At 61.4% G+C, this 50,600-nt stretch carries 78 protein-coding genes, 1 tRNA gene and 1 pseudogene (2 of these 80 cut by a window edge); 55 read left to right on the forward strand and 25 right to left on the reverse strand.

What is annotated here, in order from left to right:
• From VHN57_RS08395 to VHN57_RS08440, 10 genes are all read right to left on the reverse strand, one after another.
• Positions 1-8, reverse strand: partial view of a PD-(D/E)XK nuclease-like domain-containing protein gene (locus tag VHN57_RS08395; protein ID WP_423283485.1) — the beginning only. It extends 937 nt beyond the left edge of the window; 8 of the gene's 945 nt are visible here — the first part of the coding sequence; the start codon lies at positions 6-8; the stop codon falls past the left edge of the window.
• The gene (locus tag VHN57_RS08400; protein WP_423283487.1) at positions 5-145 is read right to left on the reverse strand and encodes a hypothetical protein; all 141 of its coding nucleotides are present in this window, start codon (positions 143-145) and stop codon (positions 5-7) included. The genes VHN57_RS08395 and VHN57_RS08400 overlap by 4 nt, the downstream gene beginning before the upstream one ends.
• On the reverse strand, positions 145-444 hold the full coding sequence (locus VHN57_RS08405; RefSeq protein ID WP_314712976.1) for a hypothetical protein: 300 nt from the start codon (positions 442-444) through the stop codon (positions 145-147). The genes VHN57_RS08400 and VHN57_RS08405 overlap by 1 nt, the downstream gene beginning before the upstream one ends.
• Complete coding sequence (locus VHN57_RS08410) at positions 444-818, reverse strand: hypothetical protein (protein WP_423283489.1); 375 nt, start codon at positions 816-818, stop codon at positions 444-446. The genes VHN57_RS08405 and VHN57_RS08410 overlap by 1 nt, the downstream gene beginning before the upstream one ends.
• Positions 815-976, reverse strand: a complete 162-nt coding sequence (locus tag VHN57_RS08415; RefSeq protein ID WP_423283491.1) for a hypothetical protein — start codon at positions 974-976, stop codon at positions 815-817. Before VHN57_RS08415 ends, VHN57_RS08410 begins: the two co-directional genes overlap by 4 nt.
• Before the next feature lie 259 nt (positions 977-1,235).
• Complete coding sequence (locus VHN57_RS08420; protein ID WP_423283493.1) at positions 1,236-1,418, reverse strand: hypothetical protein; 183 nt, start codon at positions 1,416-1,418, stop codon at positions 1,236-1,238.
• Positions 1,419-1,628: 210 nt separating this feature from the next.
• On the reverse strand, positions 1,629-1,790 hold the full coding sequence (locus VHN57_RS08425; RefSeq protein WP_423283495.1) for a hypothetical protein: 162 nt from the start codon (positions 1,788-1,790) through the stop codon (positions 1,629-1,631).
• A gap of 713 nt (positions 1,791-2,503) precedes the next feature.
• The gene (locus tag VHN57_RS08430; protein ID WP_423283497.1) at positions 2,504-2,869 is read right to left on the reverse strand and encodes a hypothetical protein; all 366 of its coding nucleotides are present in this window, start codon (positions 2,867-2,869) and stop codon (positions 2,504-2,506) included.
• On the reverse strand, positions 2,862-3,089 hold the full coding sequence (locus VHN57_RS08435) for a hypothetical protein (RefSeq protein ID WP_423283499.1): 228 nt from the start codon (positions 3,087-3,089) through the stop codon (positions 2,862-2,864). The genes VHN57_RS08430 and VHN57_RS08435 overlap by 8 nt, the downstream gene beginning before the upstream one ends.
• A 280-nt stretch (positions 3,090-3,369) precedes the next feature.
• The gene (locus VHN57_RS08440; protein ID WP_423283501.1) at positions 3,370-3,972 is read right to left on the reverse strand and encodes a helix-turn-helix domain-containing protein; all 603 of its coding nucleotides are present in this window, start codon (positions 3,970-3,972) and stop codon (positions 3,370-3,372) included.
• Positions 3,973-4,137: 165 nt separating this feature from the next.
• Here VHN57_RS08440 and VHN57_RS08445 point away from each other — a divergent pair, with 165 nt between their 5' ends.
• The 32 genes from VHN57_RS08445 (at position 4,138) to VHN57_RS08600 (ending at position 22,183) form a co-directional block, all read left to right on the forward strand.
• Positions 4,138-4,365 carry a hypothetical protein gene (locus tag VHN57_RS08445; RefSeq protein ID WP_423283503.1) on the forward strand — a complete coding sequence of 76 codons (228 nt, stop codon included), beginning with the start codon at positions 4,138-4,140 and terminating at the stop codon, positions 4,363-4,365.
• Positions 4,362-4,496 (forward strand): hypothetical protein, encoded by a 135-nt coding sequence (locus VHN57_RS08450; RefSeq protein ID WP_423283505.1) that lies wholly within the window; start codon positions 4,362-4,364, stop codon positions 4,494-4,496. The genes VHN57_RS08445 and VHN57_RS08450 overlap by 4 nt, the downstream gene beginning before the upstream one ends.
• A 6-nt stretch (positions 4,497-4,502) precedes the next feature.
• Positions 4,503-4,796, forward strand: coding sequence for a hypothetical protein (locus VHN57_RS08455; protein WP_423283507.1), 294 nt, complete (start codon positions 4,503-4,505; stop codon positions 4,794-4,796).
• The gene (locus VHN57_RS08460; RefSeq protein WP_423283509.1) at positions 4,789-5,217 is read left to right on the forward strand and encodes a hypothetical protein; all 429 of its coding nucleotides are present in this window, start codon (positions 4,789-4,791) and stop codon (positions 5,215-5,217) included. Before VHN57_RS08455 ends, VHN57_RS08460 begins: the two co-directional genes overlap by 8 nt.
• Positions 5,214-5,408, forward strand: coding sequence for a hypothetical protein (locus tag VHN57_RS08465; RefSeq protein ID WP_423283511.1), 195 nt, complete (start codon positions 5,214-5,216; stop codon positions 5,406-5,408). The genes VHN57_RS08460 and VHN57_RS08465 overlap by 4 nt, the downstream gene beginning before the upstream one ends.
• The gene (locus tag VHN57_RS08470; protein ID WP_423283513.1) at positions 5,405-5,542 is read left to right on the forward strand and encodes a hypothetical protein; all 138 of its coding nucleotides are present in this window, start codon (positions 5,405-5,407) and stop codon (positions 5,540-5,542) included. Before VHN57_RS08465 ends, VHN57_RS08470 begins: the two co-directional genes overlap by 4 nt.
• Complete coding sequence (locus VHN57_RS08475) at positions 5,539-5,886, forward strand: DUF1064 domain-containing protein (protein ID WP_423283515.1); 348 nt, start codon at positions 5,539-5,541, stop codon at positions 5,884-5,886. The genes VHN57_RS08470 and VHN57_RS08475 overlap by 4 nt, the downstream gene beginning before the upstream one ends.
• 2 nt (positions 5,887-5,888) lie before the next feature.
• Positions 5,889-6,086, forward strand: coding sequence for a hypothetical protein (locus tag VHN57_RS08480; RefSeq protein ID WP_423283517.1), 198 nt, complete (start codon positions 5,889-5,891; stop codon positions 6,084-6,086).
• Positions 6,083-6,706: a hypothetical protein gene (locus tag VHN57_RS08485; protein ID WP_423283519.1), complete on the forward strand. Its 624-nt coding sequence runs from the start codon at positions 6,083-6,085 to the stop codon at positions 6,704-6,706. The genes VHN57_RS08480 and VHN57_RS08485 overlap by 4 nt, the downstream gene beginning before the upstream one ends.
• A gap of 222 nt (positions 6,707-6,928) precedes the next feature.
• Positions 6,929-8,281 carry a DnaB-like helicase C-terminal domain-containing protein gene (locus VHN57_RS08490; protein WP_423283521.1) on the forward strand — a complete coding sequence of 451 codons (1,353 nt, stop codon included), beginning with the start codon at positions 6,929-6,931 and terminating at the stop codon, positions 8,279-8,281.
• Positions 8,282-8,402: 121 nt separating this feature from the next.
• The gene (locus VHN57_RS08495) at positions 8,403-8,660 is read left to right on the forward strand and encodes a hypothetical protein (RefSeq protein WP_423283523.1); all 258 of its coding nucleotides are present in this window, start codon (positions 8,403-8,405) and stop codon (positions 8,658-8,660) included.
• Positions 8,657-8,803, forward strand: coding sequence for a hypothetical protein (locus VHN57_RS08500; RefSeq protein ID WP_423283525.1), 147 nt, complete (start codon positions 8,657-8,659; stop codon positions 8,801-8,803). Before VHN57_RS08495 ends, VHN57_RS08500 begins: the two co-directional genes overlap by 4 nt.
• Positions 8,804-9,174: 371 nt before the next feature.
• The gene (locus VHN57_RS08505; RefSeq protein ID WP_423283527.1) at positions 9,175-9,486 is read left to right on the forward strand and encodes a hypothetical protein; all 312 of its coding nucleotides are present in this window, start codon (positions 9,175-9,177) and stop codon (positions 9,484-9,486) included.
• Positions 9,483-10,016, forward strand: coding sequence for a hypothetical protein (locus VHN57_RS08510; protein WP_423283529.1), 534 nt, complete (start codon positions 9,483-9,485; stop codon positions 10,014-10,016). Before VHN57_RS08505 ends, VHN57_RS08510 begins: the two co-directional genes overlap by 4 nt.
• Complete coding sequence (locus tag VHN57_RS08515) at positions 10,013-10,252, forward strand: hypothetical protein (protein WP_423283531.1); 240 nt, start codon at positions 10,013-10,015, stop codon at positions 10,250-10,252. The genes VHN57_RS08510 and VHN57_RS08515 overlap by 4 nt, the downstream gene beginning before the upstream one ends.
• Complete coding sequence (locus VHN57_RS08520; RefSeq protein ID WP_423283533.1) at positions 10,249-10,743, forward strand: terminase small subunit; 495 nt, start codon at positions 10,249-10,251, stop codon at positions 10,741-10,743. Before VHN57_RS08515 ends, VHN57_RS08520 begins: the two co-directional genes overlap by 4 nt.
• Positions 10,740-12,188: a phage terminase large subunit gene (locus VHN57_RS08525; RefSeq protein WP_423283535.1), complete on the forward strand. Its 1,449-nt coding sequence runs from the start codon at positions 10,740-10,742 to the stop codon at positions 12,186-12,188. Before VHN57_RS08520 ends, VHN57_RS08525 begins: the two co-directional genes overlap by 4 nt.
• A 46-nt stretch (positions 12,189-12,234) precedes the next feature.
• Complete coding sequence (locus VHN57_RS08530; RefSeq protein WP_423283537.1) at positions 12,235-14,136, forward strand: phage portal protein; 1,902 nt, start codon at positions 12,235-12,237, stop codon at positions 14,134-14,136.
• Positions 14,133-14,459, forward strand: coding sequence for a DUF3307 domain-containing protein (locus VHN57_RS08535; protein ID WP_423283539.1), 327 nt, complete (start codon positions 14,133-14,135; stop codon positions 14,457-14,459). Before VHN57_RS08530 ends, VHN57_RS08535 begins: the two co-directional genes overlap by 4 nt.
• Before the next feature lie 233 nt (positions 14,460-14,692).
• Positions 14,693-14,765, forward strand: a tRNA-OTHER gene (locus VHN57_RS08540).
• A 23-nt stretch (positions 14,766-14,788) separates the two neighbouring features.
• Positions 14,789-15,439: a phage minor head protein gene (locus VHN57_RS08545; RefSeq protein WP_423283541.1), complete on the forward strand. Its 651-nt coding sequence runs from the start codon at positions 14,789-14,791 to the stop codon at positions 15,437-15,439.
• Between the two features lie 92 nt (positions 15,440-15,531).
• Entirely contained in the window at positions 15,532-16,338 is an 807-nt protein-coding gene (locus VHN57_RS08550; protein WP_423283543.1) for a hypothetical protein, read from the forward strand.
• A gap of 33 nt (positions 16,339-16,371) precedes the next feature.
• On the forward strand, positions 16,372-17,523 hold the full coding sequence (locus VHN57_RS08555; RefSeq protein ID WP_423283545.1) for a DUF2213 domain-containing protein: 1,152 nt from the start codon (positions 16,372-16,374) through the stop codon (positions 17,521-17,523).
• 13 nt (positions 17,524-17,536) lie between these two features.
• Positions 17,537-17,989, forward strand: a complete 453-nt coding sequence (locus VHN57_RS08560) for a structural cement protein Gp24 (protein WP_423283547.1) — start codon at positions 17,537-17,539, stop codon at positions 17,987-17,989.
• 14 nt (positions 17,990-18,003) lie between these two features.
• A complete protein-coding gene (locus VHN57_RS08565; protein ID WP_423283549.1) occupies positions 18,004-18,996 on the forward strand; it encodes a major capsid family protein in 993 nt (330 codons plus the stop codon).
• A gap of 70 nt (positions 18,997-19,066) precedes the next feature.
• Entirely contained in the window at positions 19,067-19,258 is a 192-nt protein-coding gene (locus VHN57_RS08570) for a hypothetical protein (protein ID WP_423283551.1), read from the forward strand.
• A gap of 3 nt (positions 19,259-19,261) precedes the next feature.
• Positions 19,262-19,720, forward strand: a complete 459-nt coding sequence (locus VHN57_RS08575; RefSeq protein WP_423283553.1) for a DUF4054 domain-containing protein — start codon at positions 19,262-19,264, stop codon at positions 19,718-19,720.
• Positions 19,720-20,076, forward strand: coding sequence for a hypothetical protein (locus tag VHN57_RS08580; RefSeq protein WP_423283555.1), 357 nt, complete (start codon positions 19,720-19,722; stop codon positions 20,074-20,076). The genes VHN57_RS08575 and VHN57_RS08580 overlap by 1 nt, the downstream gene beginning before the upstream one ends.
• A gap of 453 nt (positions 20,077-20,529) precedes the next feature.
• On the forward strand, positions 20,530-20,952 hold the full coding sequence (locus VHN57_RS08585; RefSeq protein ID WP_423283557.1) for an HK97-gp10 family putative phage morphogenesis protein: 423 nt from the start codon (positions 20,530-20,532) through the stop codon (positions 20,950-20,952).
• Positions 20,949-21,230, forward strand: a complete 282-nt coding sequence (locus tag VHN57_RS08590; protein ID WP_423283559.1) for a hypothetical protein — start codon at positions 20,949-20,951, stop codon at positions 21,228-21,230. Before VHN57_RS08585 ends, VHN57_RS08590 begins: the two co-directional genes overlap by 4 nt.
• The gene (gp17, locus tag VHN57_RS08595; RefSeq protein ID WP_423283561.1) at positions 21,227-21,664 is read left to right on the forward strand and encodes a tail completion protein gp17; all 438 of its coding nucleotides are present in this window, start codon (positions 21,227-21,229) and stop codon (positions 21,662-21,664) included. Before VHN57_RS08590 ends, gp17 begins: the two co-directional genes overlap by 4 nt.
• Before the next feature lie 63 nt (positions 21,665-21,727).
• Positions 21,728-22,183, forward strand: coding sequence for a phage tail tube protein (locus VHN57_RS08600; RefSeq protein ID WP_284110183.1), 456 nt, complete (start codon positions 21,728-21,730; stop codon positions 22,181-22,183).
• A 660-nt stretch (positions 22,184-22,843) separates the two neighbouring features.
• Here the strand turns inward: VHN57_RS08600 and VHN57_RS08605 are convergent.
• Positions 22,844-23,020, reverse strand: coding sequence for a ribbon-helix-helix domain-containing protein (locus tag VHN57_RS08605; protein ID WP_423286002.1), 177 nt, complete (start codon positions 23,018-23,020; stop codon positions 22,844-22,846).
• 298 nt (positions 23,021-23,318) lie between these two features.
• On the opposite strand from VHN57_RS08605, the gene VHN57_RS08610 reads away from it, so the two are divergent.
• From VHN57_RS08610 to VHN57_RS08650, 9 genes are all read left to right on the forward strand, one after another.
• Complete coding sequence (locus VHN57_RS08610; RefSeq protein ID WP_125990377.1) at positions 23,319-24,143, forward strand: IS5 family transposase; 825 nt, start codon at positions 23,319-23,321, stop codon at positions 24,141-24,143.
• A gap of 116 nt (positions 24,144-24,259) precedes the next feature.
• Positions 24,260-25,297 carry an IS110 family RNA-guided transposase gene (locus VHN57_RS08615; RefSeq protein WP_161730774.1) on the forward strand — a complete coding sequence of 346 codons (1,038 nt, stop codon included), beginning with the start codon at positions 24,260-24,262 and terminating at the stop codon, positions 25,295-25,297.
• Positions 25,298-25,699: 402 nt separating this feature from the next.
• A complete protein-coding gene (locus tag VHN57_RS08620) occupies positions 25,700-26,134 on the forward strand; it encodes a gene transfer agent family protein (RefSeq protein ID WP_423283563.1) in 435 nt (144 codons plus the stop codon).
• Positions 26,135-26,154: 20 nt separating this feature from the next.
• The gene (locus VHN57_RS08625) at positions 26,155-26,289 is read left to right on the forward strand and encodes a hypothetical protein (RefSeq protein WP_423283565.1); all 135 of its coding nucleotides are present in this window, start codon (positions 26,155-26,157) and stop codon (positions 26,287-26,289) included.
• A gap of 90 nt (positions 26,290-26,379) precedes the next feature.
• A complete protein-coding gene (locus tag VHN57_RS08630) occupies positions 26,380-28,926 on the forward strand; it encodes a tape measure protein (protein WP_423283567.1) in 2,547 nt (848 codons plus the stop codon).
• Positions 28,926-29,471 carry a hypothetical protein gene (locus VHN57_RS08635; protein WP_069338324.1) on the forward strand — a complete coding sequence of 182 codons (546 nt, stop codon included), beginning with the start codon at positions 28,926-28,928 and terminating at the stop codon, positions 29,469-29,471. The genes VHN57_RS08630 and VHN57_RS08635 overlap by 1 nt, the downstream gene beginning before the upstream one ends.
• On the forward strand, positions 29,471-29,860 hold the full coding sequence (locus VHN57_RS08640; protein WP_423283569.1) for a DUF6950 family protein: 390 nt from the start codon (positions 29,471-29,473) through the stop codon (positions 29,858-29,860). Before VHN57_RS08635 ends, VHN57_RS08640 begins: the two co-directional genes overlap by 1 nt.
• Complete coding sequence (locus VHN57_RS08645; RefSeq protein WP_423283571.1) at positions 29,860-32,172, forward strand: phage tail protein; 2,313 nt, start codon at positions 29,860-29,862, stop codon at positions 32,170-32,172. Before VHN57_RS08640 ends, VHN57_RS08645 begins: the two co-directional genes overlap by 1 nt.
• 49 nt (positions 32,173-32,221) lie before the next feature.
• Complete coding sequence (locus tag VHN57_RS08650; protein WP_423283573.1) at positions 32,222-32,896, forward strand: hypothetical protein; 675 nt, start codon at positions 32,222-32,224, stop codon at positions 32,894-32,896.
• On the opposite strand, the gene VHN57_RS08655 is transcribed toward VHN57_RS08650, so the two are convergent.
• The gene (locus VHN57_RS08655; RefSeq protein WP_423283575.1) at positions 32,893-33,369 is read right to left on the reverse strand and encodes a hypothetical protein; all 477 of its coding nucleotides are present in this window, start codon (positions 33,367-33,369) and stop codon (positions 32,893-32,895) included. The two genes, VHN57_RS08650 and VHN57_RS08655, sit on opposite strands and share 4 nt — an antisense overlap.
• Here VHN57_RS08655 and VHN57_RS08660 point away from each other — a divergent pair.
• The 3 genes from VHN57_RS08660 to VHN57_RS08670 are packed head-to-tail and all read left to right on the forward strand — an operon-like array spanning position 33,346 to position 37,975.
• A complete protein-coding gene (locus VHN57_RS08660) occupies positions 33,346-34,743 on the forward strand; it encodes a hypothetical protein (RefSeq protein ID WP_423283577.1) in 1,398 nt (465 codons plus the stop codon). The genes VHN57_RS08655 and VHN57_RS08660 overlap by 24 nt on opposite strands.
• Positions 34,744-34,754: 11 nt before the next feature.
• Positions 34,755-35,501 carry a hypothetical protein gene (locus VHN57_RS08665; RefSeq protein ID WP_423283579.1) on the forward strand — a complete coding sequence of 249 codons (747 nt, stop codon included), beginning with the start codon at positions 34,755-34,757 and terminating at the stop codon, positions 35,499-35,501.
• A gap of 14 nt (positions 35,502-35,515) precedes the next feature.
• Positions 35,516-37,975: a hypothetical protein gene (locus VHN57_RS08670; protein ID WP_423283581.1), complete on the forward strand. Its 2,460-nt coding sequence runs from the start codon at positions 35,516-35,518 to the stop codon at positions 37,973-37,975.
• 32 nt (positions 37,976-38,007) lie between these two features.
• On the opposite strand, the gene VHN57_RS08675 is transcribed toward VHN57_RS08670, so the two are convergent.
• Positions 38,008-38,235 carry a hypothetical protein gene (locus VHN57_RS08675; protein WP_423283583.1) on the reverse strand — a complete coding sequence of 76 codons (228 nt, stop codon included), beginning with the start codon at positions 38,233-38,235 and terminating at the stop codon, positions 38,008-38,010.
• Positions 38,236-38,330: 95 nt separating this feature from the next.
• Here VHN57_RS08675 and VHN57_RS08680 point away from each other — a divergent pair, with 95 nt between their 5' ends.
• The 5 genes from VHN57_RS08680 (at position 38,331) to VHN57_RS08700 (ending at position 40,250) form a co-directional block, all read left to right on the forward strand.
• Positions 38,331-38,492, forward strand: a complete 162-nt coding sequence (locus VHN57_RS08680) for a hypothetical protein (protein ID WP_423283585.1) — start codon at positions 38,331-38,333, stop codon at positions 38,490-38,492.
• A gap of 178 nt (positions 38,493-38,670) precedes the next feature.
• Entirely contained in the window at positions 38,671-39,105 is a 435-nt protein-coding gene (locus VHN57_RS08685) for a hypothetical protein (protein WP_423283587.1), read from the forward strand.
• The gene (locus VHN57_RS08690) at positions 39,102-39,698 is read left to right on the forward strand and encodes a hypothetical protein (protein WP_423283589.1); all 597 of its coding nucleotides are present in this window, start codon (positions 39,102-39,104) and stop codon (positions 39,696-39,698) included. Before VHN57_RS08685 ends, VHN57_RS08690 begins: the two co-directional genes overlap by 4 nt.
• Positions 39,695-39,964: a hypothetical protein gene (locus VHN57_RS08695; protein WP_423283591.1), complete on the forward strand. Its 270-nt coding sequence runs from the start codon at positions 39,695-39,697 to the stop codon at positions 39,962-39,964. The genes VHN57_RS08690 and VHN57_RS08695 overlap by 4 nt, the downstream gene beginning before the upstream one ends.
• Positions 39,965-40,058: 94 nt before the next feature.
• Positions 40,059-40,250 (forward strand): hypothetical protein, encoded by a 192-nt coding sequence (locus tag VHN57_RS08700; protein WP_159078646.1) that lies wholly within the window; start codon positions 40,059-40,061, stop codon positions 40,248-40,250.
• Positions 40,251-41,208: 958 nt separating this feature from the next.
• Here VHN57_RS08700 and VHN57_RS08705 read toward each other — a convergent pair.
• The 3 genes from VHN57_RS08705 to VHN57_RS08715 form a co-directional block, all read right to left on the reverse strand.
• On the reverse strand, positions 41,209-41,415 hold the full coding sequence (locus VHN57_RS08705; protein WP_423283593.1) for a DUF6961 family protein: 207 nt from the start codon (positions 41,413-41,415) through the stop codon (positions 41,209-41,211).
• A 144-nt stretch (positions 41,416-41,559) separates the two neighbouring features.
• Entirely contained in the window at positions 41,560-41,850 is a 291-nt protein-coding gene (locus tag VHN57_RS08710; protein WP_423283595.1) for a hypothetical protein, read from the reverse strand.
• A 20-nt stretch (positions 41,851-41,870) separates the two neighbouring features.
• Complete coding sequence (locus tag VHN57_RS08715) at positions 41,871-42,125, reverse strand: hypothetical protein (RefSeq protein ID WP_423283597.1); 255 nt, start codon at positions 42,123-42,125, stop codon at positions 41,871-41,873.
• A gap of 98 nt (positions 42,126-42,223) precedes the next feature.
• Between VHN57_RS08715 and VHN57_RS08720 the strand changes: the two genes are divergently transcribed.
• Positions 42,224-42,877, forward strand: coding sequence for an SOS response-associated peptidase family protein (locus VHN57_RS08720; RefSeq protein ID WP_423283599.1), 654 nt, complete (start codon positions 42,224-42,226; stop codon positions 42,875-42,877).
• Here VHN57_RS08720 and VHN57_RS08725 read toward each other — a convergent pair.
• From VHN57_RS08725 to VHN57_RS08740, 4 genes are all read right to left on the reverse strand, one after another.
• A complete protein-coding gene (locus VHN57_RS08725; RefSeq protein ID WP_423283601.1) occupies positions 42,874-43,002 on the reverse strand; it encodes a hypothetical protein in 129 nt (42 codons plus the stop codon). The two genes, VHN57_RS08720 and VHN57_RS08725, sit on opposite strands and share 4 nt — an antisense overlap.
• The gene (locus tag VHN57_RS08730; RefSeq protein ID WP_423283603.1) at positions 42,980-43,375 is read right to left on the reverse strand and encodes a thermonuclease family protein; all 396 of its coding nucleotides are present in this window, start codon (positions 43,373-43,375) and stop codon (positions 42,980-42,982) included. Before VHN57_RS08730 ends, VHN57_RS08725 begins: the two co-directional genes overlap by 23 nt.
• Before the next feature lie 582 nt (positions 43,376-43,957).
• Entirely contained in the window at positions 43,958-44,320 is a 363-nt protein-coding gene (locus VHN57_RS08735) for a hypothetical protein (RefSeq protein ID WP_423283605.1), read from the reverse strand.
• On the reverse strand, positions 44,317-44,697 hold the full coding sequence (locus tag VHN57_RS08740) for a hypothetical protein (protein WP_423283607.1): 381 nt from the start codon (positions 44,695-44,697) through the stop codon (positions 44,317-44,319). Before VHN57_RS08740 ends, VHN57_RS08735 begins: the two co-directional genes overlap by 4 nt.
• A 285-nt stretch (positions 44,698-44,982) precedes the next feature.
• Between VHN57_RS08740 and VHN57_RS08745 the strand changes: the two genes are divergently transcribed.
• On the forward strand, positions 44,983-45,288 hold the full coding sequence (locus tag VHN57_RS08745) for a hypothetical protein (protein ID WP_423283609.1): 306 nt from the start codon (positions 44,983-44,985) through the stop codon (positions 45,286-45,288).
• Between the two features lie 173 nt (positions 45,289-45,461).
• On the opposite strand, the gene VHN57_RS08750 is transcribed toward VHN57_RS08745, so the two are convergent.
• Both VHN57_RS08750 and VHN57_RS08755 read right to left on the reverse strand, forming a co-directional pair.
• Positions 45,462-45,899 carry a cupin domain-containing protein gene (locus VHN57_RS08750; protein ID WP_423283611.1) on the reverse strand — a complete coding sequence of 146 codons (438 nt, stop codon included), beginning with the start codon at positions 45,897-45,899 and terminating at the stop codon, positions 45,462-45,464.
• A 66-nt stretch (positions 45,900-45,965) separates the two neighbouring features.
• Positions 45,966-46,756: pseudogene (locus VHN57_RS08755) on the reverse strand (IS5 family transposase).
• Between the two features lie 114 nt (positions 46,757-46,870).
• Between VHN57_RS08755 and VHN57_RS08760 the strand changes: the two are divergent.
• Positions 46,871-47,173: a glycine zipper 2TM domain-containing protein gene (locus VHN57_RS08760; protein ID WP_423283613.1), complete on the forward strand. Its 303-nt coding sequence runs from the start codon at positions 46,871-46,873 to the stop codon at positions 47,171-47,173.
• A gap of 77 nt (positions 47,174-47,250) precedes the next feature.
• On the opposite strand, the gene VHN57_RS08765 is transcribed toward VHN57_RS08760, so the two are convergent.
• Complete coding sequence (locus VHN57_RS08765; RefSeq protein ID WP_010337758.1) at positions 47,251-47,541, reverse strand: hypothetical protein; 291 nt, start codon at positions 47,539-47,541, stop codon at positions 47,251-47,253.
• 149 nt (positions 47,542-47,690) lie between these two features.
• Complete coding sequence (locus tag VHN57_RS08770; RefSeq protein WP_004207335.1) at positions 47,691-48,098, reverse strand: EVE domain-containing protein; 408 nt, start codon at positions 48,096-48,098, stop codon at positions 47,691-47,693.
• Between the two features lie 98 nt (positions 48,099-48,196).
• Here VHN57_RS08770 and VHN57_RS08775 point away from each other — a divergent pair, with 98 nt between their 5' ends.
• Positions 48,197-49,144 carry an isopenicillin N synthase family dioxygenase gene (locus VHN57_RS08775; RefSeq protein WP_017499520.1) on the forward strand — a complete coding sequence of 316 codons (948 nt, stop codon included), beginning with the start codon at positions 48,197-48,199 and terminating at the stop codon, positions 49,142-49,144.
• A gap of 60 nt (positions 49,145-49,204) precedes the next feature.
• On the opposite strand, the gene VHN57_RS08780 is transcribed toward VHN57_RS08775, so the two are convergent.
• Positions 49,205-49,588 carry a dihydroneopterin aldolase gene (locus VHN57_RS08780; RefSeq protein WP_004207337.1) on the reverse strand — a complete coding sequence of 128 codons (384 nt, stop codon included), beginning with the start codon at positions 49,586-49,588 and terminating at the stop codon, positions 49,205-49,207.
• 125 nt (positions 49,589-49,713) lie between these two features.
• Between VHN57_RS08780 and VHN57_RS08785 the strand changes: the two genes are divergently transcribed.
• Positions 49,714-50,232, forward strand: coding sequence for a GNAT family N-acetyltransferase (locus VHN57_RS08785; RefSeq protein ID WP_278987406.1), 519 nt, complete (start codon positions 49,714-49,716; stop codon positions 50,230-50,232).
• Between the two features lie 52 nt (positions 50,233-50,284).
• Positions 50,285-50,600, forward strand: the 5' portion of a protein-coding gene (locus VHN57_RS08790) for a DUF1285 domain-containing protein (protein WP_278987405.1). Its footprint extends 251 nt past the window's final position; the window shows 316 of its 567 coding nt (coding positions 1-316); the start codon lies at positions 50,285-50,287; its stop codon lies beyond the right edge, outside the window.

Consider the following 50,600-nt stretch of genomic DNA (forward strand, 5'->3'; position numbering starts at 1 on the left):
GCGTTCACAGCCCCGACCCCACCAACAACCCCATCATGAACACCACAGCCCCCGCACCGATAAGCTCGGCATAGGGAGGGTGGAGGCCGATGCGGGCGTCGCGGTTGGTCAGGGCGGCGATCGCGGCGTGGAGGGTCGAGATCATCAGAAGCCTCCCATCAACTGGTCACGGCGGCTCTGCTCGCGCCATTCTTCCGCCTCAGCGGCCTCCTCAGCCCAATCGGCCAAGCATTCAGCAATCAGTTCGTCGGTCGCCTCGTAATCGTCGGGCAGCGGACAGCCCTCGATCACCTTGATCTCGTCAATTTCGACGGTCGCGGGCTCGGGCGGGTCGATGTGGTCGCCGCGAAAGCCCTTGTGGCCAGTGTAGCGGACGCCGACATAGGCTTCGCATTCGCCGCCCTTGCTGTCGTGCCACATGATGCTGGTTTTCAGATATCCCATCACTCAGCCCTCACAATCCTGATCGCCATCGCCACGGAAACCACGTCCCGGCGCAGCGCATCGTTGAACTCCTCGACCGCATCCCATTCGGCTTCGGTCATTTCGCTGGTGCCGCTCACGCTGTGGTCGCAGATGGCTTCCTCGCGGATATCCTCGATCTGCTGGTGCAGGCGGTTGGCGGCCTTTTCGATATGCGGCCAGGCAGCGTCGAAGGTGCGCGGATCGCATCCGGACAGCTCGTTCGCATCCATGTCGAACAGCGCGGTCATGGCGCGGATCACGGGCTTGGCGGTCACCAGCCAGTTGCCCGCCTTCTCGGCAGCGGCTTCCAGGGCGGTGTGCGACGTGGCGTCGGTGAGGGTGGCGCTGGTCATGCCCGGCGCCCCTTCATCTGGGACTGCATGGCAGCCTCGATCGCGCGGGCAGCCTTCGCGGCGCCCTTCGCGTTCAGGTCGTTGAGCATCTGGCGATACGAGGCGGGATCAGTGGGTTCGCCCCGTTCCGCTGCCTTAGTGATGATTTCGTGGCGCATTGGCCGGGACTCCATCTCGCGGTTTCCCGCTGGTGCCGGGTCTGCGCTTTCGGCTCACCGGCTGATGGAGTGATGTTTGCGCTACGCTAACCACGCAGTCAAGAAAAATGTTTGCTCTGCGCTAACTTTCTTCGCCACCCACAAAAAAGCCCCGCAGCGAACGAGCGCGCGGGGCTAGTGGGGGAGGAAGGCGAGCAGGGGTATGCCGCCGTCAGCCGCTAGAGCAGGCTTGTGTTACGACGATGTGGCAGACCGACGCCTAAGCTATCTCAAGATCGTTGCCCTGTTCAGCATCCGCTTCCATCGAGCGAACGTGCTTGAGATAGTTGGCCGCCAGAGCGAGATGAACCCTTTTGGCTGACGGATCGCTAGTCATATTGGCTTTCCGGATCTCAGTCCTGGCGCGGCGCTCATAATAGGCTTTGTCCGAAATTCTGCGCATTTTGCTCCTCCTTGAGTTGAGCAAAAGCGACCTCGTTGAGAGACCGCTATCCCAGGCGGCGAGCCTTGGGACGCTCCGAATTTATCAAAGAGCGGCTCGATTCTTCAAGAGGGAGGAGCCACGAAAAAGCCCCGCCGCGAGCTGGTCGGGCGGAGATGCGAAAAGGGGCGAGCCGTTAAGCCCGCCCCTATCCTTTGCAGCCTAGCGCGATCAGCGCTTGCCGGTATTGACCTCCGATATCCGCCCCTGGTTTACACCAAGGTCGGCCGCGATGTCGTGCTGGTATTCACCCAGCATTAGTCGCCGGCGGATCTCCGCAATAATTTCGGGTGTCAATTTGGCGCGCGGTCGGCGCCGTCTGTCGTGTACCATCGCATTTGTCCTTTTGATGGCGCGATCGGTATTGACGGGACTCTACCTCAGGTGCACAAGGCGCCATCGGGTTTGTCCCTCTGCGCGCTTCCGAACAAGTTTTACGCGCAGTGTTCCCGATCGGAAGGCTCGGTGTTGGTAGCACCGGGCTTTCGTCGTTTCAGGAATGTCAGATATCCACATGCCCGGAGTCCGGCAGCTGTGTCGAGAGGGTAAATGACGGTTCTGGGACTCGGTTCATCGACGCTTGGATTCGTTTCGTCACAGTGCACTGAGGCACTCCGCAAGCGACGCGCGGACTTCTGCCTACCTTGGCGAATTCAAGTGGTTTCCACAGAATTAATAAATAGATTTCCCTTGCCACGAAATTTTCGCTTGGCGGACTTATCCACAGCTAAATTCGCGCGCCCACTTGATCGGTGTTCTTTTTTTGTTCCATCGCGCCGCCATCGATTCGGGAGGCGGTATGCAATACAGATACAGGGCCATTTGCCTTAGGCGGCCGGTTGGCCCTTGGCGCACAAGCCACGAAAAAGCCCCGCTCGATCACTCGGCGGGGCTAGTCGAAGGTCAGCGAGCAACGGGGGGATGCTCGTTGGGCAGTATTACACGCGAACGGGGAGATCGTTCCGCGACAATCCCGCCGCGAGCTGGTCGGGCGGGGTTGTGGTTTAGATGCCTGCGCCGACGACGGCGAGGGAGAGGTGGCGCAATTATTTGCCTTTGCGCTCCAGCAACTGGTCGATCTTGCTTTCGATGCGATCAAGGCGACGATTGGTGTCATCCTGTTTGGTCGACTGTTCCCCGGCCTCCCGGTTCATCGTGGAAACAGCGTCCGTTAGTTTGTCTATCCGACCATTAGTGCTGTTGGACATGGTAAACGTAACTGTCACGATAGCAAGCGCAACAGTGATGATGGCACCAGCGAGCCAAAGGAACGCAGTGTGCAGAAAGTCCACCCGAGGCTTCAGACTATCTTCACTCATGCCGCCAGATATGCCCCCGCCACCGCCTTTGTGCAAGGTTTCGGCATCGCGCTTTCTCTCAAGCCACTCTTCCATGTCGTGGACGTTACTCATCTTCGTCCTGATACCCTGTGAGTTGGATAAAGTGCTCCCTCATCTTCTGGGCGTATTCTCCGACCGTATCAGAAGCCTCCAAAACCTCTTCCCGGTTCCCAGCCGAAGCCGCAATCAACCCAATCTGAATAGCGCGCAGCGCTGATGCCATGCGGATTGCGATCAAGCCCAGCTCTGCATTCTTTGGAACGGAACCCCATTTTTCATCATCGTAAGACATCTAGCCGCCTCACATCTTCCGCACGATAGCCACGACGCGGCCGACGACATGCAATTCGCCGTCATATGCCGTCTCAGGTGCTACGTTTTGGTTATCGCTCATAAAATCCCTCCCCCACTTATCCCCATCCAAATCCCGATAGGAAACACCCTGCCCAGCTTTTCCTATTTCCTACACGCCTCGCGTTCCGATAGAGAACAAAAAGAGAACGGATGAGTCGAGGCGTTGGCGATGGCGGTGTTAGCAGAACCAGCATGCGAAGTAGGTTGCCGGACCTGCCTCATGGGTTGCGCGATCCTGCCCGCTCGACTTTCTTGGTGGGAGCGCGAGATTGAGCGGCTTTGCCGGGAGCGGTCTGTTCGTCCTGGCTCGATCGAAATCCGCCAGCAGCTTTCAACTGCTCTAGCTGCGCATGAAGGCTTGACGCGACAACACGCTGATAGTCCTCGTTCGTTGCACCAACCGGCAGCTCGCGCATCGCAAGCGCGATCATCTCTTCCAAATCGGCAGCACTAAGCGTCGGAGCGGCATCCTGAGAGCCGTCGATTAACTCGCCCGGCGTCCGGTCAAGCGCCTTGGCAATCGCCTCTAAGGTTGACTGTCTAGGCCTACGTTTGCCGCTTTCATACTGGCTGATCATGCCTTTTGAAGAAGGCGGGTCCATTGCGGCGGCCAGCTCGTCCATCGTCAATCCCGCCGCTTTCCGGCAGGCAGCAATGTGATTCTTCCAACGGTCGGTCATCCCGCCGTTTTGGCGGAAGCGCGCCGCCATGGCGTTATGCGCAGTGCTAACATTTCGACTTGAATAAATGTTAGCACTGTGCAAACAATGCGCCATGCCAGACGCACTCACTCCCACATCACTGAGCAATGCCGCGGGCATTAGCGTTCCTTATGCATGTCAGATCCTCAAGGGGAAGCGGCAGCCGTCGAGGGAAATTGCTCTCGCGATCTACCGGACAACGGGCCGCAAGTTCGGTCATTTGTCTGGCCTCAGTGACCGCGACGCGAAGGCTCTTGCTCGTCTGGAAGCGAAGGCGGTGGCGGCATGACGCTCCCGAAATCCATCCGAACCGCCACGGTCCCGCTCTATGGCGTCGATCTGGTCGTCCATCATTTGGACAACGGCGAGCGCGTCATTGAAGAGGCGTCCATGCTGGCGCTTCTGGATGCGATGGCAAGTCTGCCCAGCGCGCCCGATGATGCTGAAATGGTGCAGGCCGCAATCGAAGCGATCTTTGGCCCCATCAAGCCCGCGAGCGCGGCGGCGGCATGAGCGGCAATTCCCCCGCCTCCGATCTCGGATGCGCCTTGCTGGCTATCATCCTGCTGGTCTTCTTGCCTGCGGTCATCATTGGCCTCGCACTCGGCACGATCGGCGCAATCTTCAAATGGATGGTGGCCTGACAGCACATGCCTCACAGCCTCACCGATCGTTTTGCAGGCGCCAAGCTGGTCCACGTGGCCGGCAACACCCGCGTCTGGCGCCAGCGTCCCATCGCCCACCTGTTCGCGAACCATCGCACGGTGGCCGATGTCGATGCCGGCCAGTTGGTGAGCGGTCGCAACGCAATTTTCAATCCTGTCGGGTCGCAACCGCAGGACGGCGCCGAGGGTCGTTTCCTCTCTCCGGCTCTCGGCGCCAATGTTTCCACTCTCGATCATGCTGCAACCGCTAACGGAAAGGCGCAACAGGATCATGGCTGACTACGACAAGATCGTGCGGGATCGGCAGGCGACGATTCGCCGCCAGATGGACGTGCGCCGGATTTCCATCAAGCAGGTGCAGTATGACGGTCAGTGGGAATCCCCCTCTACCGTCCTGTCCTATTTCCCCGCCGACGAAGGAAAGCAGCCCGCCACCATGTCGGTCGCGTCGCTGTTCCGGCTGCTGGAGACGGGCGCGCTGCCTGCTGACCTTCTGTCGATGCTGCTTCCCGCCGGGTTCCAGATCGTCCGCGCGCCGGAGGATATCGATCACGACGAAATGGAGCGGGTCGCCCGCGACTATCTCGCCGCCAAGGGCGCCGCGCACCATCCCGATAGCCCCGGCGGGCGCGAGATCAGTGCGTGCGAGGACGATGCCCTTGATGCGAAGGCCGCGCGCCTTCGGGCGGTGGCAGCATGACCGGCCCCCAGGAAGCCGCGCTGGCTGAGGCTGTGCGGAAGGCGCGGCGCAAAGCCGATCGCGCAGCCATCAACGCCAAGGAGCAGCAGCGCATCATCGACATGATGAAGGCAATGCCCATCGCGCAGGTGAAGGAGCAGACCGGGCGGTCCTACTTCACACTGCTGCGGATTGCGCAGGTGGCGCTGTGACCACGCTCCAGCTTCGCCGCACCATGGCCGAAACGCCGGCCTTCTTCGACTTCCGCCGCGAGCAGTGGCGCAAAGGCATGCGCGCCATGTGCCCGGCGGCCAAGCGCGATCTGGATGGGAGGTATGCGCGGTGAAGCGTCCCCACAAATACGGCGCCAAGAAGACCGCCTGCCAGCACGGTCACAAGCATGACAGCGGCCGCGAAGCAAAGCGCTGCAATGAATTGCACCTGCTCCAGCGCGGCAACAAGATCGGCCAGCTTTCGGTCCAGCAGGCTTTCCATTTCGTCGTGGATGGGCGCCAGTTGAAGCACCCGAACGGCCGCCGCGCCGGCATGACCGTCGATTTTTATTATGTCGATCTGGAGGCCCGCCAGCAGGTGGCCGAGGACGCCAAGGGCTTTGTCGTGCGCGACTATCCGCTGCGCGCCGCCCTGTTCCGCCACTGCTTCCCCATGATCGAACTGAGGGAGGTCTGAGCATGGCTAAGCCGATCTCCGACTATTTTCCCGGCATCCTGGCCCGCACTGAGCAGATGCGCCGGTTTCAGGATCTCATCAACGATTGCGGCACCGCCGAGCGCCGCAAGGACATGATCATGACCGCCTGGCACGGCTCGCTCATCAGCAGCGAGGAATGCCGCCTCCTGATCGAAGCTTATGGATTGGAGACGGCATGAGCCAGTGGTTCCGCATGTATGCCGAGGTTCTGGACGACCCGAAGGTTCAGCGACTGAACGGCGAAGATTTCAAGGGCTGGGTGAATATCCTGTGCCTGACCGCCAAGCACAATGGCACCCTTCCTGCCGCCAGCGACATCGCGTTTGCGCTGCGCATGGACGAGAAGAAGGCCGCCAAACTGTTGCAGCGCCTCGTTTCCTGCGGACTTCTGGTTGAAGACGAAACAGGCCTGAAACCGAACAAATGGGACACTCGGCAATACAAGTCGGACGTTTCAACCAGCAGAGTGAAACGTTTCAGGGAACGTTCCAAGAAACAGGACGAAACCGAAGGTGAAACGGCCCCAGATACAGAGACAGAAGCAGAGGTTATTCCGTTCTCTAACGAGAACGGCTCTGCGAGCGATCCTGACAAAGTTTTCTGGGACAGTGCCAAGGCCTTCCTCGGGTCCTCCAAGGCATCCCTGATCGGCAAATGGGTTTCCCAGCACGACAGGCCTTCGGTCGCTGCGGCGATCGCCAGCGCACAAGCCGAGCGCGCCGTAGACCCCATCGCCTTCATCGAGGGCGTCCTCCGCAAGAACGGGCCGGGAAGGCCGAAGCCGAGGATCGCCATATGACCGATTGGCGACCCACCAGGCCCGGCAAATTCACCTGCCCCCAATGCTCACACACCCGGAAGAAGAAACATGAACGCTGCCTCTCAGTCTCCCTCTCCGACAACGGCTTCGTCTGGTTCTGCCACAATCCCGGCTGTGGATTTCGAGGCGGGACAGACCCTGCACCCGAAGCACGCGGAATATCTCGCCAGTCGCGGCATCCAATCCGATACCGCGATCGCGATGCGCGTCCATACCCGGCAGGACGCGACGGGCAACTGGCTCGTCTTCCCGTATCGGCTGCGCGGCAAGGTCGTGAACCGCAAGTTCCGTCTCACGTCCGAAAAGCAGCACCGGATGGATCAGGGCGGAACCCTCTGCCTGTGGAATGCGGAATGTCTCGCCTCCCCGCTGGTCGAAAAGGGGGCATCGGTAATCATCACCGAGGGTGAGTTCGACGCCCTCATTGCGATGGAATGCGGCTTCCCGCTGGTAACTTCCGTGCCCAACGGCGCCCCGGCCGAGAAGATCGATGATCCGGTCAACAGCAACCGCTATCGCTTCCTGTGGGAGAGCGAGAAGGAGCTTGAGACGGTCAAGCATTTCATCCTCGCGACCGATGGCGATAATCCCGGCCGCGTCCTGGCTCACGACATGGCCGCCATCCTCGGCCCGGAGCGCTGCAGCTTCCTCGAATATCCCGAGGGCTGTAAGGATCTGAACGAGGTCTATGCCGAGTTCGGCTATGACGGCGTTGCCGATGTCGTGGCCAAGGCCAAGCCGTTCCCTGTCCAGGGCCTCTACGATTTCTTCGACTTCCCCGACATGCCCAAGATCGAGGGCATGGAAACCGGCATCGATGCACTGAACGGCAAGATGCAGATCGTGCTTGGCACGCTCACGGTCTTCACCGGATATAGCAATATGGGCAAGTCCACGGTCATCAACACGATGATCGCGCACTGCGCCGAGCATGGCGTCCCGGTCTGCATCGCCAGCTTTGAAACGCTCACGCGCCCGATCCTGATGGACGGCATTGCCAAGGCGCTGATCGGCTGTGGCCCGAGCGAATTTTACCAGCACCCGCAGCGGCGCGAAGCATATGACCACGTCAACAAGATGGTGAAGGTCATCTCCAATTCTATGGACGAAGACCTTGAGTTCACGATCGACAGCTTCCTCGACACCGCGCGCATCGCTGTTATCCGCCACGGCTGCAAGGTGGTCATCCTCGATCCCTGGAACGAGCTGGAACACACGCGCGGCAAGGACCAGACCATCACCGAATATATCGGCCGCGCGCTGCGCCGGATCAAATCGTTCATCCGGCAATACAACGTCTCGTTCTGGATCGTGGCGCACCCGACCAAGCCGATGAAGGGATCGAACGAGAGGCCCAGCCTCTACGACATTTCGGACAGCGCGCATTGGGCGAACAAGGCCGACTATGGCCTCGTCTACCACCGTCCCGATCGCGAGCAGAACGAAGCCGACCTGGCCGTCGTCAAGGTCCGCATGGGCCTGCCGGGCGAAGTCTCATCGCAGACCGTGAAGTTCGATTATCGCACCTCTCGCATCAACGGGATCACGTCATGACCGCACCCCGCATCAAAGAAATCGCCTGCCTTTGTGGCGCCCGCGAGCGCGACACCGGGCAGAACCGCCCCCGGCCTTGCTGGGGCTGTGGGGACAAGACGGGCATGGGGAGGTTTGACCGATGAGCATTGAAAACACGCTGAGCGAACGGGGCGCGCGCTATGGGGATTTCTCCCACCACGCCCGAGCGAGCCAACGCTTGCAGGACGCCATGCGCGCGACGGCAAATTGGGACCGTCTGTCGGATGACAAGAAACAGGCGCTGACCGTAATCGCAGACAAGATCGGTCGGATTCTAACGGGCGATCCTGAATATCTCGATAACTGGCACGACATCCAGGGTTATGCGCGCCTTGCTGAGGAGCGGTGCAAGTCATGACCCCCACCACCCTCCAGCAAGCCCGCGAGAACGTCGCGGCCCGGCTCCATCAGCCATATCAGCAAAGGGCCGTGCTCGAAGGCTCCTGGGATCGCGGCTCCCTCGTTCGGGATGAGATCGCCAAGGTTGAGGGGAGGAAGTGATGGGGCAGACGTGCTTGGGGTGTAAGTTCTGGCGCTCAGGTAATTGCCGGAGATCGTCACCGCTGGTCGTCTATCGACCCGGCGGAAGCGGCGGCGGCCATGGCTACTATGGCGAAGTCCAGACGCATTGGCCTGCCACCAAGGCGGGCGATTGGTGCGGCGAATGGAGGCGCTCATGAACCCCCGCGCCGCCCGCCAGGCATCCGGCATGACCCGGAATGAATGGGCAATGGCCATGGGGGTGTCAGTGCTGACCACCAAGCGATGGGAAGCCCCGGCAGCCGATACGCCCGCGCCCCAACGCAGCACCGCGTCGAGCGCATGGAGCGCGTGCTTACCGGGTGTGGGGTCGATTTGAGGGAGGTGATGGGATGAACAAGCTTGCCATCATCGCGGCTGTTGCCGGCTTCGTCGTCGGCCGCATCCAGTTCGTCCAGCATGGCCACGTCCCGACGCTGCCAGAGCCTGAGGTTGATCACGATGTCGTCGCGTTCAGCACCGGCGATATGCGCGATGGCGATCCCGAGCTTGTCGAACGCAACCTGCCATCGATCATGCTGTCAAACGCATTCGGATGCGACATCGCGATCAGTCGCGACGGCGGACGAGCGCAATGGCTGGCTGATGGTGGAGAGCCGGGCAAGGGCAGTTTTCTGTTGGTTCGCAGGGAGGATCGGGTATGAACGCTGTTGCTGTGATTGAGGCGGCGGTATCGCCCGCCGAGGAATGGATCGATCGCGGCCGCACTCTCGCAGCCAAGCGCCGTGATGTTGACTGGGCCATTGCGGACTGGATGGTCGAGGGTAAAGCCGCCGGTCACCTCGATCAGGCCGGCTTCGACTTCCTGGCGGACAATCTGGGCATCGGCCCGGCCAAGCTGAAGCTGATCCACAAGGCTGCCGCGATCCCGGCGCATCTGCGCGACACCAGCCTGACGGTCGAGCATCATGCGCATGTCGCCGAACTGCCGGTGCAGGAGCAGATCGAACTGCTGACCGAGGCCAAGCGCCAGCACTGGAGCGATGACGACCTGCGCAAGCAGACGATCAGCCGTCGCGCCCAGATCGGGGGGTATGAGATGCTGACCCCGGAGGAGTGGGAATATCACTCCCTCATGGCGATGCAGCACGCATGGAACCGCGCGCCCAAGCAGGCCCGCATCGATTTTCTGGAAATCGCTACCAAGGCAAACGGGGGCTTGATCGACGTATGAAGTGGAAACGCCCATCATCGAAGAAGCTGTGGCCTGTGCCGCCAGAGTTTGCCGAAGCCTTCCGCGAAGGCGGCCACCGCAAGGTTGAGCGATGCTACAACATGCGGAACGACCTCAAGCGCAAATGGCAGGAGATGGCCGGCGGCGATGAGAACCTGAAGCTGGAGCGCAAGCAGTTCATGACTGTGGCGCGCAAGGCTCGGCAGGGTGATATGGCTGGGAGGCGGAAGGGATGACCCCGAAGCAACAGCGCTTCGTTGACGAATACCTGATCGATCTGAACGCCACAAAGGCGGCCATTCGGGCAGGCTACAGCGCGAAGACGGCAAACGAGCAAGGTGCGCGGCTGTTAGCGAATGTTAGCGTCCGTAACGCCGTCTCAGAGGCCAAGGCAAAGCGGTCGAAGGAAACCGGCATCGATGCAGCATGGGTGTTGAGCCGGCTCGCCGCCGAAGCCTTTGCCGACCTTGCAGACCTGTATGATGAGGATGGCCGGGTGAAGCCGGTCAAGGATTGGCCCTTGGTGTGGCGCCAGGGTCTTGTCGCGGGGATCGAAGTCGAGACGATCGGCGAAGGTGCTGGCCATGTCACGAAGGTCAAGATCAGCGAGCGGATCAAGCGGGTCGAGCTGATCGGCAAGCATGTCGATGTGCAGGCGTTCAAGGAGAAGCTGGAGGTCGCCGCGGCGATGACGCTGGTGATCGATCCTAAGGACGCTGCGCTTTGAGCCCAGCGGCCGGATTTGCTGACGAAATCACTGCTGAGCGTCCAGTTGGGCTAGGCCATAATGGCGGCCCGCCGATTGCCAAGCTGACCCCGAGGCAGGAAGAGGCGCGCGACCTCCTTGCCTCGCCCGCCCGCAACATCATGCTCCGCGGCGGCTCGCGCTCGGGCAAGACCTTCCTGCTGGTCCGCGCCATCCTCCAGCGCGCCATCAACGCGCCCGGCAGCCGGCACGCGATATTCCGTTTCCGCTTCAACCACGCGAAAACCAGCATCTGGGCCGACACCCTGCCCAAAGTGCTGAAACTATGCTTCCCGGCGTTGCGCGTCCGGTTCGACAAAACGGATTTCTATGTCGAGTTGCCCAACGGGTCGCAAATCTGGATCGCCGGCCTGGACGACAAGGAGCGGGTCGAGAAGATCCTTGGCGCCGAATATTGCACGCTCTACTTCAACGAGAGCAGCCAGATACCTTGGGGGTCGGTGGAAATCGCCATGTCCCGCCTCGCGCAGAAGTGCGAACTGGCGCCAGAGATTGCGGCGGCGACCGGGCGAACGCATCTGCCGCTCAAGGCCTATTTCGATTGCAACCCGCCGAGCAAGCTGCACTGGTCGTTCCAGCTATTCCGCGCCAAGGTGAAGCCAGGCACGAAGGAAGCGCTGCCGAACCCCGCCGATTATGTCGAGATGAAGGTCAATCCTTCGGACAACGCCGACAACCTGCCCGCCGAATATTTCGAGGTGCTGGCGTCCATGTCCGCGGCCAAGCGGCTTCGGTTTGAGGCCGGCGAATGGGCGAGCGAGGTCAACGGCGCGCTGTGGGCGCTGGAGGACCGGCAGACCGAGGGCGGGACGATTCCCGGCATCGATGGCCACCGGGCGACGCTGGAGCGCAGCCCTGACGATGGCAGGCCGCAGGTTCGCTATGCCGGGGCCGTGATCGATTTGCAGCGCATCGTTGTCGCGGCGGACCCCAGCGGCACCAAGGGCGACGGCGGCGGCGATGATATCGGCATCGTGGTCGCGGCCAAGGGTGCCGACGGACGCGGCTATGTCCTGCAGGATGCTACCTGTCAGCTATCCCCCGATGGCTGGGGCCGTCGCGTGGTTGAGATGTATCGACGCTGGGGCGCCGATCGCGTCATCGGTGAGCGCAACTATGGCGGCGCGATGGTCGAGTTCGTGGTCAAGACGGCGGATCAATCCGTCTCATACAAGGAGGTCAGTGCGACGCGCGGCAAGGTTGTCCGCGCCGAGCCGATCTCAGCGCTGTATGAGCAGGGCAAGGTGAGCCATGTGGGTGATCACCCTGACCTTGAGGACCAGATGTGCAACTTCACCGCGTCGGGGTTCGTCGGAGAGGGGTCGCCTGACCGGGCTGATGCTATGGTGTGGGCGCTGACCGAGTTGATGCTTGATAGCGCGGCGCCATGGGGCGCGTCTCTCTAGCCTACCGTCCGTAGCATATCGCCCCCTGTCGCCGCAGCGTTCCAGCATGGCCCAACTGCTCGACCATCGCGGCAATCCGATCCAATCTGCCGCGCGCAGCAATGTCGTGCCGATGGTGCGGGACGGCCTTGGCGGGCTGGTCAATGGCGCGACCGGCGCAGGCACGGGGATCGACCGCAGCGTCTGGGATTCCTGGCATTTCGTGCCGATGACGCCGCATGAAATAGTCTCCGGCTATCGGTCCAACTGGCTGCTCGGCAAGATCGTGGACATTCCCGCCGAGGACATGGTGCGGGAGTGGCGCGACTGGCAGGCTGATGAAGCCCAGATTGAGACGCTGGAAGAGGCAGAGCGCAATTTCGATATCGTAGGCAAGGTGCAGCAGGCCATCGCCTACGGGCGCTTGGGCGGCGGCGCGATGCTTCTCGGATATGGGGACGCCAACCCCGAAGCCCCCGCCCCGCAGCCGGGTAAGGACAGCCTGAAATACGTCCATGTCTTCAATCGCTGGGAACTGACGATTGGCGAGGAGCAGCGCGACATCACGTCGCTATGGTTCGGCCAGCCCCAGTATTTCCAGATCAACGGCAAACTCGACAATCCGAAGATCCACCCGTCCCGCGTGATCGTCTTCAAGGGGTCGCCTGTGCCCCGCTTCCCCGGTGTGACATGGGGAGATCATTTCTGGGGCGATAGCATCGTCTTCCGCATCGATCGCGCTGTGAAGAACGCGATCAAGGCCAATGACGGGTTTGCCCGCATGATCGATGAGGCGAAGATCGACATCTATCGCCTGTCGGGCTTCATGCAGAACCTAATCAGCAATGAGGATGAGGTGCGCAAGCGGGTGCAATATACCGATGCGGGCAAATCGTCACTGCGGGGCGTATATCTCGACAAGGACGACGAGTTCACCCAGCGCCAGCTTTCGCTGACCGGTATGCCGGAAATGATCGAGGCGCTGCTTTCGGTCGTTGCTGGCGCCGCCGATATCCCTGCCACTCGGCTGCTCGGCCGCGCGCCGCAGGGCATGAACAGCACCGGCGATCACGACGAGCAGAACTACCACACGATGATCCGCAGCAAGCAGCGGCTCTATCTGTCGCCCTCGGTCGATCGCCTCGATGCCACGCTGATCCCGTCCGCGCTCGGCAGCCGGCCGAAGGAAATCGGCTATAAGTGGTCGCCGCTCTCGCTGCCCAGCGAGAAGGAGCAGGCCGAAACCAACAAGCTCAAGGCTGAGACGATCAAGATCTACGTCGATGCGGCGCTGCTGCCGTCGAGTGCGATCGAGAAGGCCACGCAATCCATGCTGTCCGACGACCAGTGGTTGCCGGGCTTGGACAAGGCGCTGGCCGAAGCTGAGGCCGCCGGTGAAGAGCCAGGCGGCGACGAATCCGAACTGGGGATCGTGCCCCTCGGAGAGAAAGGAGGTGGTCAGGGATCTGCCGGTAGCGGCGGGAATGCTGACCCCAATCCCGCCCGCCGTGCTGTGAATGATGCCTGGATGCTGGAGGACTGGGCGCCCAAGACGCTTTACGTCAGCCGGGCGGTCGAGAACCGCGACGACATCGTGAAGTGGGCGCGCTCGCAGGGCTTCACCGACATTGCGGAAGATCTGCATGTCACCATCACCTACAGCCGAACCCCGGTCGACTGGATGAAGATGGGCGAAAGCTGGCGCGGCAAACTGGAGATAGAGCCGGGCGGCCCGCGTCTGGTCGAGGCGCTCGGCCCTGACGGCAAGTACAAGGCCCTGCTGTTCACCGCCTATGAGTTGGTCAGCCGCAATGCCGAGATGCGCGAAAAGGGCGCGTCGTTCGATTGGCCCGAGTATCAGCCCCACATTTCCATTCAGGTCGGTGGCGACATCGATCTAGCCACGGTGGAGCCTTACACCGGCAAGATCGTGCTGGGGCCGGAAATCTTTGAGGAGATCAAGGCATGACCCCAGAGTTCATGGCCATAGCGCTGGTTGGCGCCCACGCGCTGGCGGATTATCCGCTGCAAGGCGACTTCCTGAGCAAGGCAAAGAACCGCACTGCGCCCATCCCCGGCGTTCCGTGGCAGCAGGCCCTTGGCGCGCATGTCGTGATCCATGGCGCGGCCGTCGCCTTCATCACCGGCATCTGGTGGCTGTTCTTCGCTGAAGCGCTGATCCACTGGCTTACCGATGACGCGAAGTGTCGCGGTAAGATCAGCTTCAACCACGATCAAGCGATCCACCTGATTTGTAAATTGGCGTGGTGGGAAATCGCGATGGTGGCCTGACGGTGCCCTATTCCCTCCCCCGCATGGCCCGCCAGGCAGGCAAGCGCCGCGACATCACCCTGCGCCCCATCATCCCGACCCAAGCCGCAGCAACCGACCTCGCCGCGATCTACGCGCCCGCCTGGCAGATATGGTCCGACAACATCGACCGCATCCTTGCCGGCTATGATCCTCAGCCGCTTGCGAGGGATTCTGCCATGGCATATCATAGCAACCATGAAGGGTGCTGCTGTCAGGGTGTGGCAGACGGCAAACAGTGCTTAGAAACCGGAAACCGGATAGCAGGTTCGAATCCTGCCGCCCTTCTTACTATCGACACCGCGGATCAGGTGCAGGCCGCCATCAGCAGCGTGGCGCAGGAGTTCCTGACGATCCTCACAGCACGGATCGCGCCGGGACTGCGTAATTTCGCGTTCAGGGCCGAAAGGGTGCATAGGAGTAAATTCGCCGCGTCGGTGAAAGCGGGCGTAGGCATCGATGTAGACATGTTGATGTCGGCGCAGGATGTCGAAGAGACGCTGGGCACGTTTCTCGCGAGGAACGCCGCGCTTGTCCGCAATGTCAGTGACCAGGCGCAGGCGAGAATTTCTGATGCTGTTTTTCGGGGGTATCAGAACAGAACGCCTATCCGAGACGTGGCGAAAGAGATACGATCTGCGACAGGAATGGGGCGAACGCGAGCGGCCGGCATAGCCTCCGATCAAGTGTCGAAACTCTCAGGTGCCCTTGATACCGAGAGGATGGCCAATGCCGGAATCAGCTTATGGAAATACCGTCATTCCGGGAAGCTGCATCCGCGATCGACCCACAAGGCGAGGGACGGCCGCATCTACACGCTAAACGGAAACCGGCAAGTGAACGCTGATGGTTCCAAAATGTCTGGCGGGGATGTGATCGAGCCAGGGGACGAACCGAGTTCACCACCTTGGTGCGGGTGCAGGAAACAGAGCTATATTCCCCTGTTTTCAGAGATCGAATAGCTAGGCTTTCTGGGGATTCGTGCTATCATCGTCGGGCCGGAATGGGAGTGGAGTCCCAGACCAGCCCTAACCAAATGATCGTGGAGGATCACATGGCTGATGCCGTCAATATACTCAGAATCCGCTCTTGCGAAGCGTGTGGCGCGGAATATTCCATCAACCCTCGATATTCGGCAGCGCAGATTGCGCGGTCTAGGTTCTGTTCCCGCAAATGCTCTAACGTTTCACGCCCTGAGCGCCAACCAATGCCAATCGAGCACTATCTGAAACGGAACACTCGTTTCGGGATGTTCACCTTTGTAAGCGAGGGTGAGCCGATCGTAGGAAAGTATCATCCGATCCGGCGCGCCAAGGTGCGGTGCGATTGTGGTAATATTCGGCACGTGCAGCCCGCCCACCTACTGAACGGCAAACATAACAGTTGTGGCTGCACCAATGGTGAGATCAGTAGGCAGAGATTCACGACGCACGGCGCATCCGGCACCCCAGAGTATTCCAGTTGGAAGGCAATGATCGACCGTTGCCATAACCCGAAGTCTACCAACTTCCAACGATATGGCGCGCGAGGAATCAATGTGTGCCAGCAATGGCATGGCGCAGATGGGTTTGTGCAGTTCATAAAGGACATGGGGCCGCGACCGATCGGCACGACGCTCGATCGCATACGTGGCAATGAGGGCTACTCACCTGACAATTGTCGATGGGCGACGCGGAAGCAGCAGCAGACCAATCTGTCATCGAATGTCATGCTGACATACGACGGCAAAACGATGACGCAGAAGGATTGGGCCATACATCTTGGGATGAGCGGAAATGCCATTTCTGAGAGAATTCGGAGGGGCTGGAGTGTCGAGGAAGCACTGACCACCCCACCCCGAGGTAAACCCTCCCGTCCGTAGAGCCAATCCAAGACCATGCGGCAGACAAGCCACATGGTGCTATTCTCCGACGCCCTGACCCTTGACGCGCCCCGCCGCACCAGTGACGGCTACATGGCCGTGCGGGCGAAGGCGGCTCGGACTGGAACATACGCATACCTGGGCAGCGAAATCGATCCCGACAACAAGCATGGCCTGCGCGACGCGGGAATGGTGAACGTCCTGCGCGATGCCGAAGCGGTTTTTGATCCGCTGTCCGCGCATAGCTTCATCGGGAAGCCTATCACCGACAATCACCCGACCGTAGCGGTCAACGCCAAGAACTGGCGCGACCACGCGCGCGGGACGGTGATGGGCGCGAAGTGGGAGGAAGGCGGTTATCTCGCCTTCGACCTGATGCTCACGGATGCCGACACCATCGATGCGGTGGACGCCGGCAAGCGCGAACTGTCGAACGGCTATGCGGCGGAACTGCAATTCGGCGATTTCGATGGCCCCGGCGGCGTCAAATGCGTGGCTAAGCAGGTCGCCATCAAGGGAAATCACGTCGCGATTGTGGACCGGGGCCGCGCTGGCCCGTCCTGCGCAATCACCGATTCCGTCGCGATCTGCGACGCGAACCCCGCCTTCTTGGCGGACCTCACCCCTCCTTTGGAGAAGCCTGCAATGAAAATCCGGATCGGCGACGCCGAAGTCGATGCGACCAACGGTGAGGCCGTTCGGATCGCGAATGATGCGCGTGAAGGCGCATTCAAGGAACTCCAGACCAAGGTCGGAACCCTGACCGCCGATCTGGCCACCGCCAACACCACCATCCAGACCAAGGACGGCGAGATCGTCGCGCTGACCGCCAAGCTGGCAGACGCCGAAGTCACCCCGGCCAAGCTCCAGCAGCTTGCCGATGCCCGCGCCGACGTGATCGCCAAGGCCAAGATCCTGGCCCCGACGCTGGCGACCGATGGCAAGACCGACGCGGAAATCCGCAAGGCCGCTGTCACCGCCAAGCTGGGCGATGCGGCCAAGGACATGGCCGACGCCGCGATCGAGGGCGCTTTCATCGCCTTCACCAAGGACGCCAAGCCGGCGGACCCGCTGCGGCAGGTCCTGGCTGATGGCGCCATCACCTTCGCCAACGACGCGGCCTCGCAGGAGGGCGCAGCCTATCAGCGCATGGTCGATCGCCTGACCGGCAAGAAGACCGCATAAGGAGGACGGACACATGCCCCCGCTTCAGACCGCTTATCCCGATCGTCCCGCCGCTTATGCGAAGGGCCGCCGCGTCAACATGGAAGAATGGAACGCGCTGACCGGCATCGCCCAGGTCGCTGGTATCGGCCTTGCCGAACCGGTGCAGGACGGCACCATCGGTGAACAGGTCAATCCGTTCACCACCGGCAAATTCCGTGGCCTGACCGAATGGGCGCCGAGCGCCAAGGAAGATGGCACCTTCCCCATCAATGCCAGTTTCCCGGTCTGCGAAAGCGGCGTCATCGCCGGCTCCGCCTATCAGGCATGCACCAAGCGGACCCCGGTCTACTGGAACGCGGCCAACAAGGGTTACACCAGCACGGCTGGCAGCAACACCCTGATCCCGAATGCCGAGTTCGACGCCACCGTGGCGGCGGGCGGCCTTGTCCCCATCCGCCTGCGCCGCATCCCGCCCGCAGCCTAACTGGAGCAGCATAAATGGACATCAATATGATGGATGCGGCGCAGGTCTTCAGCTTCGCCACCCAGGCGAGCCGGATCGTCAACACCCGCGTCTACGAGATCGAATATCCCGAAATGGATATCGCCTCGCTCGTCACCGTCGACACCTCGCTGCCCGAATGGGTGGACGGCATCGACACGCTGATCGGCGATAAGGTCGGCAAGGCCGAATGGCAGACCGGCGGCGCAAAGGATATCCCGTTGGCGGAAGTCAACCTGAACAAGGTCGGCCTTGACTTCGACATGTATGCGATCGGCTATCAGTGGAACATCGAAGAGCTGGGGAAGGCTCAGTTCCAGGGCTACCAGCTGACCGAACGCAAGGCCGGCGCCGCCCGCTTCGGCTCGCAGGTCTTCATGTGGGACAACCTGCTGATCGGCTCCGATGTGAAGGGCTGGAAGGGGCTTCTCAACAGCAACTACGTCACGCCGATCACGCTGCCCGCTGATGGCACCGACAGCACTTCGGCATGGGTTACCGGAACCTACACCGCCATGGTCGGCAACAAGACCTCGGCGCAGATCGTCCGCGACGTGAACATGCTGTTGCTCGGCGCGCCCGGCCCTGGCCGCGTGGTCAAGGATACGCTGCTGCTTCCCGACCTGGCGCTGGATTACATCGTCGCCACCCCCTACGGCGCGACCAATCCGAACATGTCGATCATGCAGTATATCATGGCAAACAACGAATATACCCGCCGCACCGGCCAGCAGCTCAAGGTCCGCTCGCTGGATGAACTGAAGAACAAGGCCACTGTCGGCATTGCCGGCGGCGGTCGCGCGGTCGCCTATCGCAACGATCCCGACATGCTCAAGCTTTGGATGCCGATGCCCTATCGCTTCCTCCCGGTTCATCAGGACGGCCCGCTGAACTTCGTCGTCCCCGGCATCGCCCGAACCGGCCCGCTCGACATCATGCGGCCGAACGCGATCAGCTACGGCGACGCGGTGACGCCGGTTCCGGCCTGATCGGGCCTGACCTGAGACATCGGAGGCCCGCCTTTAACCGGGCGGGCCTTTTCTTTTGGAGGCGAGCGACATGTATAAGATCAAGAACCCGGCCAACGCGCCCTATGACATTGAAACCGCCGATGGGATCAAGCGCTTGCCGGCGCTGGGCGAGATCACCGTGCCACTGACGGTTGAACAGCTTTCCATGTTGGAAATGTTCGGCCTCTACGAGATATCAAAAGCCGAGGAGAAGGCCCCGGCTCGCAAGGCCAAGGACTGACCCATGGCCTACACCCCGCCGACGAAGGCGACGTTCATTGCGATTTTCCCGGCCTTCGCCGCGGTCACCGACGAGGCGTATGCGTTCTGGTCGGCGCGCGCCGGGCGGATCGTGGACCCGATGCAGGCATGCCTTGGCGAGGACGCCGATCTGGCCGCCATGCTGCTCACGGCGCACTATCTGACGCTCCAGGGCGTCGGCACCGGGGCAGAGGCGGAAATGGCCGCTCAGGGCGCGAGCGGGTTCAAGCGCATCAAGTCGGGCACGATCGAACTGGAGCGCGGCGATGCTGCGTCCAGTCGCGCCGACATGGGCGAATATGGCACGACCACTTACGGCCAGCAGGTCTATCCGATGCTCAAGGCTTGCTTGGCCGGGCCTCGCGTGACCGGCACTGGCCCCGTCATCGGCGGCTGCGGCTTCAACGGGTTCGCCGGGCCGCTGCCCTACAGGGGGTGGTGATGGGCTTGCTGGATGGCGGCATCGCGCGGATCTTTGGCGCGGCGCTCTCGGGACTATACCTGCCGGCGACGCTGCATGTGCCTGGGGCGCGCACCGACGATGAAGAGGGCAATATCTCCTATGGCCCTGAAACCGATATCGCCTGCCGTGCGCAGATGGACGCCGCGACCTATGCTATGCGCCAGAGCGAGGGCTATTCGGAAGGCGATGTGCGGATCATCATCCTGACCGCCGGGCTGGGCGTGGAGGTGACGACTGACGCTCAGATCAGTGTGTCGGGCAAGCGGTGGATGGTGGGGAGCGCCGATCTGGATGCTGCCGCCAGTCATTGGGTTTGTCGAGGGCGGGCGGCGTGATCTCGAAAGAGAACTGGAGGCACCTCAGTGCCGCGATAAAGACAATGCGGCCCGAAGATTTCAGCCAAATATGGTGGATCAGGTGGGTCAATGGCGTTCCCTATTCCGGTATCGATCGACAGCATCAGATGCTTCCAGCAATCCGCGCCCAACGAGCCGAGCTGTCTCGGGATCTAGGAATAGCTGAAGGCAATCTTGCGGCTCACTTTCGTTGTGCGCGAACTCAAGGCGCAAAGCGACAAATGGGGGAGCGCCTGCCACCAAGCCGCGCAACAGGAGGGCTGCGTCAATTGCTCCATTTTCTGATGTATCCCAATCGCTCTCTGGCATTCCGCTCACTCCCGAATCAAGACGGCGCATCCTGCGAGGGCGACGGCGCGGAGTCGAATCCGGGGCCATTTCGCATGATAGAGGCTTCCAAGGGTGAACGGATCAATCTGACCGGGCGTGGCAGTGGTTAAGATCACCGGTCAAAAGGCCCACAAGGCTCGCCTGAAACGCATCCGCTCGGCAGAGATGGTGCGTGAAGTGGGTAAGGCTGTGTTGGTGGCGGCCGATCTTATTCGCCGTGACGCTCAAATCAGCATAACGGCCGGCTCTGTCAGCGGGAAAAACCATGCTCCGTCCAAACCTGGAGAGCCGCCGAATAACGATACTGGCAACCTCGCTGACGATGCCAACATCCGATCGGAACGCACCGGTCTTACTGAGGCGGAAGTTAGCAGCAACGCCACCTATAGCGTCGCTCTTGAATTCGGCACCTCCAAGATGGACGCCCGCCCATTCATGCAGCCTGCGGCCGACAAGAACCGAAAGAAAGCCACCGCACTGGTGCAGGAGGCTGTGAAGCGAGTGGCGCGCGGAGATTCCCTATGAGAGTAAAATTCAGCGCCGATTACGACCACAAATGGCCGTCGCGGGCCATGACGTTTTTCCCCGCCGGCTACGAGGGGACCGTCAAGCGCGAGGTCGGCGAACGCGCCATTGCGAAAGGCAGGGCGACAGAGGTTAAGCGCCGTGGTAAGGCTGGCTTTGATGCCGCAGCCCCCGCAAATGCCGACCTGGGAACAAGTCGAGGAATGGCTAAACCTGACGATGCTCACCATGTGGGGCGAATCGTTCGGGATCAGATCATGGATGGGGCCGATAAATGACAACGACGCTGGACCCATCCCTGTCGGTCAGGGGCAAGATCATCGCAGCCCTGAAAGCTGACGCGCAACTGACGGCGATCGTGCCGGCGACGCGGATCTATCCTGGCAAGCCGCCCGCCTCGCCTGTCTTCCCCTTCATCCGCGTGCCTATGCTGATCGGCACGGTGGCCGAACTGGACGGCGGCGGCGGGTCGGAGCAGTCCGGCGTGGTCCATTGCTTCACCAAGCTGGCCAATCCCAGCGTGCCCGACCCCGAAGCGCAGGCCGCGACCATCAACCGCCACATCGTCCGCATCGTCAGCGGCATCGATGATGTCGACCTTGGCGACGGGAAATCGCTGGGCGTCCATGCTACCCAGACGCAGGTGATCGAGGACGGCGCCGAGGCTGACGCCTACCATGGCATGGTGACCGTGCGCGCCACCGCCACCTAGCGTCCGTAGAGCGCCAGCCCCCTCCCCCATAGCCTGCCCGCAAATCCTCGCTGGAGTTGCGGAATGGCCTATACCGACAAGCTGAAATCGACGCGCGTCTATATCGCGATGGGCGATGGCGCGACGCCGACAGAAGTCTTCGCGCCGATGTGCGGCATCAATACCAAGGGCTTCCAGCAGACCCGCGCGACGAACGACACCGTCGACTGGGACTGCGCCGATCCCGATGCTTCGCCGATCACGGTTCGCGATATCGGCGCGAAAGACTGGACCATCACCGGCTCGGGCCTGCTGCACCGTTCGCTTCTGGCCGATCTCCAGGCTGCGTTCGACAGCGGCAACCCGACCAATTTCCGCTTCGTGTTTGATGAAGCCACCGGAAACGAGGTGATCGACGGCTATTATCAGGGGCCTGGCATCGTCACCGACTTCAACATCACCGGCACGAATGGCGAATATGTGAATATCAGCATCACGATCAGCGGCGCAGGCCCGGTCGCGTTCGTCGCCAACCCTTAACCCTCTCCATCTGCCAGCGAACCTTGAGGGGCGGTCGAAAGGCCGCCCTTTATTTGTCAGTCCTCTGAATGATCCGCTAGTCTAGCCGGTCTGACAAAAGGTTTGCGCTGTGGCGTTCCAAAACTTATCCCAATCTGGATTTCGCTAAGGATTTGGTCTGCCAACGCCTGCTCCTCTGGCGTCAGCTCAACAGGAACGTATTGCCTCTTCGCAGGCAGGTAGCGGCAAGCGCACTGGTCTATCCGATCGCACCCTTCCAATGGCAAAAGGTCGGCTTCACTCCGAGCTATAGTGCAGTTACCGATCATCGCGGATCTAGAGCACGGTCCGGAGGCCATATTGCTAGGGAAAAACTCCAATGGCTCGCCCGCGCGATCCGCGAGATATGCACCACTTGCAATGCCTAAATTGATGGAATTAGCTAAAATATCCGCAGCCAGCATCGGATGATCCCGCCCTGCGTCGTTTAAGATATCCATGAATTGCCGGGAAATAATCGAGTTCCCCCGTGCGCCAGCGGATTTGACCTCATCCTTGCTAAGCTTGTCGCCATACCTGCGAATGTGAAGCCCCGTAATCCATTCCACATTTCGGGTAGCTTCGGCGACTTGGGTAAAATCGCTATCGCGGCAATGGCTTACCCCACAAATCCTCAATGCCCTACTGATTGCCGCTTCCCTGAGAAGTTGATGAGAAGGCGTCTCGGAGTAGCCTTCTAATGGCCTCAGATCGGGTAGGGATATCGTCTTGCTCACGTCGCCAGTTGTCGATCCCCTTGGCGAGGTCGTCAGGGAGACGGAGTTGGACGAGGTTCGGGAGATTAGTTTGGCGAGCCATGACATTCCTGTATTTCCCCCATTGAGAGGCCTCGAGCTTGGCAACCAAGAAATCTCTTAGACTTCGAAATCTAAAGGGCGGCCTTCGGGCCGCCTTATTTCGGTGATGGCGCGGTTGCCTCTACCAAGTGTTCAACGCCCCCATTGTTCATCCAAATCACCAACAGGACCAAGATCACGAGGAAGCCGAACAACTTTCCTCCAATTGCTTTGCGAGCCTCCAGCTGACCGCTTAGAGGCTGTTTGGGAAATCGGCGGCAGGGGTTGTCATAGGCGTATCTGCGTGATTCAGGCTCTGGATGTGGACGCAGCAGAGCCGGGGGCGGATGGCCCAGATTGCGAAGAAGACGAAGCGTTATCCCAGTGACCTGACCGATGAGGAATGGGATCGCCTTGCGCCGTTGATGCCCAAGCCGGGTCGTCGAGGCCGTCCCCGCGAGGTGGATTTCCGCGAAGTGATCAACGCGGTCCGCTATCTGGTGCGATCGGGGTGTGGTTGGCGGATGCTGCCGATCCATTTTGGCGCCTGGCAGACGGTCTATGGCTGGTTTCGGGAGCTGGCACGCAGGTTCCTGTTCCAGACGATCCACGACATCGAATTGATGTTGGACCGAGAACGTGAGGGGCGAGAAGCCAGCCCCAGTGCGGCGGTCATCGACAGCCAGTCGGTCAAGGCGCCTTCCGCAGAAAAGCGCGGTTTTGACGCAGGCAAGAAGATCGTCGGTCGCAAGCGGCATATCGCAGTCGACACCGATGGACGCTTGCTGATGGTCAACCTCACTACCGCCGATATCTCCGATAGTGCAGGCGCTCAGGCGATCCTCGATGGCATCCGCAAGCGCTGGCCGTGGGTGAAGCATCTCTTTGCCGATGGCGCCTATGATCGCCTCAAGCTCATGGACAAGGCCAGCTACCTCGACTTTGTCGTGGAGGTCATCCGTCGAAGCGATCGCCAGCAGGGCTTCAAGGTGCTTCCGCGCCGCTGGGTCGTCGAACGCACCTTCGGATGGATGACCCGATGGCGCCGTCTGGTCCGCGACTACGAAAAGCGCATCGACGTCTCACAGGCGATGATCCTCGTCGCCATGGGTGGAAACCTACTACGCCGAAACGCTCATCCCTGATTTTCCAAACAGATGGGGTGATTGGGGCTCGCCACCGAGTCGGAGAGGTGGCTGCTCCTCGCAAATGGTAGAACGTGGTCCGTATCGAGCGGCCACAACCATGAGGAGAAGCAACCGTGAACTACTATGCCGGATTGGATGTTTCGTTGGAAGAGACGGCCATCTGTATTGTCGATGAGACGGGCGCGATCGTACGCGAGCTACGCGCGCCCAGCGATCCTGAAAGCTTGATATCGGCGTTCAACGGGGTTGCTTTGCCGATGGTGCGGATCGGACTGGAGGCCTGTTCGCAATCGGCGTGGCTTCACCAGGGTATGGCTCGGTCCGGCTTGCCGGTGTTGTGCATTGAAACACGACAGGCAAAAGCGGCCATGGGAGCAATGCCGAACAAGACTGACCGCAATGACGCGCGGGGATTAGCGCAAATCATCCGAACGGGCTGGTATCGGCAGGTTCACGTCAAGAGTGCCCCGTCACGGATGTCGCGCTCATTACTTGTGGCGCGCCGGACGGTGCTCTGTAAAGTGCGGGACATGGAGAATGCGGTGCGCGCCGTACTACGCGAAAGTGGGCTCAAAGTTGGAGCTCCAGGCCGCAAGCTGTTCGCCACGCGGGTGCGCGAACTCGCTGAAACCGACCCTTCGCTGGCGGATATTACAGAACCCTTGCTGGCCATCGTCGCCGCCATGCACTGCCAACTTGAACGGCTGACACGCCGTGTTCTTGAGACCGTTCGAGTTGAACCCATCTGCCGGCAGTTGATGTCTGTGCCTGGCGTGGGGCCGCTGACGGCGCTCGCCTTTCGCGCGACCGTGGATCGACCTGAACGCTTCCGACGATCTCGCGATGTCGGCGCCCATCTGGGCCTGACTCCAAGGCGATATCAATCGGGTGAAACAGATGTGCAGGGACGCGTCAGCCGGTGCGGAGACGAACTCGCGCGCACATTGCTTTACGAGGCGGCCCATACGTTACTGACCCGATGCAAGAAATGGTCGGCGCTCAAAGCCTGGGGCATGGGCATTGCCAAGCGGCGGGGGATGGCAAAGGCCCGCGTCGCTGTCGCCCGCAAGCTCGCGGTGATTTTGCATCGCATGTGGAGCGATCAGACTGAGTTTCGCTGGGGGAAGGTTCCAGCAGGCCAGATCGCATGAGGAGGCCCGAACAAGATCCCGTCTGAGAAGACGGGTAGCGTCGTTCCCATGGGGACGAAGGGCAAGACGATCTCGCTTAGAGTCCGGAACCTCAGCCCAGCTGAAGGTCGCGAAACAGATTGAGACGCCTTGCTCTCCATGACCCCATTATGCGGCGGCCTTGCGCCGACCGCGGAGAGAAGCGAGTGATCCATGGGAACGATCACGTAATCGAGGAAGCAGCTTGACCCAAAAGGCCCCAATCAGAGAGGACTCTTAGCATTTCACCCTTGGTGAAGTCGGCGCTGCATTGCGGGCATCTGCTCGCGCGGGTGTCGATTCTCGTTCTGCATCGCGGGCACGTTTTCAAGCCACCTCTCCCGTCCGTAGCACAGCGCCATGCCTCGCACATAGCGTTCCCCCATGCAAACCGAGATCGCCCTGCCCTTCGCCGATGGCGAATATCTGTTCCGGTTGCCCATCAAGCGCATCATCGAAATCGAAGAAAAGGCCGGGCCGATCGACCTTGTGAAGCATCGGCTGATGCACGGTGGCTGGTCGATCCATGATGTGGTCGAGACGCTGCGGCAGGGGCTGATCGGTGGCGCCAAGGGCGAGGTGAACGGCAAAGCGATCGATGTGACCGCTCTGCGCGCGAACAGCCTGATCGAGAACTATGTCGACGGCCACGCCCTGGCCGAACACCACCTGACCGCCAAGGCCGTTATCGCCGCGCTCTATGTCGGATATGCGCCGGCCCAGCAGGCTAAAAAAAAAGCCCCGGTGAAGCGTCCGAGCCGTCGAAAATCGACTGGGGCCTCGTCCTCCACAACTGTCGAACCCTCGGGCTTAGCCTGAGCGATGCGGAGGCCATCACCATGCCGGAATATGCCGCGCTGATCCATCATCATGAACTGGCCAATGACGACGGCGAGGAAGCGCCGCCTTCGGCCGATGACGTGAGCAGCATGTTCCTGCGCATGGAGCGCGCCGGCATCGGGAAGATCCACTGATGGCTGGGGTTACCGCTGATCAGGTGGTCGTTGAACTAGCGCGCAGGCTGGATGCCTACGAGCGCGGGGTAGCAGAGAAGAGGGCGCAAGATGGCCGTCACCGCTGATCGCGTCGTTGTCGAACTTGAGGCCCGGCTTGATCGATACGAGGCCAATGTCGCGCGCGCAGAAGCGAAGTTCGACAAGGCCATGTCTGGCATCCAGAAAAGCGCTGGTGTCACCGAGGCATTTGTCAGCCGGGCGGCAGGCATCATGTCGTCCGCGCTTGCTGGTGTCTCGGTCATTGCACTGACCCGGCAATTCCTGACGCTGGCTGATGAGGCGAAGAAGCTCGACGCGACGTTGAAGCTCGCCACACAGGGGTTCGGATCGTTCGGCCAGGCGCAGAAGGATGTGAACCGGATCGCCAATGACACGCGGTCGGGCCTGTCCGAAACGGCCTCACTTTACGCCAACTTCGTGCGTGGGGCGAAGGAACTCGGCGGCACGCAGGCAGAGGCGGCGCGCGCCACGGAGACGTTTTCCAAGACGCTCAAGATCAGCGGCGCCGATGCCAATCAGGCCGCGTCCGCCACCCTACAGTTCGGCCAGGCTCTTGCTGCTGGGGCGCTGCGTGGTGATGAACTGAACAGCATCCTTGAGGCTTCGCCACGCCTCGCCCGCCTGCTGGCGGAAAGCATGGGCCAGCCTATCGGCCAGATCAAGCAGTTGGGCGAAGAGGGTAAGCTGACCTCCGACAAGCTGCTGAAGGCGCTCACTGACCGCAAGTTCACGGCGGGCATCGATGCTGAGTTTGGCGAACTTCCGGTCACCTTCGATGACGCGATGACGCGGGTCTACAATGCTGCGCTCACGACGTTCTCGGCATTCGACCGCGGCGGCGAGTTCTCGCAGGCCATTGCTGACTTCTTTGTCGATGGGGCTGATGGCTTCGCCGACCTTGAGCGTAGTGCTGAAGATTTCGGCATTGCAGTTCGGGGGACGCTTGAGGGCCTTGGCGACGCGTTCGATCCGCTGATTGAAGCCGGCGCCGAAGCATTCAGGCTCCTTGGCATCGACCTAAGCCATTTCACTGCAGACGGTCGGAAAGAGCTTAGTGAACTGCTGGGGCTGGCTGATGATCTCCTGAACATCGGCCCATCAATCGCAAATCGCTTTGGCGCGAACGGCCGATTTGACAGCAATCTTCAGCGTGACTTCCTCGCCAGCGCCAATGCGTCTGATCGCCGCCGTCAGGGTGAAGCTGCCGAACGTCTCTTTCGTGCCCTCACCGGCGGGACCGATGCTCTCGGTAATCCTCTGCCGGGCACGCCAGCGGCTGGGCGCGGACGAGCGCCGGCTTCTGCAGGCGCGTCCGACGCCGACAAAAAGAAGCGACTCTCGGAAGAGCGCAGGGCCGCCAGAGAGGCGGAAAAGGCCGCGCGCGAAGCCTACCAGAACGCGCAGGAAGACCGTCAGACGCAGATCGATATCCTGCGAGCCAAGTCTGCGCTCACGGATGATCTTGAAGCGCGGGCGCAGTTTGAGCGCGAAATGCTGGATATCGAGCGCCAGCAGCGCCTTGCTGAAATTGCTCAGAACAAGACGCTTTCCGACCAGCAGCGCCAGGCACGGATCGACGTTATCAACCGCCTATACGGCTCATCCGGCCAGGGCGATGAGATCATCGTAGACGGCGGCGGCTTGCTCCCGCGCGCCGTCATGCGCGACCTGCAGAAGCGCCTTGAGGATGCCGCCAACATGCAGGCGGAGGCGCAATATGACATCGCGCACGACGCCCTGGCATGGCAGGAACGCATGGCCGGCACCCGCGAGGAGCGCCAGAAGGTCCAGCTTGAACTGCTCAACCTTGAGTATGAAGAGCGCCGTCGCCAGCTCGAATTCCAGCAAAAGAACGCCACGTCTCAGGCCGAACGTGACGCTTTCCAGACGCGCATCGACGCGCTCGGCGGACAGATGGCCAATGACCGCGCGTCGATCGAGCGCGACAATGAAGGCCCGCTGGCCCGCTATCGCCGCCGCATGGATGAAACCAGCACGCAGGATCAGGTCGAGGAGCTGATCACGCAGGAACTGGACTATGTGCGTGACGGCATCCGGGACAGCATCACCAAGCGTCTCGGGGTGAAAGACCCGTTCCTGGCTGGCCTGATCGATATCTTCATCAACAAGAATATCATCGAGCCGTTCCTGAACTCCATGCGCCGCACGGGGGAATCGGGCGGCACGTTCGGCAATATCCTCACCTCCATCAGCACCTTCTTCCAAGGCTCCGCAGGCGGCGGAGAAACCGGCACTGGCGTGGGCTTCGCATCGGGCGGCACGGCAACGCTCGGCGGTCGCGGCGGCACCGATCGCAACACCCTGTCGCTGAACGGGCGGCCCATCGCGAACGTCACGCGTGGTGAGACGCTGAGCGTGGGCAGCAAGGCGATCCGCGCTGGCGGCGGCAACCAGCCCACCGTCTATGCGCCGCAGTTCAATCTGCCGAACGCGGTCGTCACGACCGAGCTTTACGCCGAAATGGCCCGCATTTCCCGTGACAGTTCCGCGCGCGCAGCGGGTGCGGCCTATGCGCAAAGCCAGCAGTCGATGCCCGGCACCCTCAACAAATTTACGCAGTTGAAGGGTGGTTGATGAACGAGTCCTTCGGCATCCGTATAGCCTCCGATCCCCCGGCCCGGCTCTGGGGTGGCTTTGGCGACCTCGAAATCCCCGCCGACATCGTGGAGGACGCGCCCGCCATCTACCTCGGCGGCGGCGAACTGCTCAACGCGCCAGACTTCGAAATCCCGATCAACGGCCAGGCCGAGCGCATCGACATCCGCCTGTCCGGTGTCAGCGCCGAAGTCCTCGCCATCGCGATCGGTGAAGCGGCATCGGTGAAGGGCGCCAAGGTCCATTTCGTCCGCTTCTATTTCGATGAGGACTGGCAGCTTGAAGAAGTCGAATATGACAATGTGTTCCGCGCCGACAAGCTGACCTTCAGCAGCGAGGAAACCGACGAAGGCCGGTCGCGGGTGCTGACCCTCTCGATCGCCACCGAGGACACGGATCGCAACCGGTCCCCGCAGGCCTATTGGACCGATGCAGATCAGCGCCGCAAGTCGCCCACCGACGCGATATTCAGCCATGTGGCCCAAATCTATCAGGGCGTGCTGCGCCGGTTCGGGCCGCGCTGATGGAACTTGGCGAATATCTCCGCGCCCGGCGGCCGGCATGGGACTGGAAGACGCATGACTGCTCCCGCTGGCTCGACCGCTGGCTGGTCCTTCGTGGCCACGCCAGCGCCATGGAGGCGACCGACATCGCCTATGATAGCGAGCGCAGCGCTATTCGCGCCATCGTGCGCGGCGGCGGGCTTCTGCCGCTCTGGCAGCGCGGCATGGAGGCGATCGGCATTCCCGTGACCGATGAGCCGCGGATGGGCGACGCGGCGGTCCTGAATGCTACGACCGATGACGGGCACAATCGCACGACCGGCATCTGGACCGGGCAGCGCTGGGCCAGCGTCCATCGCCATGGCCTGATCTGCGCGCCCGGCGATCCTTTAATGATCTGGAGGGTCTGATGGGTGGCGTCGTCAGGGCGATCGTCTCGCCGCTCAGCATCATCGATCGGGATCTGGGCCGGCTATCGCTCCAGATCGTGGCCATCGGCGCCAACTTCATCCCCGGTGGTCAACCGATCGCCGCCGCTGCCGCGCTGGCGCTGGCCGTCCTCTACAAGCCGAAGGGGCCGAAGCCCGAGCAGCAGGAGCGATCGATCAAAACCCCGATGCCGGCGCGCGTGTCGGCCTATGGGCGCGTTCGTCTCTACGGCGCCTATATCCTCTACGTCACGAACGAGGACGGCTATGCGGTCGATGTCTGGGCTTTCCATGACGGCCAGCTCGACTTCATCGAGCGCATCTATCTCGGCGACAAGCAGGTCAAGCTGAACGGTGGCGGCTTCGTCATCGCCCAGGACGATGGCGAGTTTGGCGACGGCGATACCATCCAGATCGGGACACGGCTCGGCCTTCCCACCGAAACCGCGTTCGCAGAAGTCATCGCCCGCCTGGCAGGAATCTGGACCCCAAATCACCGCGGCGATGGCGTGGCGACCGGCTGCATGATCTCCAAGCCGGTGAAGGCCAAGAACTACAACGATGTCTATCCGACCGGCGGGCCGGATGCGAATGCCATGTCGATCGTGGCGCGCGCACAGCGGGTGTTCGATTGGCGCGACCCGGCGCAGGACATAAATGATCCGTCGACATGGCAATGGTCGGATAACAACGCGCTCTGCATCGCGCACTATCTGCTCACCCGGAACAACAAGGATTGGGACACCCATTTCGCGCCCACCCTCGCCTACTGGACCGCGTTCGCCGATGACTGCGATGTCGCGATGGAGGTCTATCACGGCGCGGGCGTGTTCGTGGATGACGCAGATTCCGGTGACACCAGCTTTGAGTTGACCAGCGTTGAAGGCCTGACGCCCGGCAAGACCGTGACGCTCGCGGCCTATGGCATCGACAAGGTGGTCGCATCTGTCAGCGGCAACACCGTCACCCTCACCTCTTCGCTGAGCGACGATTACAAGGCCGGCACGGTCCTGCGCTGGATCGGCGGTGGGACTGAACCGCGCTATCGCGTTGCCCTGGCCCACAAACACACCGACGCGCACAAGGTGACGCTGGGCAACCTGCTGGCGGCCTGCGACGGCATGGTGACGACCCGCGCGGATGGCGCGCTGGTCCCGTGGTCTGGTCGCTATGTCGAGCCTGATCCTGATGACCTGATCGGCCCCGGAGAGATCGTCACTTGGTCGATGGACGATGGGATCGTTGATGAGGATCAGGCCAATGTGGTCGCGCTGACCTACCTCTCGGCAGACCATGATTTTACCAGCGTCCCGACCAGCGACTGGCGCGACGAAGATAGCATCGCAGAGGTTGGCGAGAAGCCGACCACGCTCGACAACGCTGTGCCCAGCCATGCGCAGGCTGGACGGCTCGCAAAGCGCCTGCTCGACAAGACCATGGCGCCATATCGCGGCACGATCGCGACCAACCCCAAAGGCCGCAAGATCAGGGGCAAGCGCTTCATCCCTCTGCATATCGAAGAGGCGGGGACCGTCTTCTATTCCGGCCCTGCGGAGATCGTGCGCATCAAACGGACCCAGACCGGCGTGCAGTTCGATTGGGTGCGCGCGAACCCGAACATCGACGCCTGGAATGCCGCGACAGAGGAAGGGGAGCCGGCGCCGGTTGGTGCGCGGCCGGCGGTTGTGCCGCTGCCCACACCGGTCATCACGGACGCCGAAGCCGAGCTGGGCGAAGGAGGCGCCGATGCGCGGGTGCGGATCACCGTCGACGGCTTCGACCGGGACGACGTGACATGGTATGCCCGATGGCGCATCACCACCGACACGACATGGAATGAGCAGGAATATTCGGACATCGATCCCGGCCCGGCGGCGGTCCTGCTCTCCAGTCTGGTGCCCACCGATGTCAGCATTGATGTCGCGGTCGCCTATGCCGTTGGCGATGGCCGGCGCTCCGATTGGTCGACGCTGGAATCGGTCAGCACCTCTACCGCTAGCCTCGCCCCTGCTCCTCCAACTGACGTGACCGGCTCTGGCGGGACCGGCACGGCCTTGATCGAATGGACCAATGCGACATCGGCGAACCTGTCCTATAGCCGCGTATATCGCAACAGCATCAACACCATAGTCGGAGCCACTTTGGTCAGCGGCGACCTGGCTTCTGCCGCTGGGGCAACGCAGGACTTCACTGACACGGTAGCGGCCGGGACATATTATTATTTCGTGCGCGGGTTCAGCGCATCAGGCGCGCAATCTGGGGCAACTGGCAGCGGGGCAGTGACTGTCTCGTAAGGTGTCCCGTCCGTAGAGCGAGGCGCATAGCAAAGCCACGCTTGCGCGCATGCTCGCGACCTTCCCGACGTGCCAGTTCAGCTTCGCCTCGCGCGAAATGATGGTTCGCGCCAATGTGATTTCAGGCGGCACCGCGCTCAACGGCGATGAAAGCGCGATCGTCACGGATGGCGGCGGGCGGTGGGTTGCTGATTATCAGAATGCGCCGCTCAACCGCCGCGAGAAGGTCATGTCCTGGCGGGCGCTCCGGGCGCTGCTTAACAGCGGGACGCGGGCCATCATCTTCCCGATCTGCGATGCTCGGCACCAACCTGTGGCGGGGCGCCAGCGCGTGCCCCACAGTGACGATACCCCGTTCAGTGATGGCAGCCTCTACACCGCCGGTGATTGTGAAGTGCAGGCCGCCGCAGACGCGCCGCTACGCGCCACGACCATGGCGCTAAACCTTCTCGCACTAGGCAAGCCTCTGATCGGCGGCGAGCGGTTCAGCATAGACCACCCCACTTGGCGCCACCGCCTCTATGAAATTGCGACCGTGATCGGAAACGTGGTCACGTTTCGCCCGCCTCTCCGTGAGGCAGTCACGGCCGGCACCGAACTCAACTTCTCCGATCCTCGCTGCGTGATGCGGCTGTCCGGTGACATGTCGGCCCCGCTCAGCGGTCCCCGTGTGGCAACCGGCTCCCTCCTGCTGGTGGAAGACATGACCGGGAGCTACACCTAATGGGCGCGTTGCGTGATGCATTCGACCGGATTTATCGTGATCATGTCACTGCTGGCATTCCGGGAACCGGTGCGCATGATCCAGAAAAGATCGAGATCCGCAGTCTTGGCCCGCTTATCGAGCAACTGCTCGCGAACTTCGGGGCTGTTGGTGTCATATACGACACTGCCGCAGAAGGCTTGGCCGAAACGCCGGACGGGAAGATTTTCCTCGTAAAGGGAGACGGCGAAACTGGCGCCATCGACCTCTACCTTAACGATGGCGGCACAGCTGTTTTTCAGGACATTTCGATTCCCTCGCAGGAATCGATTGAACTGGCGCTGCAGGCTATTGTCGATGATCTTGCAAGCACGATAGCACTCGAATGCACCGGCAGCGGCCTGATAATCCGGGACAAAGACGGCAACGGCATAGTCCGCATCGATAGGCGCGGCCACCTCCACCGCAACATGACCCGCGAGCCGGCGCAGCATGCGCGCGGCGGCGTCACCGCGCTGGTGGACAGCAATGGCTGGGCAGCGCAGGCGTTCGCTTCGGATGGATCGCCCATCCCGGTCGGCGGCACCCTCCACCGCATCATCTCGCAAATCCTGCATGTCATCTTCTACGGTCAGTCCAACGCCATCGGCGTGGAAGCGCTGCCGCTGCAACCGGCGCTCGCAAATAGTCGCGTCCTGATGTTCGCTGGCGGCGTGCGACCATGGAACAGCACCACGCCCGATCCTGGCACGCCGGATTATTCCAGTCTCACAACCCTGATCGAAGAGGACGACGCGAACCAGGGCGGCACGCTCCACGCGGGTGAAACGCCAGCGAGCGGTTGGGCCATGGGCTTCATGGATGGGATCACGGCACGGTTCGGGCTGACACTGGCCGACCTCAACGCCTATCTGCTGATGTCCGCCGCTGGTCAGGGTTCGACCCCGGCGATGTATCTGCGCCGTGATCAGGGCTATGCCTATCCGCGCCTGGTCGAGCAGCAGAAGGCCGGCTTTGCGCGAGCGCAGGCGCTGGGCCGCACATTCGCGCAATCTGTCATCCATATGGACTTGGGTGAGGCTGACACCTCCCTGCAAACCAGCAGCGCCGAATATCAGCGCCTCCTGTTGCGCATCCTGACCGATATCGAGCGTGATGCATCCACGGCTAATGGCCGGTTCTCGCCTGCCGTCATGACGATGTGCCAGCTATCGTCCTTCAACATCATCGGGGCCGGAACCTATCGCGATATTGCCTATGCCCAGGCCGAGTTCGCGCGGGTCAATCCGTTCGCGATCCTGTCCGCACCGGCCTACATGTCTGACTATGTGCAGACCCCCGGCGGTGGCCTGCACAAGGATGGCTGGTCAAACCGGCTGTCGGGCTATTATGCGGGCCGGGCCTATGCGCAGTCGCTGCAGCTGGATGGCGGCGGCCTCTATTTCGACCCGGATCGCAAATTCCGCCCCACTGAAATGCTGTCGGCCTCTCGGCAAGGGCCGCGCCTGGTCGAAGCGCTGTTCAATGTCCCTGTCGGGCCGCTGGTGTTCGACACCACGCGCGTCAGTGATCCGGGTTCCTACGGCTTCACGATCGCGCGGCCCGGCGTCGGCGTCATCGCGATCAGCGGAACGCCCGTCATCCATGGCCGCAACAAGATCATCATCACCGCCGCCGCTGATCTGCGCCCCGGCGACCAGCTGATCTACGGCGCCGCCGAAACACCGGACGGATCGACCAAGCGCGCCGGTCGTCAGTTCGGCCCGCGCGGCTGCGTGGCGGACAGCGCCACCGACATGTTCGACCCCACCGGCATCAACTTCCGCGCCCGCAATTACTGCATCCACGGCGCCGTTCCCATCATCTGAAGGACAAGCACATGACTGCACGTTTGGCTATTTCGAAGGATGGTGACTTCTCCAAGAACGGGCTGGGCTGGTATGGCCTGCCGATCGACATGGATGGCCTCTACGCCTCCCACTTCTTTGGCGCGCTGCATCCTAATCAGCCAGGCTGGGATTACAGTCTGAACGACCGCCCTGCCAAACCCGGCGGGCCTATGACGCTGCGCGATGACCGGTTCAACGGGGGGTGGTTCACTACGTCGGTCGTGCCTGCCGATATGGGTGCTGGCTTCACCGCAGCCCTGACGATCCAGCCTACTGGCACGCAAGGCGCTCCGATTGCCGAAACCTACATGTCGAATGCCCCGGATACCGAGGGCGGCTTGTCCATGTCGTTCGACGCGAGCGTTATCAGCGGCGCGGGCTATCTGGGCATGCAGATGCGCAACGGATCCGATGTCCCGTTCGCCACCCCCACCATTCCCTTTGACGCCGCCACCGGAACGCGGCCTGTCGTGCTGTTCTATGTCGTGCAGCCGCTGCTGGTCAGCATCTATGAGCATAGCGTCGGAGGCGTGCGCGCAGGCGCTACCCCGATCGCTGGCACTGGCCTCTATTCCGATCAGCCGTTCGTGGTGGGTGACAACTTCGTCCACACGGCCGGCGGTGCGGAAAGCCAATACGCCGTGCAGTTCTTCGATCGCGCGCTGTCGGCTGACGAGTGCGCCACCGTTTACCAGCAGATCAAGGCCCAGATGGCCACGATCGGCGTCACCGTCTGAGGGAGGGCAAGCAGATGAAATTTTCTCCTGATGTTGCGCCGACGGTTGGTGATATTGTTGGCTTGCGCGGCGTGCAGAATGAACTTGTGACGCAGACGCTCGAACTGACCGGCGCGCGCGATATCATCGTGGATCAGATGGACCGTCTTGGCGGCGGCGCGGCGGTCTACGTCCCGCGTCAAATGGCGCTGTTTGCCAATGGCGCAACCGTTCTCAACCTGAACTTGACGGCCGATGCGAAGCTGACCTCGCATACCAAAGTACCTATCAGCGCAGCCACTACGACGTTTCAGGTTGTCTATTACGACAAGCTCACTGCGCAGATGGTGGTTGTCGCAAGGCCCTCCATCGCTCCCGCCGATCCGGCACGATACTATCACATCGTCACCCTATTCGGCGCTGGCCAAGGGTGGTCCAGTGAGATGCGCGTGACTTCGACGGTCGAATCCGTGCCGAGTTTTTCGACCGGCTATCCGATTGTGTTCGATGCCGGCGAGGCGAAGCTCTATCTCCCCCAGCTCTACGGTCTTCGTGACAGCGGCACCGTGGCCTGGAATTTGCAGCCGCTTTCGACTGATGACAATTATCGGGCGGTCGATGTTCCGCTCACCGGGGCCGCCACCTTCATCTATGTGGATGTCTGGGCCTGCGTCGCAAACAGCCGCGATCCGAATGCCGTCATCGTGGCCCAGGGCTATTCCAACCGGCCAGCGCGCGCTGGCTCCGCGCTGGCCCTGATCGGTGTGGTTTTCAACGGCGTCTTCACGCCCGCCAACCCTGATGTGGCCTTGGCCAACATGGTGCCGAACCAGTTCGGTGCAGGGCGTGAGGATAATGATCAGGCTGATCTGATCTTCGGATCAGCCGCGCCGGCGGCTTTGACCCGTCCTGAAAGCCTGGCACTTGGATTTTCCCGAGGCTTTTCGGGTTCGACCTCCGTATTCTATGGCGGGCGTTTTCCGCAGCCTTCGGTGAGCGGCTTCTATTTCTACCGCTATTTCATCGAAACGGATGTGGCGGACAGTTTCGGCACGCCGGTGGCCTACATGGTCGAACGCGCACCGGACGGCGGGAATAGCTACACCTATGGCCCCGCCCGGCTGTTTAAGAAGCACTCTCCCTATCTTGCCGAATATGCGGGCTATATGCGCGCCGCTGGCATCAATCCGGTTTATGGCTTCTGGAACGGCCTATCGAGCGGCACGGCCGGGCAGCAGCGTGTCTTCGGCATGCAGGCATGGTTCGGTGCGGCAGACAGGCCGTGGATCAGCCGCCGTGATTTTCCGCGAAAGGGTGACGAACTCGGTTCGCGCGTCCGCGCCCTGGAGGCCGTGGGCCAGCCTGTGGCTTCGCTCACCCCCCTGGTGCCGCCCCTCTTCTACGTCCATCCAGACCGGCCCTACAATGTCTATCCAGACCAGATGTTCGGCTATAATTCGCGGGGCTCATACCGCATCAAGCTGGTGCAGAATATCGGCTATGGCCCCATCAACGGCGCTGAGCTGACAGCGGCATCCATTCGAGCGCAGGATTTGCCTGTTGGTCCGTTCGACTGGCACTTCCAGAGCGTGGTTTCACCGCTGGAGAAGAAGCAGGCCTCGTCACAGGTGCGCCTTCTCGATCCGGCAGCTATTGCCGCCCTAAATTGCAAGCCCCTGTTCGGCGGAGACAGCATCACGGACTGGGCGGGCGCCGCGGTGCATCCGGTCATGCGGCTGCGAAACATGGGTGCCACCGTGACGCCGATAGGCACCATGGGGCAGTATAATAGCGCCTCTCAAACCGGTGACACCGTGCTGGGGGAAGGTCGATCATCGAGGCGGATGGCAGACTTCTACGGGCTGACCCAGGACCGAATGAAGATTATTCCGGTGGGCGAGGAATCCGCCTATCTGGCGCTGAGTTCGGCGGAAAAGCGCGAGTGGAACCCTTTCCTCAAGGTGGCTGATGCTGCTGACCTGGCGGACCGCGCTGACATGGTCTTCGGCGGCAACATCTTTGACATGCGCTTCTATCTGGACCGGTTCGATCTGGACGACCCGAATGTGTTCGTCATCAATCTGGCCACCAATGATTTTGCGAACGAGACGCCCGAGGTAGCAGCTGCGCATGTGGCAACGGGTCTGCGCATCCTCGTATCGCAGGCGAGGCGCGCGGTGCCGGGCATAAAGGTCGTGCTGGCCTATAACAGCCGTGGTGAAGGCCCCACCAGCCAGGCCTATTGGGAGGGCGGTTTCCGCACTTGCCTGCTGGAATATCTCAAGTTCACGCTGCTGGACGGTGCGGTGGCGCTGGCGCCGGGCTGGTGCTGCATCAACCGTCTGAGCGGCTTCAACTATGCGCTCACTGCTGATCCGAACACCGGGGTCTCAACCGGCAACATATCGGATTCCACCCATTATGGCCTGCCCGGACGGGCAGAATATGGCGAGGTGGTGGCTCAGACTATTGCAGGGGTGATGACGGGCGCATGAATGTCCATGGTTAAGGGGCAGTGCTACAGGACTTAATCATAATCATCAGTATAGCCTGTTAGATTATCGAAAAGCGTTGTCATTTTTTCAGCGACTTTTCTGGCACTACCCAGATTTTCCTTCGCCAATGTCAGGTCACCACGCTCGACTGCTTCAACCGCATCAGCTAAAGCATTTACAGCTATAGCGAACGTGATTGCTATTTGGCTCAGCGAGGCATTGCTAGCCGGAGCATTCAAAACGTCATCTTCGAATGGCATGTGGTCTGACTTCCTGTCTATGGCCTCAAAACGGTGTAACACACGTGGTTCAACGTGTCCTATGCGTCTGCTGTATCCTTTGATAATCTACATCCATGGGCATATACGGCGCCATTGCGATCAGTGCTTTCCTGATCTTCCTGCTCCGCTACGGCATGAATGCGCTGCAGCGTTCGATGATCCGCCATGTCCGTCGGAAGCGGTTGGCCGCGCGCCAGGGGAAATCCGGCAACAAGCCCGGCAAGACGAGAGCGTAACGATTCGTGCTTTCGGGTAGAATGCCGCGCAAATCCACGCGCCCACATCGCGCATATTAGTTGCCGAATATTCCGCAAATAAGTAAGATAATTACAATCCCTCGCTGAGACGACGGTAATCCATGCCGTCCGTATCGGCGAGGATGTCGCCGCTCACAATCCGCTCAGAGGAGCGTTCATGCACACACAACAGGGGGTAACGTCGATGACGCCATGGGGCGAGGCGCTCGTCGTCAAGTATGGCGCGATCGTGACGGGCTGGGCCATCGGCACGGCTGCGAAATACGGGCTGATGCTCGGCGAAGGACGCCGGATCACCCTCAAGGTGATGCTGATCGACGTTCTGCTGATGGGCATGGTGGTGTTGCTGGCACGCTGGGTGATTGCCCGGCTCGGCCTTAATCCCACCGACGCAGCCACCGCTGCCGCGCTGATCGGGCTTTCTTCGGACCGGCTGATCCGCATGGTTCGCGTCTGGTTCCTCAAGCGCGTGGACGCCGAGCTTCAGCAACACGTCAAGGCGGAGATCCGGCAGACAGCCCAGATGGAGCTGAGCGCCGAGCGAAACCTATCCGATATCGCAACGGGCAAGCGGCCCTTGGGAGGTGAATGATGACCACCATTTCCGATGACGATTTCGTGCGTCTGTTTCAGGAGCGCACCGGCCTTTCCCCTGTCGATGGCTGGGCGGGCCGTGACACGATCGCGATGCTGGACAAGCTGGCACCGCCGAAAGCGACGGCTGCGACCGGGTTACCGGATGATTATTGGCCGATGCTGTCGAAGATCGAAAGCGCAGACCGCCCCTATATCAAGGCCAGCACCTCCAGCGCGTCCGGTCTCTACCAGTTCATCAAGTCGACCTGGCTGGGCGAAGGCGGGAAATGGGGCGCCGACATGTCAAAGGCGTTCGGCGGCCTGATGCCATCGACCGATGAGCAGCTCGCCCGCGCCAAGACGTTTACCGCCAAGAACGCCGCCTATCTGCGCGGCAAGGGCATCCCGATCAACAAGGCCTCGCTCTATGCGGCCCACTTCTTCGGGCCGGTAACGGCTGCGGCGGTGATAGGCGCCGATACCAAGGCGCGCGCGGATCTGATTGCCGGCGCCGCTGCCACCAAGGCCAACCCGTCGATCCTGCAGAACAAGACTGTGGGTGACTTCCTGACCTGGCTGCAGAAGAAGACCGGGGAGTGGGCGCGATGAACAACCGCCACAACGTCCTGTCCTATCTCGCCACCCTCGCCGCGATCGTCATCATGACCATCGTGGCGGCGGTCATCTGCGTGGTGGTGGAGCCGGATACGCATCTGCCGCAGATCGTGGCCGCGCTGGGCTTCATCGGTGCCGCAGTGACCGGCCTTATCGGCGTCATCGGCACCTTCAAGGCGCGCGACAATAGCGAGGCCGTGAGCGAACAGCTGATAGCCAAGCTACCGCCGGCCGCGCCGACTGAGGAGCAAGCTCAATGACCCCGCTCGACATCATGACCGCCTTCTGGCTCGCTGTGGCGCTCCTCGGCGGCGGCGCCTGCATCCTGGCGAACTATCTGATGAGGGCACGCTAATGGGACTGGGCAAGATCACGCGCGGGCTCGGCAAGGTCGGGCTCGCGTTCGAGGCTTTGGGCTATGTCGTGGCTGGCGCTAAGGCACTGGTGCGCGCGGTTCGTGGCGCCCCTGACGGACGCCGAGATGATGAACGCCAGGAGCAGGATCAGCATACTGACGAATCGAGATTATTCAAACAGGCGGATTGATGTCGGACCAGTGTGTGGGCGCAATGACCGGGAATCTCCCAGCGGGAAGGCCCGCGAAAGCAAGGCACCAGTCCTGTGCGCCCTCTGTGTCATCCCAAGCTGCGACAGAGACGCCTAGCTGGTTCCAAAGCAGCATCGTCCGGCCGTCCTTCCTATCTTCCGGTAGGAGTTCCATTACCTGCCAAGGAATTAGAGAAACGGATATCATGATCACCTCACTTCTCGGGATTAAAGCTGGGCGCGCTTGAGGTTTATCGACCAAGGAAAGGTGAGCCCGACGCGGCCAAATTTCTTGGGGAAATATCGGGGTGTGCGCCGGGCTCAAGTCTCAGGTACCAGCGCTGCATAAATAGCGCCAGACCTGTCACGAGAAGGTGCCCCTGGCGCGCGCCGCTATGACGTTGAACCTCGCCAGGAGCAGCTGCAGGATAATCGCGAAGAAGAAGACGTTCAAGGGTAACCCCGCCTGCATCAGGCGGGTCGCTACCAACTGAACTGCAGACGGGGTGTCTAGCGGTCGGGCAGTCTAAAACCGAATCGCGAGACGGCTTTGGGTAGGGTTTCTATCCCTGCTTTGGAAGCGTAATATGCCGACGAATGAGGCGGTGACCCCAGCGCTGCACTTCGAAAGGGCGTCGCAGTCTTCAGCACCGAGGTCAGCCTAAGCTATCCCTGATCATCCCATCCAACAATAAGGGGAAGCACGAAAGGTCGATCCTGACCGACCAAAAGCCGAATTATCTATCAATCACGGCGCAGTTGCATGAAAGCGCGTATGATCAGGCCAAAGATCACTACGTAAATTGCTAGGTCCAAGACTACTTCGGACATCTGGCTGTCGAGCCTCCTATCCTATGCCAGAAATGGGAGACCCTGACCGACCAACCGATTGCAAACGTCGGTCAGGATCCACCGTGGCGATAGCATCATCGCTCGCGGAAGCAAGAAGGGCTGGGCATTATTGCCGGCTAAGCGGCCGGCCGGTCCTGTAATCCATAAGCTGATCGATCCGCTCGGCGATCTCACGCCAGGTCCGCGCGGATGCATCATCGCCGGCAGCTTCGGCCTCCGCGATCTGGACAGCGGCATATTTCGGCGCTTTCGCACCACGCCGCTTTATGACCTCTTGCGCTGAGGCCCATAGGGTCCAGTCGTTCCGTTGCATGGGCTGTCCCTGCATATCCGCAGGGACCATGCCACTAGCTGCCGACCTGGTTGCAGTGACGGCGGATGATGTGCGGATCTGCACCGAGAAAGCGGCGGTCAATGAGGGCGAACGCTTACTTGGGAGTGAGCGGTAGGCGCTTCATCAGTCCTCATCCGCTGGTCCAAAGGTCTGCTTGAGCGGATTGGTCATGTGGATGCTCTCGACCTTCTGGACCCTCGTCAGCTCATCCAGCAGCAAGCAGACAACGAAGTCGAACACCTTATTTTCGCTGCCGATACCGTTACTCCCCACCCACTTTGCAGGTTCACCGCCGCGCCAGGTTCTGATCTCCGCATACCAGCGCTCACCATTTTGCCAGGTGCGCCATCGAAAGGCTAGACTGTGATGGCGGCAGATTTCGCGAAGCCTAGTATCATCAGGCCCGGTCGGCATTGACAAGCACCCTCACCCGCTCAATCGATGCGCTCATCGTTCATCCTGTCCGCGGCAAGAAATTCCAGCGTCTCATGCGCGCCTTCGATCATCGTGTTGCGCTCTTCCACGGGGAGTTCGTTCGCGATGGCGAAGGCGATAGCAGCATCGGCCGCCTCGATATGGTTCGCATAGCCCGGCTCCACTCGATCGTGGGTGAACTGGCCATCCGGCGCGGCTTTCGGCGTGGCCACGAACCAGCGGCCATCGCCATATTCAAGACATACGGTCTGCATCGCATTTCTCCATCCGAGTCGTGTTCGCATGATAGAACATAATAGGAACAAACGGGAGTCCGGTTGACTCTCGGCTGGTCGCGAACCACGCTGCAGCCATGTGCAATCGGGCAGAGCGCGGCGACACGCAGAAGGTGCTGAACCTGTTCGGCGCGCGCAAAGGCGCCCGCTTCAATGAAGGCCCGCTGGAGACGCACCCGGCCCAGCCCGGCACGATCGTCCGCCTAGAGGATGGCGAACTGGTGCTGGAGCAGATGACGTGGGGCTTCCCTCTCGCCCAGAAGAGCAAGAAGACCGGGAAGCCGCTGAAACCCAAGCCGGTGAACAATGCCAGGTTCGACAAGCTCGGGAGCTATTGGAAGCGCTGGGCGATCGATCCGCGGAGCCGCTGCCTGATCCCGACCGCGCGCTATGCCGAGGCCGTGGGCGAGCCGGGCCACATGACCGAGACGTGGCTATCGGTGAAGGATCAGCCCATCTTCGCCTGGGCGGGGCTTTGGACGATCAGCGATGAATGGGGCGGCGTCTATACCGGCGTCATGACCGACAACGCGCCTGAGCTGATCGACATTCACGACCGGTCCCCGGTGATCCTTGATCCGGCCAATTGGGATACTTGGCTGCATGCGCCGCTTGAGGAGCTATACCAGTTCGATCGGCCTTATCCTGCAGATTGTATGGTGGTCGAGCATACTGATGCCCCGTGGTTCAGGAAGAAGGGTAGCGCACCTGCAGCGCCGTCGCTGCTTTAGAAGTCGATTTCCCGGCGCTGCATTTCGGCAAGCACCTGCTGCTCATACTCGGTCGGGTTTTCCGGATCAGAGGCGTTCCACAGGTTGACCAACGTCTCGTCGTCAAGATCCTCTACGTCTGGCATACCGGCACTCCTTGGCTAGGCGCTGTCCATTGTCCCATTTCTCGACATAAACCGCCCTACCCGCCCGAAGTTGCTCACAAGCCAGGTTCTTGTCGCCGGCATAGGCCTGGGCAACCGTCCGCCCATAGCGATCGCGCGTCACTGGGCTAATCGTCACCACGCTCGATACCATCTTCTCCAGCGCCTTCTTGCTGGCCACCGGATCGCCAGGCGCGCAGGCGCGACCTTTGCGGCAGTGTCCGGGCATTTCCGGGGCATCGATTCCCAGCAGGCGGACGCGGCCGATCTCGCTGCATCGGAGGGTATCGCCATCGACGGCCGTGCAGGTGATCGGCGGCGTCCAGATGGACAGCAGGAGGATGGGGAGGATCATTCACGCTGCCTATAGCTGCGAGGGATCTTGAGGAAGGGCCGAAATACAAGCTGATCGTCACCCGATGGGCAATTGGGCCGGGCCTGAGATAACCAGCGTTGTTTCTCAATCGAACGACGAGACGGGTATGCCATAATACATTCTCCCTTTGGGTTGGGAGAACATGGTTGCCGTCATTCACTGGTTTTCGGCTGCAGTGACCATCCGGCGAGCCAGGCTCCAACCCCAAAGTATGGGTTTGAAACTTGCCCCTTTCGGGGCGCTCTAACCGGATGGGTCTCGACTCGAATCAAGCCTCTAACTTCCGTGTTTCCTGTATAGCGACGCCAGGGTATGATAGACAACTGCAGGATTGCTCAATCTCCCGCGCTTCGTTTTCCTTGGATAGGAGGTGGGCGCGCTCTCCATATTTGTCGCGGCGGGTTGCCCATGCTCGGGCGCGGATTACGGACATTTCGGCGGCTGTCTTAGGGGCGGCGCGCTTCGTGTATTGGCGGGTGAAGTCGGGGCCGCAGTCGAGGCCAGCGCCGGCGCAATCGGTGCCATGGACGCACGGCCATTTGCCCGTCTGGTGGGCGGGAGTCATGCTGCGGCTCCGAATAGGTCAAACTGGTCGGGGCCATTGATCAGGCTCAGCAGCCATTCGCGGATGCGCGGCGCCTGCTTGCAATCGCTAGTCTCGATGCTTTTGAGCAGCCTTTCAGCCTCATGTTTGATGCATGATTGGCGGTCGCCGTGGTCGGGAAAACGGGTCCGCTTTGTCAGCGGTCCGCTGCCCCCGCGCATATCGGTCCCGCCCATCTGATAGCTGTAGGCGCCCAGCCAGACCCCATCGACTTCAAGGACGTAGATCTGGCAGTGGATGCCATTCTTGGTGTCAGGGCAGGCGATGCATTCGCCAGCGTGCTTCGGATAGACACCGTTCTCGTTTGGCTCGGCCTTCACATCCCCCTCCCCATCAGATCGGCGGGGCGGGTGACGGGCTGGGCGTCACGCCATTCCGCATATTCCTGAACGATGCCCAAAATGGTCGGGTCGAAAAATTCGGAACGGTCGGCCTGCCAGCGCGCAAGGTCTTCGCGCGGAGAAAGGCCGGTGGCGTTGTAGGTGTGGATGCAGCCGATCCCCGCCGTCTCGTAGGCGTGGAATGCCACCATCGCCTTGCACGCAGCCCGCAGGCTGCACGTTTCGTCTTCTTCGCTGGTCGCCGCGTCACGCTGGAGGCGCTTGCAGAGCAAGTCCCATGCCCGTTGCATGATCGTCTTGGGCGGAACCGGGGCTTCCAGACGGATTCCGCCTGAGGTATTGGTGTCGTCAGCCATGCGATACTCCATCATCGTGTTGGTCAGGCCCCGGCGCGATGCCACTCGCGTTCGGGGCCGATCTTTTTGATGTGGAGAGCAACCACCGCACTAGGGTGCGTCATGCACCTTTGAGCCGTGGAAAGGCCCGAAAGCCCCGCACAAGATCACCAATGGCGATCAGGAAAACCGCGACAAACCGGCCATATCGGAACCGGAGTGAGGGTTTTGTAAACCGAAGGTCGGGGGTTCGATCCCCTCAGCCGGCACCGACGGACTCTTGAACAGTGCGCTCATGCGCACTCGATGGCACTCGGCATCCCGGAAACAAAATGGGGGCCGACATCGCTGCCGGCCCCCACTAACGTCGGTTCCTTTCGGCCACATGCCCTTGCGGGTTGCGCCTTCCGGTCCGGCGATGTGATGTGTTGCCACATCTTCGCGCGGGAGAACGAGCCCGAAGGCCTGTTCACCCATGCTGACCTTTCATCCGAAGCCCGACGTTCACTTTCGCGCGTACCCGGCATCATCCTGAAAGGCTTGGATCCGATCGTCCCTGCCATCCTCGCGCATGGCAGCTTCCAACGGACCATCAGGGCAAAAAATCCTTGATTTCTCTTGGATTTTCCGGCTTTGGATCGCTCCTTGCCGACTGTCCCGATACGAGGATGCTGTCACGATCCGCGAGTCGGACAAAGCGGATTCAGACAGTTTGAAGACAGGCCGCGCCACAAATCTGTGGATAACTTTGGATAAGTCTGAAAATCGGCGGAAATCCGCGCGCTTCAGGCGGGCGCCCAATTGGGCGGCGCGAGCGTGAAGCCCGCAAAGTCGAAGCCCGGCGTGACCGTGCAACTGACGAGCGCCCATCCGCCGACCGGCCGCGCCGCCTGCCAATGATGCGCCGGGACCAGGCGTTGCGGCATCTGCCCCGCGGCGATATCCGGGCCAAGGTGATGATCGACGCCAGGCCCCTGCGGCGGAGCGATGCCCAGAATGATCGGGGCCCCTGCGTGCCAAAACCACATCTCGTCGGCATCGACCCGATGCCAGTGTGATCGCTGATGCCCCTCCAGCAGGAACAGGATCGCGGTGCCGGCCGCTCTCTGGCCCACAGCCGCCTTTGCCCGCCAGGTTTCGCGATACCAGCCGCCTTCGGGATGCGGGGCCAGGTCGAGCGCCCGGATCAGTGCGGCAGCATCCTGCCCGTCGCCTGCGTTCATCGCTTCACCTCAAATTTAATTTCCGCTGAAACAAAAACTTATGCCGTTGTCAGAGGTTCATGCAACCTAGGTTTCGTGGACAAAGGGTATCCATTGCAGGGCTGAGACGAGATTGACGAAGCCGAGGTAGGACTCTTTGGTTTTGTCGTATCGAGTTGCGATACGCCGCCAGTTCTTGAGTTTGTTGAAGAGGCGTTCGACAAGATTGCGCCAACGGTATTTTTCGCGATCGTGTGGGATTGGATCGCGCCGATTGCTTTTGGCGGGAATGACAGCCTCAACGTCAGCATTGGCCAATTCCTCGCGGATGGCATCTGCATCGTAGCCCTTGTCCGCCAACAATGCCTCGATCTTATGAGCAATCAAACGGAACAGCGGGCCAAAGCCTTGGATATCGTGGCTCTGGCCCGGCGTCAGGACAAAGCCGAGCGGTCGGCCTTTGGCATCGCAGCGGGCGTGGAGCTTTGTGCTAAATCCGCCTCGCGATCGGCCAAGCGCCTCGGTTTCCTGAGTCCCTTTTTTATGCCGACGGCACAATGATGTGCTCGGACCACGGTGCTGTCGATCATGTCCGCAGTGGCATCACGAGCCACCATTTCGCCCAGTGTCTCGAGCATCGCCTCGAACACCCCGGTCGTAACCCAGCGCCGGTAGCGGCGGAAAACGCTGTTCCACTTGCCATATTCATCCGGCAAGTGGCGCCATTGCGAACCTGTGCGGGCGATCCACATCATGCCTTCGAAATACAGCCGGTTGTCCTGTGCTGGACGACAGCCACGACCACGCTCAGATGGCAGTAATGTGCCGATGATCCCCCACTCGTCCTCCGTCAGCCCAATACGCTCGCCCAACGCCACCTCCAAAAGGCAGCCTTGAATCAACGCCCGATCCTGCTGTCAACCTTTGTCCACGAAACCTAGGTCAATAGGCAGGGGTTCAATCGGCTGACAACGCAATTCGGAGGAGATTTCATGCGTAACGCCCTGATGGCCATGGCCGCCCTGTCGCTGGCCATTCCCGTGTCGATGGCCGTTACCACGGACGGCGCACAGGCCCGCAAACATTATCGTTACAAGGAATGGCGCGGTCGCGACGGCCGCACCTATTGCCGCAAGTCCAATGGCACGACCGGCCTGATCGTCGGCGGCGTCGGCGGCGCGCTGGTCGGCCGTGCGATCGACACCCGTGGCGACCGTGCGACCGGCACGATCCTGGGCGCTGCTGGCGGCGCGCTGCTCGGCAAGGAAATCGACAGCAAGCGCCGCTGCCGCTGATCCCGTCGTCAAGGACAACGAAAAAGGGCGGCCTCCCATCGGGAAGCCGCCCTTTTTGATGGCCGAAGCCAAATGGCTTAGTTGGTCGCGCCCGAAGCCGCGCCGCGCGCGTCATCGACCTTGAACGACACGGTCTGGCCGCCCGAGACGCCCGAAACCTTGTCACCCTTGACCTGCAGGTTGAAGGCGACGGCGTCGGGATAACGACGGCCCGAGATCACCTTGCCGGTCTTGGTATCCTTGACGTCATAGACGTAGGTGTAGCCTTCGTGGGTGAAGCGCTGCTTGGCGGCGTCCTGCGCATTGGCGGGGGCAGCGACGGCAACGATGGCGCTCAGGGCGCCGGCGACAACAAACTTGGACAGCATTCGCATGGGTGTGCTCCTTGTGAATGCCCTCAAACACCTCTTGGACATTCTGTTCTGTTGCCACCCATATGTTGCAGCGCAAAAACTCATACAATCGCAAAAAACGGCGTTCCAGTTGCGCGGAACGCAATCGAGGCACTCTCGTTTTTCTAAGCCTTTGACAAGGCGACGATATGCTCGAACTGCTGCGGCGTCAGCGGCGCGACGGACAGGCGCGATTGCCGTAACATCACCATGTCGGCCAATGCCGGGTCCGCCTTCATCGTCTTCAGTGTCACCGGGCGATCCAGCTTCTTGTGCGGCGCAACATGTACCGCGATCCACTTGCCGGTCTCGTCGGTGCTATCCGGCGCCGCTTCCTCGACAATCTCCATGATGCCGACCGCCTCGACGCCGATATTGCTGTGATAGAAGAAGGCCAGGTCGCCCTTGCGCATCGCCTTCATGTGCAACTGGGCGGCATGGTTGCGCACCCCGTCCCATTCCGCCTTCCCCTTCTTGACCAGGTCGGCATAGGAAAAGACGTCGGGTTCCGATTTCATCAGCCAGTAGTTCATGCCGCATCCTTGCATCAGGCGCCAAGGACGATCAAGGATGGGAACCATCGCGGCTGATCGCTATATCATCCGCAAGCAAATCGATCTGGAGAATATACGTGTCGCAATCCGTGCTGGATCAGGTGCCCGTCCTGTCCATGGCAGAGATGAGCAAGGGCGATTTCGCCGCCGCCTTCGGCGGCTCCTTCCAACGCTTCGGCTTCGCCATGGTCAAGGACCATGGCATGGACCAGGCATTGGTCGACAAGGGATGGGCGCTAGCGCGCGAATTCTTCGCCCAGCCGGTCGAAATGAAGCGCGCCTATGATGCCAAGTTCAATGGCGGCCAGCGTGGCTACACCGCTTTCGGCGTGGAGATTGCCAAGGGCGCGAGCGAGAATGACCTCAAGGAATTCTGGCATGTCGGCCGCGACCTGGCGCCCGGCGATCCGCTTGCCGAAACCATGCCGCCCAATGTCTGGCCGACCGAAATGCCGGCGTTCCGCGACGTGTTCGCGCCGCTCTATGCCGAGTTCGACCGGGTCGGCGCGGAACTGCTGTCGGCGATTGCCCTCTATCTGGGCCTGCCCGAACGCTGGTTCGACGGCCCGATCAAGGATGGCAACTCGATCCTGCGCCTGCTCCATTATCCGCCGGTGTCGCCCGAGGCGCCGGGCATCCGCGCCGGCGCGCATGAGGATATCAACCTCATCACCCTGCTGCTGGGCGCCGAGGAAGGCGGGCTGGAACTGAAGGATCGCGACGGCAATTGGCTACCCGTCGTGCCGCCGCCGGGCGCGCTCGCCATCAATGTCGGCGACATGCTGCAGCGGCTGACCAACCATGTGCTGCCCTCGACCAGCCACCGCGTCGTCAATCCGCCGCCCGAACGGCGCGGCCATTCGCGCTATTCCATGCCCTTCTTCCTGCATCTGCGGCCCGACTTCATGATCGATGCGCTGCCGCAATGCGTGACGCCGGACAATCCGCGCCGCGAGGCGCCGATCAGTGCGCATGACTATCTGACCGAGCGGCTGATCGAGATCGGCCTGATCAAGAAGGCGTAAGAAAAGGCCCGCCGCTGCATTGGGCAGCGGCGGGCCTCTCATTCTCAGCGCAAGCGGCGCTTATTTCCGGCCGCGGCCGAGAGTGATGCCGATTTCCTCGCCCCGCTCGCTCAGCGCCAGCTTGACGATCTTCACCTCGACATGGCGGACCTTGTCGTCCTGCAGGAAGATGGTCTCGATGATATGGTCGGCCACGCCTTCAATCAGGGTGAAGTGCAGCCCCTCGGGCAGTGCGGTCGACGCGGCATGCTTGAGGTCCATGTAGTTTTTCGACTCGCTGAGCGGCGTATCGGGATCATAATGGTCCGCAATCCGCAGCTTGGCCCGGATCGAGATGCGCAGCGGCTGGGGCAGATGCGTCTCTTCCGAATAGATGCCGGTCAATACGTCGACGTGCAGGTTGTTGACCTCCAGCGTCAGATAATCGTCAAAAATGCTGTCCATAGCTCGCCATGTCCGGTCGCGCGAAGGGCGCGGGTCCAGTTTGATCTTTCCTTTTGCGGCATGGACGCTATAGGCCCGCCGCTTCCGGCGCGGTCCATGCGCCATTGATGGCGGATCGGCAAGACATGTCAGCAATTCTTCCCCTCGACAGCCAGCCCGCCGACGCGATCGAGGGTCTGCTGGACGCCGCCTTCGGCCCTGACCGGCACGGCCGCACCGCCTATCTGATCCGCGATGGCATGCCCTGGCTGCCTGCCCTGTCCTTCGCGGTGCTGGACGAAAAGGGTGAACTGATTGGATCGCTGCAAAGCTGGCCGGTGGCGCTAACCCACGAGGATGGCAGCCAATTGCCGCTGATCATGGTCGGCCCGGTCGCGGTTGCGCCGGCGCATCAGAAGGGCGGCCATGGTCGCGCGATGATGGATGCAGTGGTCGCCGCCGCCCGCGCCCAGGCCTGCGAACCGCTGATGATGATCGGCGATCCGGAATATTATGGCCGTTTCTGGGGCTTCACCGCCGACGGCACCGCCGGCTGGGATTGCCCCGGCCCGTTCGAGCCCCGGCGCCTGCTCGTCTTGTCGGTCGATGGCCGCCCGGTCGGCGGAACCGGCATGTTGTCGCCGCGAATCACCGTTACGACCTGACCGCAGCCGAAAGACCTTTGCCAAGCGGGCCGGCCGCTCCTATCTGCTTTCCATGCCGATGGAGCCCCTGCCCGACCTCGCCGACCTGTCGCTGGCCGACATTGCCCGCCTTGCCGCCGAAAAGCGCCTGCCGCCGGTCGAGAAATGGAATCCCGACCATTGCGGCGACAGCGAGATGCGGATCGCACGCGACGGCACCTGGTTCCATCAGGGATCGCCGATCGGGCGCGAAGCGATGGTACGGCTCTTTTCCACCATATTGCGGCGTGAGGGCGACGGCTCCTATGTGCTGGTCACCCCGGTCGAGAAGCTGAGCATCGCGGTCGAGGATGCTCCCTTCGTTGCGGTCGAACTCAAAAGCGAGGGCG

It is taken from the genome of Sphingobium salicis subsp. salicis, assembly GCF_049472635.1.
Lineage (GTDB): Bacteria > Pseudomonadota > Alphaproteobacteria > Sphingomonadales > Sphingomonadaceae > Sphingobium > Sphingobium yanoikuyae_A.

What these genes read in the sequence shown, in the direction of transcription:
- VHN57_RS08400 (WP_423283487.1), bottom strand. Translation starts at nt 145, where the DNA reads ATGATCTCGACCCTCCACGCCGCGATCGCCGCCCTGACCAACCGCGAC.
- VHN57_RS08405 (WP_314712976.1), bottom strand. Translation starts at nt 444, where the DNA reads ATGGGATATCTGAAAACCAGCATCATGTGGCACGACAGCAAGGGCGGC.
- VHN57_RS08410 (WP_423283489.1), bottom strand. Translation starts at nt 818, where the DNA reads ATGACCAGCGCCACCCTCACCGACGCCACGTCGCACACCGCCCTGGAA.
- VHN57_RS08415 (WP_423283491.1), bottom strand. Translation starts at nt 976, where the DNA reads ATGCGCCACGAAATCATCACTAAGGCAGCGGAACGGGGCGAACCCACT.
- VHN57_RS08420 (WP_423283493.1), bottom strand. Translation starts at nt 1,418, where the DNA reads ATGCGCAGAATTTCGGACAAAGCCTATTATGAGCGCCGCGCCAGGACT.
- VHN57_RS08425 (WP_423283495.1), bottom strand. Translation starts at nt 1,790, where the DNA reads ATGGTACACGACAGACGGCGCCGACCGCGCGCCAAATTGACACCCGAA.
- VHN57_RS08430 (WP_423283497.1), bottom strand. Translation starts at nt 2,869, where the DNA reads ATGAGTAACGTCCACGACATGGAAGAGTGGCTTGAGAGAAAGCGCGAT.
- VHN57_RS08435 (WP_423283499.1), bottom strand. Translation starts at nt 3,089, where the DNA reads ATGTCTTACGATGATGAAAAATGGGGTTCCGTTCCAAAGAATGCAGAG.
- VHN57_RS08440 (WP_423283501.1), bottom strand. Translation starts at nt 3,972, where the DNA reads ATGCCCGCGGCATTGCTCAGTGATGTGGGAGTGAGTGCGTCTGGCATG.
- VHN57_RS08445 (WP_423283503.1), top strand. Translation starts at nt 4,138, where the DNA reads ATGACGCTCCCGAAATCCATCCGAACCGCCACGGTCCCGCTCTATGGC.
- VHN57_RS08450 (WP_423283505.1), top strand. Translation starts at nt 4,362, where the DNA reads ATGAGCGGCAATTCCCCCGCCTCCGATCTCGGATGCGCCTTGCTGGCT.
- VHN57_RS08455 (WP_423283507.1), top strand. Translation starts at nt 4,503, where the DNA reads ATGCCTCACAGCCTCACCGATCGTTTTGCAGGCGCCAAGCTGGTCCAC.
- VHN57_RS08460 (WP_423283509.1), top strand. Translation starts at nt 4,789, where the DNA reads ATGGCTGACTACGACAAGATCGTGCGGGATCGGCAGGCGACGATTCGC.
- VHN57_RS08465 (WP_423283511.1), top strand. Translation starts at nt 5,214, where the DNA reads ATGACCGGCCCCCAGGAAGCCGCGCTGGCTGAGGCTGTGCGGAAGGCG.
- VHN57_RS08480 (WP_423283517.1), top strand. Translation starts at nt 5,889, where the DNA reads ATGGCTAAGCCGATCTCCGACTATTTTCCCGGCATCCTGGCCCGCACT.
- VHN57_RS08485 (WP_423283519.1), top strand. Translation starts at nt 6,083, where the DNA reads ATGAGCCAGTGGTTCCGCATGTATGCCGAGGTTCTGGACGACCCGAAG.
- VHN57_RS08490 (WP_423283521.1), top strand. Translation starts at nt 6,929, where the DNA reads ATGCGCGTCCATACCCGGCAGGACGCGACGGGCAACTGGCTCGTCTTC.
- VHN57_RS08495 (WP_423283523.1), top strand. Translation starts at nt 8,403, where the DNA reads ATGAGCATTGAAAACACGCTGAGCGAACGGGGCGCGCGCTATGGGGAT.
- VHN57_RS08500 (WP_423283525.1), top strand. Translation starts at nt 8,657, where the DNA reads ATGACCCCCACCACCCTCCAGCAAGCCCGCGAGAACGTCGCGGCCCGG.
- VHN57_RS08505 (WP_423283527.1), top strand. Translation starts at nt 9,175, where the DNA reads ATGAACAAGCTTGCCATCATCGCGGCTGTTGCCGGCTTCGTCGTCGGC.
- VHN57_RS08510 (WP_423283529.1), top strand. Translation starts at nt 9,483, where the DNA reads ATGAACGCTGTTGCTGTGATTGAGGCGGCGGTATCGCCCGCCGAGGAA.
- VHN57_RS08515 (WP_423283531.1), top strand. Translation starts at nt 10,013, where the DNA reads ATGAAGTGGAAACGCCCATCATCGAAGAAGCTGTGGCCTGTGCCGCCA.
- VHN57_RS08520 (WP_423283533.1), top strand. Translation starts at nt 10,249, where the DNA reads ATGACCCCGAAGCAACAGCGCTTCGTTGACGAATACCTGATCGATCTG.
- VHN57_RS08530 (WP_423283537.1), top strand. Translation starts at nt 12,235, where the DNA reads ATGGCCCAACTGCTCGACCATCGCGGCAATCCGATCCAATCTGCCGCG.
- VHN57_RS08535 (WP_423283539.1), top strand. Translation starts at nt 14,133, where the DNA reads ATGACCCCAGAGTTCATGGCCATAGCGCTGGTTGGCGCCCACGCGCTG.
- VHN57_RS08550 (WP_423283543.1), top strand. Translation starts at nt 15,532, where the DNA reads ATGGCTGATGCCGTCAATATACTCAGAATCCGCTCTTGCGAAGCGTGT.
- VHN57_RS08555 (WP_423283545.1), top strand. Translation starts at nt 16,372, where the DNA reads ATGGTGCTATTCTCCGACGCCCTGACCCTTGACGCGCCCCGCCGCACC.
- VHN57_RS08560 (WP_423283547.1), top strand. Translation starts at nt 17,537, where the DNA reads ATGCCCCCGCTTCAGACCGCTTATCCCGATCGTCCCGCCGCTTATGCG.
- VHN57_RS08565 (WP_423283549.1), top strand. Translation starts at nt 18,004, where the DNA reads ATGGACATCAATATGATGGATGCGGCGCAGGTCTTCAGCTTCGCCACC.
- VHN57_RS08570 (WP_423283551.1), top strand. Translation starts at nt 19,067, where the DNA reads ATGTATAAGATCAAGAACCCGGCCAACGCGCCCTATGACATTGAAACC.
- VHN57_RS08575 (WP_423283553.1), top strand. Translation starts at nt 19,262, where the DNA reads ATGGCCTACACCCCGCCGACGAAGGCGACGTTCATTGCGATTTTCCCG.
- VHN57_RS08580 (WP_423283555.1), top strand. Translation starts at nt 19,720, where the DNA reads ATGGGCTTGCTGGATGGCGGCATCGCGCGGATCTTTGGCGCGGCGCTC.
- VHN57_RS08590 (WP_423283559.1), top strand. Translation starts at nt 20,949, where the DNA reads ATGAGAGTAAAATTCAGCGCCGATTACGACCACAAATGGCCGTCGCGG.
- gp17 (WP_423283561.1), top strand. Translation starts at nt 21,227, where the DNA reads ATGACAACGACGCTGGACCCATCCCTGTCGGTCAGGGGCAAGATCATC.
- VHN57_RS08600 (WP_284110183.1), top strand. Translation starts at nt 21,728, where the DNA reads ATGGCCTATACCGACAAGCTGAAATCGACGCGCGTCTATATCGCGATG.
- VHN57_RS08605 (WP_423286002.1), bottom strand. Translation starts at nt 23,020, where the DNA reads ATGGCTCGCCAAACTAATCTCCCGAACCTCGTCCAACTCCGTCTCCCT.
- VHN57_RS08610 (WP_125990377.1), top strand. Translation starts at nt 23,319, where the DNA reads ATGTGGACGCAGCAGAGCCGGGGGCGGATGGCCCAGATTGCGAAGAAG.
- VHN57_RS08620 (WP_423283563.1), top strand. Translation starts at nt 25,700, where the DNA reads ATGCAAACCGAGATCGCCCTGCCCTTCGCCGATGGCGAATATCTGTTC.
- VHN57_RS08625 (WP_423283565.1), top strand. Translation starts at nt 26,155, where the DNA reads ATGCCGGAATATGCCGCGCTGATCCATCATCATGAACTGGCCAATGAC.
- VHN57_RS08630 (WP_423283567.1), top strand. Translation starts at nt 26,380, where the DNA reads ATGGCCGTCACCGCTGATCGCGTCGTTGTCGAACTTGAGGCCCGGCTT.
- VHN57_RS08635 (WP_069338324.1), top strand. Translation starts at nt 28,926, where the DNA reads ATGAACGAGTCCTTCGGCATCCGTATAGCCTCCGATCCCCCGGCCCGG.
- VHN57_RS08640 (WP_423283569.1), top strand. Translation starts at nt 29,471, where the DNA reads ATGGAACTTGGCGAATATCTCCGCGCCCGGCGGCCGGCATGGGACTGG.
- VHN57_RS08645 (WP_423283571.1), top strand. Translation starts at nt 29,860, where the DNA reads ATGGGTGGCGTCGTCAGGGCGATCGTCTCGCCGCTCAGCATCATCGAT.
- VHN57_RS08650 (WP_423283573.1), top strand. Translation starts at nt 32,222, where the DNA reads ATGCTCGCGACCTTCCCGACGTGCCAGTTCAGCTTCGCCTCGCGCGAA.
- VHN57_RS08660 (WP_423283577.1), top strand. Translation starts at nt 33,346, where the DNA reads ATGACCCGCGAGCCGGCGCAGCATGCGCGCGGCGGCGTCACCGCGCTG.
- VHN57_RS08655 (WP_423283575.1), bottom strand. Translation starts at nt 33,369, where the DNA reads ATGCTGCGCCGGCTCGCGGGTCATGTTGCGGTGGAGGTGGCCGCGCCT.
- VHN57_RS08665 (WP_423283579.1), top strand. Translation starts at nt 34,755, where the DNA reads ATGACTGCACGTTTGGCTATTTCGAAGGATGGTGACTTCTCCAAGAAC.
- VHN57_RS08670 (WP_423283581.1), top strand. Translation starts at nt 35,516, where the DNA reads ATGAAATTTTCTCCTGATGTTGCGCCGACGGTTGGTGATATTGTTGGC.
- VHN57_RS08675 (WP_423283583.1), bottom strand. Translation starts at nt 38,235, where the DNA reads ATGCCATTCGAAGATGACGTTTTGAATGCTCCGGCTAGCAATGCCTCG.
- VHN57_RS08680 (WP_423283585.1), top strand. Translation starts at nt 38,331, where the DNA reads ATGGGCATATACGGCGCCATTGCGATCAGTGCTTTCCTGATCTTCCTG.
- VHN57_RS08685 (WP_423283587.1), top strand. Translation starts at nt 38,671, where the DNA reads ATGCACACACAACAGGGGGTAACGTCGATGACGCCATGGGGCGAGGCG.
- VHN57_RS08690 (WP_423283589.1), top strand. Translation starts at nt 39,102, where the DNA reads ATGATGACCACCATTTCCGATGACGATTTCGTGCGTCTGTTTCAGGAG.
- VHN57_RS08695 (WP_423283591.1), top strand. Translation starts at nt 39,695, where the DNA reads ATGAACAACCGCCACAACGTCCTGTCCTATCTCGCCACCCTCGCCGCG.
- VHN57_RS08700 (WP_159078646.1), top strand. Translation starts at nt 40,059, where the DNA reads ATGGGACTGGGCAAGATCACGCGCGGGCTCGGCAAGGTCGGGCTCGCG.
- VHN57_RS08705 (WP_423283593.1), bottom strand. Translation starts at nt 41,415, where the DNA reads ATGCAACGGAACGACTGGACCCTATGGGCCTCAGCGCAAGAGGTCATA.
- VHN57_RS08710 (WP_423283595.1), bottom strand. Translation starts at nt 41,850, where the DNA reads ATGCCGACCGGGCCTGATGATACTAGGCTTCGCGAAATCTGCCGCCAT.
- VHN57_RS08715 (WP_423283597.1), bottom strand. Translation starts at nt 42,125, where the DNA reads ATGCAGACCGTATGTCTTGAATATGGCGATGGCCGCTGGTTCGTGGCC.
- VHN57_RS08720 (WP_423283599.1), top strand. Translation starts at nt 42,224, where the DNA reads ATGTGCAATCGGGCAGAGCGCGGCGACACGCAGAAGGTGCTGAACCTG.
- VHN57_RS08725 (WP_423283601.1), bottom strand. Translation starts at nt 43,002, where the DNA reads ATGCCAGACGTAGAGGATCTTGACGACGAGACGTTGGTCAACCTGTGG.
- VHN57_RS08730 (WP_423283603.1), bottom strand. Translation starts at nt 43,375, where the DNA reads ATGATCCTCCCCATCCTCCTGCTGTCCATCTGGACGCCGCCGATCACC.
- VHN57_RS08740 (WP_423283607.1), bottom strand. Translation starts at nt 44,697, where the DNA reads ATGGCTGACGACACCAATACCTCAGGCGGAATCCGTCTGGAAGCCCCG.
- VHN57_RS08745 (WP_423283609.1), top strand. Translation starts at nt 44,983, where the DNA reads ATGGCACTCGGCATCCCGGAAACAAAATGGGGGCCGACATCGCTGCCG.
- VHN57_RS08750 (WP_423283611.1), bottom strand. Translation starts at nt 45,899, where the DNA reads ATGAACGCAGGCGACGGGCAGGATGCTGCCGCACTGATCCGGGCGCTC.
- VHN57_RS08760 (WP_423283613.1), top strand. Translation starts at nt 46,871, where the DNA reads ATGCGTAACGCCCTGATGGCCATGGCCGCCCTGTCGCTGGCCATTCCC.
- VHN57_RS08765 (WP_010337758.1), bottom strand. Translation starts at nt 47,541, where the DNA reads ATGCTGTCCAAGTTTGTTGTCGCCGGCGCCCTGAGCGCCATCGTTGCC.
- VHN57_RS08770 (WP_004207335.1), bottom strand. Translation starts at nt 48,098, where the DNA reads ATGAACTACTGGCTGATGAAATCGGAACCCGACGTCTTTTCCTATGCC.
- VHN57_RS08780 (WP_004207337.1), bottom strand. Translation starts at nt 49,588, where the DNA reads ATGGACAGCATTTTTGACGATTATCTGACGCTGGAGGTCAACAACCTG.
- VHN57_RS08785 (WP_278987406.1), top strand. Translation starts at nt 49,714, where the DNA reads ATGTCAGCAATTCTTCCCCTCGACAGCCAGCCCGCCGACGCGATCGAG.